Genomic DNA, 54628 nt, shown 5'->3' with positions numbered 1-54628 from the left:
GTGATTACGATCGCGCATCGACTTTCTACGATCGTTCGAGCGGATCAAGTAGTCGTGATGGAACAGGGGCAGATTGTCGAACAGGGGAGTTATCAGAGTTTGTTAGAGCAGCAGGGAAGGCTTTGGCATTATCATCGAATTCAACATGAGATGCGATCGGGTTAGAGGTGTTTGAAAAGTATGAAAAGCGGCTTTGCTTCGTTGCGAGTCCACCCGGAAATGAATCTCCGGGCTAATGGAAGAAACCCCGCTGAAGCGGGCTGGGAGCGTAATTCGGAGTTCTTAGCCCAGTTTAGTGGGCTTCCCCTGATTAGCCCGGAGATTCATTTCCGGGCGGATGAATGCGATCAACGATCACTTCTCAAACACCCTCTAAGGGCGCGAGAAAAACTCAGATGACAATAGCAGGACATGAATCTCATTATTCTTGAAAATCACGTCACCAGTCAGCGCGGAGGGCAAGAATTGAACTTGCTGGCAATCTGTCGGGGACTGCGATCGAGAGGACATCACATCACCTTGCTCTATCTCAAACCTGGAGATTTGTTGGAGGAATATCGATCGATTTGCGATCGCATCATTCAAGTCAGTGCTTATGGTTTTGATAGGCGAAGTTTCAAGAGTACGATGCGATTTCTGCCGAGTTTGCTCCAGGTTTGGCAAATCCCGATCGAGCCGAATTCGATTATTTTCTGCAATGACTATCACTTCTCGTTATTTGCCTCGATCTTGTCGTTTTTTCGTCAATTGCCGTATGTCTGTTATTTACAACTCCCACCGCTGCAATTGAATCGACAACGGAAATTTGGATTGCGAAACGTCGATCGATTTATTTCAGTTTCTAATCAGACAAAACGGGATTGGATCGAGTTTGGAATGGATAGCGATCGGATTCGAGTCGTTTATAACGGTGTGGATTTAGAAAAGTTCAAACCTGCTGAAGATTTGGTTTCGATACGACAGCAATGGAATGTCACCGATGACACTCGAATTGTTTCTTATATCGGTAGAATTGACCGAGAAAAAGGACTCGAAACGCTGATAAAAGCAACTGCAATCTTAAGTAAGAACGGAAGAAGAATTAAAACACTGATTGCGGGAAAACCCGTCACGCATTACAGTTTTTCCAAGGGGAGTGAATGTGAGAACGAAGGCATGAAATATATACGATCGCTGATTCAATTAGCAGAATCATCCGGTGTTTCTGATCAAGTTAAATTCCTTGGACATTTGGCAAACCCAATCTCGCTTTATCAAGCCAGCGATGTGAATGTTTTGCCAAGTATTTGGAATGAGCCTTGCAGTTTAGGGTTGTTTGAATCGCTCTCTTGTGGTGTGCCAAAAGTGGCGAGTCGGATTGGTGGAAATCCTGAAATTTTGAAGGAAGAATTCGCGAATTACTTATTTGAACCAGGCAACGAGCAAGATTTGGCAACCTGTCTCGATCGAGTCATCGATTGGCGAGAAAAAGATCCAACTTTAGGAACAAGATGCCGACAGTATGTTTCCGATTATTTTAGCTACGAGAAATTGATCGATGGTGTCGAAAAGAACTTACTTGAATTCGTAATTTCCTGATTCAATGAAAACTCTATTTACATGCCATTATCCTGCTGATCCAAACGCTGGCGCTTCTGGTGTTACCTGGCGCTTGATTCAGGAATATGAAAAACTTGGACATCAAACCGAATTCTACTCAGTCGATCATTTACCAAAACAATTATCACCCCTGTTAAGGTTCATTCTTTTCCCTGAATTCACAGCCGCGAAAATTGCAAGATCATCGATCGATGTGATCGACGCTTCGACTGCCGATGCCTGGATCTGGGGTTCAATCCTGCAAAAAATCCGCAAATCTCGCCCGTTACTCGTCGCTCGCTGTCACGGTTTAGAACATATTGAACATTTGGAATACCTCGAAGAAGCCAAGCGCGGAAAGCTCAAACTCGAATGGAAATATCCGCTCTATCGTGGCAGTATTCGCCTGTGGGAAGCGGCAACTTCGATGCGCTATTCGGATCTTGTTTTGCTGTTGAATAATCGCGATCGACATTATGCGATCGAACACCTGGGAGTACATCCCGATCGCGCTCACGTTGTCCCAAATGGCATTCCCGAAACGATGTTAAATCTGCCCTTTGAGCCAACTCCGCTGGAAAATGAACCAATTAGAATCGCTCAAGTTAGCAGCTACATCGTTCGCAAAGGAATTCAATACGGTTCGCCTGCTTTAAATGTCTTGCTCAAGCGCTATCCCAAATTAGAAGTGAGCTTGTTGGGCACTGAAGTTTCAGCCGATCAGGTCTATGCCGATTTTGATCCCGAAGTGCGCGATCGCGTCACAGTCATTCCGTACTATGAAAATCACCGACTTCCAGAACTCCTAAAAGGACATCACATCAAAGTTTTGCCCACGATTTCGGAAGGGTTCGGAGTTGCACTCGTAGAAGCAATGGCATGTGGACTGGCTCCCGTCACCACCACTGCACCGGGACCGATGGAAATTGTGCAGGATGGCAAAACCGGGTTGATTGTCCCTTGTCGCGATCGAGAATCTTTTGAGCAAGCGATCGAAACCTTGATTTTGGATCGAACGTTACTGGAGCGATTGCGAGAGAATGCTTATCGATCGGCTCAGCGCTACAGTTGGAAACAGATTGCCCAAGACACACTCAAGCTTTATGACCTCGCTTGGGAACTGCGATCAAATTCTTCTCCTGCAAACACGATCCCTTCATATAGACGTAATTAATCGCGTCTCTACCCCACCTAAATCTATGTACATCAACCAACCCCAACCCAAATCACCGCAACTCTCTGAACCGTGGCTTCTCGTCGGATGCCTGATCGGATTCACAGCGCTTTGTCTCGTCGCAAACGTCGCCTCCATTCTCCGACTCGCCTTTCCCGCTGGAAGTTTAATTGTTGGTGCACTGCTCTTTTTCCGATATCCAATTTTTTATATTGGATTCACCTGGTGGCTCTGGTTCCTTACGCCATTTGTCCGTCGCTTAATCGATTGGGAGATCGGCTGGATTGATCCAAACCCAGTTCTCCTGGCTCCCTTCCTTGTGGCATTTCTACCCATTCTCACGTTTCTGATTCAACTCCCGCAAGCGATCAAGGGAAATGGATTACCCTTTGTCTTATGTATTGCTTCTATCTTCTACGCAACATTCATCGGAGTGATCAGCTATCCATTTCAAGCTGTAATCGTACCACTATTGACCTGGCTTACTCCCGTTTTATTTGGTTATTATATTTTTTCTAATTGGCGAAGATTTCCCGAACTCAAGCGCGTGACCGAGAAAACATTTCTGTGGGGAGTTTTGGTCATGGGAATCTACGGTGTGATTCAATTTCTGGTTGCACCGATTTGGGATCAGTATTGGCTCCAGAGTATTATTACCAATCTACAAATCTATTCATTCGGAACTCCAAATCCGTTGGGGATTCGAGTCTTTAGTACCATGCACTCTCCGCAACCTTTTGCGACCACGATGGTGGCAGGATTACTATTACTGTTTGCAATCAAAAGTCCATTAAAGATTGCATCCTCCGCCTTTGGGTATCTTGCGTTTCTCTTAACGCTGGCAAGAACATCCTGGCTGAGTTGGTTTATCGGTTTAATCGTCTTTATCCCTTCATTGAAACCCAAATTTCAGATGCGATTGATCGTGACTTTAATGCTGATGTCGCTGATCGTATTGCCGTTGACGATGATCGAGCCATTTTCGTCCGTGATTAGTTCACGATTCCAAACTTTCTTTTCCGCCCAACAGGATGGCAGTTTTATCGATCGTAGTATTGGTTATTCCAATCTTTTAGCCGAGGCATTGAGCGAAGTTGAAGGACGCGGCTTGGGATTCGTGATTCGTGATGCGAACATTGGCGGAAACGATAGCGGTATCCTTGCGCTGCTGTTGAATCTCGGTTGGTTTGGCACAATTCCTTATGTTGCAGGAATGGGATTACTCGTTGTGAATGCGCTCCAGACTCGGCAAGCCTCGACTGATCCCTTTGTCGGAGCCTGTCGTGCGATCGTCCTTGCGACCGTTTCTCAAATTAGTCTAAATGTCGTGATGCTGACTCCATTCGGTATCATTCTCTGGGGATTTATGGGATTAGCTGCTGCGGCTCGATTGTACGAATCTCAACAAGCAGCCAATCCTCCCTCGATCGATGCAATTCTCGATCAGCGTTAGTTCGATAACACCTTTGCAGCGGCGGCAATTCCTGATCCAGGAGCGAATCCGTCGTAACCGAGTTCTTGCAAGGTGGCTTCGAGAGCCGCGATCGCAGTTAGGATATCTCGATCGCTAACAAATCCCAAATGCCCGATTCGGAAGATCTTACCGCTGAGGTGATCTTGTCCCCCTGCCAGCGCAATATCAAACCGATTCCGCATCACTTTCCGAATTTTCTCAGCATCAACCCCATTCGGCATTACGGCTGTAATTGCCGGACTGCTGCACTCATCTGCTGCAAACAAAGGCATTCCCAACCCTTTAATTGCCGCTCGTGTCGCTTGCCGTTGCCGTTCATGCCGCGCAAAAATGTTCTCTAATCCTTCAGCCTGCATCATTCTGAGTGCGGCTTGCATCGCATAGAACAAGTTAATCGCAGGCGTAAACGGAGTGGTATCTTTCGCGCTCGATTTCCGATACTTGCCCAAATCCAAATAGTACCGAGGCAATTTCGCAGTCTTATAAGCTTCCCAAGCCTTCGGACTCACCGCTACAAAACCCAATCCTGGCGGAATCATGTAACCTTTCTGCGATCCCGATGCGACGACATCTAAGCCCCATTCATCGACTGGAACACTGGTTGCACCCAAACTGGTGACAGTATCCACAATAATCAACGCTTCTCCATGTGCTTTCACATGGCGGTTAATCGTTTCCAAATCGTTGATCACGCCTGTCGAAGTTTCACTATGCGTCACGATCACCGCTTTGATTTGTTTTTCTCGATCGCTTTCCAATTTTTCACGAATCGCTTCGGGATCAAGCGGCTTACCCCACTCTGCCGTGACTCGCTCAGTTTGCAATCCATACGCATCGGTCACTTCTGCCCAACGTTCTCCGAACTTCCCGTTGGTTGCCACTAAAACGCGATCGCCTGGACTGAGAAAGTTAATAATCCCCGCTTCCATCGCGCCTGTACCACTTGCCGCGAGAATGAGCAAATCATTTTGAGTTTGATGCAGCCATTTTAAATTTTGCGTAACTTCTGACACGATTTTGCCAAAATCGCCGCTGCGGTGTCCGATCGGATGTTTTGCCATTGCCGATAAGACCTGCTCCGGAACCGGGGTCGGTCCTGGAATCATGAGCATCAGCTTGTCGTCCATGAGGGGTTCCTTAGAAAGCTAGAACAATTTGTGCATGATCCAGGATTACACAGATGGTTCAGAATGCGGATTGAATTTGATGAAGCGATTCTTCAGATTCGGGCTGGAACTATACTAGGAAAGTCTCGATTCGGAATGGTGCAAGATGGAAACCATTACAATTCAAGTCGATGTAGAGGTCGCCAGAACCTATCAAGCTGCAAATCCAGAACAACAGCAGAGAATTCAAGCGCTCATGAGTTCTTGGCTGAAACGCGCAATGCAGGTGACTCAGTTGCAAACAACACTGGATCAGTTGAGCGATGAAGCAGAGGCAAATGGATTAACACCAGAGATGTTGCAGTCGATCTTAGATGAGTCACGATCGATTTGTTCTTGACACGAATCTACTGATTAGTGCTGCACTGTTTAAGAGGGTGTTTGAGAAGTAATCGTTTATCGCATTCACCCGCCCAGAAATGAATCTCCGGGCTAATCGGGGGAAGCCCACTAAACTGGGCTAAGAACTCCGCATTACTCTCCTAGCCCACTTCAGCGGGGTTTCCTCCATTAGCCCGGAGATTCATTTCCGGGCGGACTCGCAACGCAGCAAAGCCGCTTTTTATACTTCTCAAATGCCCTCTTAGATGAGTCACGATCGATTTGTTCTTGACACCAAGTTGCTCATCACCCGAATAGGTCAGGGCAGTACGATCGTAAATGTACATCTCGATCGTTCCATTCATCGCGCAGTTGATTTACCCAAATCTGAGCGTCCATCCCTTCCATCAAATTCTGTGCAGTTCCGCGAAACTCGCTGACTCTGTGCTTTTGCGATGAAACAGGGGCAGTCTGAAGCCTCATCTGATCCGCCAATCGACTGATAAGCTCTAACCGGGCTTCATGCGGCAACTGCTCTGCCTACTTTAATAAGGTTTCTACTAGCGGATTCGTCATGTGATCTCGCCTAGATTGGGTCGATGGTTCTAGTCTATCTTCTTCCGATGGCAAAAACGCCTGATCGCGCTTCCCTCGCAAAATAATGGGAAGTCAGCAGAGCCAAAGAATTAGAACTGCAACGGAGCGATCGCCATTCCCTTCTCAAAATGCAAAATTCCCTCTTTCTAGGGCAAGATTTCCTTTTTTCTGAGCAACATTGCCTCCTGTGGGAAGGAGATTCCCTCTTTTGTGAACGCGATCGACTCTTTTTTGAAGAACATTTCCTCTTTTCTGATAGCACTTGCCTGATTTTGGAACAAACTTTCTTCTTTTTTGAAGAAGATTTCCATTTCGAGAAGCAACGATCGCATCCAAAAAAGAAACGTTCCCATCGGTGTGATAGGAACGCGGTTGAATTGAGGAAATTTGCTCGATCGTTAAGCCACGGATGCAGCCTCGATCGGAGACTCCACCGACTCTTTCTTATTACGGCGGACAAATTGCCGTTTGAGTTCGTCCACCGTCACCTTCATTCCCGGCAAATCATCATGAGATTTGACCGCATCGTAAACCTTCAGCGCTGCGACATAAGCTTCGCTCTGCGCTGCAAAGTAGGTGTCATTGACCAAACTATTCAACTCCCGCAACGCGATCAAGACTGGATACAGATCCTCAATCAATCGGAGATCTTTCTGCATCTCTGCGGTGTCAAAGGTTCTTGGCAAACAATCCGTGTATTTTTGTGCGGCATCGTAACAGTTGAGCATGAAACCGCGACCGCGATCGCCTGCTTTCGGCATCGACTTACGTTCCTCCAGGGTCAAACTCACCAGAAAAGGCATCGCTTGTTTGATCGCCTCGATCGCATTGAGAACCGTTTCGCGATCGCTCGTACTTAAAGTCGCACTGACTCGATTTGAAGTCATACTTTATACTATTTGAAACAATAGTACTTAGATAACATTGCCTCTATAGCGATCGCCGAGGGGGTCTCACACCTCACAGGGTCAAGAGATGCGCCAATCTTACAGATCTTCGATGACAATAGATGGAGAAGACCTCTTTAGCGAGCGCTCCTATGGTTCTATCAACACCGCAAACTCAGACTCTCACATTTCATCTGCTACTCAAGCAAAATGAAGCAGGGCAAACAGTGGCATCGGTTGTTGAGATGCCAGATTGTCGCGTGACTGCCACAACTCAGGAAGAAGCGATCGCACAATTGCAGCAAGCAATTACAGACCATTTCACTCATGCACAGGTTATTCCAGTGCAGATGGAAATTACAACGACTCAACCAAGTCAATCAGAAAATCCTTGGGTCAAGTACGCAGGCGTTTTTAAAGACGATCCATATTTTGCAAAAGTGATAGAGCAAATGAACGCTGAACGGCATAAAGATTAGACAGGTTAAGGGATCGCAAAAAATCCCTTGTCATAGTGGCAAGGGACTCAAGTATCAAACGTTATAAGGCATGGGTGGACCTCCGATCGGAGGTTTAATCTGATAACTTGGAATCACCGTTGCCGCATAAGATCCGGTTGGTGGCTGAATCGGGGTACTTGGAATCAGCGTTGAAGGCTCTGATCCAATGGGCGGCTCGAAAGTACAGCACTCTCTCGGCGTTGCTCCAATTGGAGGTTGAACCGTCGCACTCGGAACCATCATTGCAGGTTCGGAACCGATCGGCGGCGCGTAGGATAGCGGAACTGATACACCACCGATCGGCGGCTTAATCTCGTAGCTCAAATAGCTTGGAGGAGACGAATTCACGATCGGGGGTGGAACCATCAGATTGTTTGGAGGCGTGACCCCACCGATCGGTGGACGGATCGCTTGCTGATTCGGATCAGTGGGGGGTGTATAGCCAACAGGCGGACGAAGATATTTGTTCTCACGACGATGCCGCATCACGATCGCCTCCAAAGAAATATTGAGTAGCATTACTATACAGCGGAAGTTAGAGGATATTTGAAAAGTCATCGTTCATCGCCTGAATCGCCCCTCGAATGGAATTCGGGGCTATCGGAACAAAGTCTGTTGAAACAGACTGAAGAGTATATGACGACTGGCTTTTAGTCCCCTTTAGTGGACTTCCTCCGATAGACCGTGATTTCCAATCACGGGCGGAACGCAATCGCCGTGAAGCATCTTTCTATACTTTTCAAACATCCTCTTAAGCCATTTTCGATTCTTTTGTATATGGGAATAATCAATGGCTTACTGAGTAAAAACGGATGCAACTTAATCTCGGTTCTCTCAGTCACCTGTGTCAGGATAAGAAAGATTAACCTGCTCAAAGTCAGTCGTATGAATCAGTCCCCCTCTCGACGATCGCAGTTCTTCCAAGTTGCAGAATATACCTCGGCTGCCGCGTCAGTCGTCGGTGTTGTGGTTTCTGCCGTTTCGCAACAAGTCGTTTATGCAGCGGCTCCATTGTCTCTGTCCGTCTGTCTTAATCTGGTCAATCGAAGACGATTTGAGCAACAGACCGCACAACAGTTAACAAGCGCGATCGCACAACTTGATCAACGCATCCAAGTGCCTCTACCTGCGAATGATGCGGCAGCGATCGAACAGATTTCCCAACTCAGGCAACAGTTCACCGCGATCGAGGGAATAACAGATCAGACTGAACTGCGATCGCGACTGGCGCAACTCGCAGAACAATTCACAACCCTACAACAACGCCAGAATACCAATCAAGCTGAAGAGCAGTCGCGACTTTCTCAAGTGCGAGGAGAGATTGAGGCAATTCGTCAGCGATTCCAGGCACTAGACGAAATCGAAACCTTACAGCGAACGATCGCTCGTCTTGAGGAACGAGCGGATCAGACAGAAGTGCGATCGCGGCTTGTCCACCTTGCTGAACAGTTCGCGACTTTGCAACAGCAGCAGAGTAACTTTCAGACCCAAATCACCCAAATCCTCGATCGCTTTTCTCAAACTGTTCAGCAGGAAATGACGAGCAGGTTAGAAGAAAAAGTCGATCGATCAGAACTGCGAACACGAAGTGCAGAAGAGCTAGCGCGGTTTGCTCAATTCAGCGAAGAACTAACCGCATTTCAACAGCGTCAAGCCGAACTTCAAGCGCAACTATCCGAAGTGCAAGCGCAATTCTCTCAAGCCATTCAGCAACAGATTCAGACTACGCCAACTGAACAGATTGCTGAACTTCCAACGATCGAGCTTCCGCCAATTTTGGAAGAACCGATTGAAGTCGAACCACCTGACACACCGATCGACGAGCCAACCGATGAGCTAGAAATCTTAGCGCTGAATCTGGGAATTGATTTTGGTACAAGTTTCACTAAGGTTTGTTTTCGCGATTTGGTGAATGATCGATCGGAGATTGTGACCTTTACCAATGAAGTGACGAAGCTTGATGAAGCATTGCTGCCGACGAAAATTGCAATTTTGCCGGATGGTCGATTGCTGACTGGGTTAACCGCTTCAGAGTGGCAAGACCATGAGCAACCAGAACACAGCATGGTGGAGTTTATCAAGATGCGGTTGGCTCATTTCGATCTGCCCGAAAGTGCCGGAAACTGGAAATTCGAGCAGATTCCCGGAGCGACTGAAGCAGAAGCGATCGAGAATCTTTGCGCTTACTATCTCAGTCGGGTGATCAGTCGCGCCCAAGCTTGGATTCGACGGAATAAACCGGAGTTAATTCTGAATCAGAACATTGAGTGGTCGGCAAATGTTGGGGTTCCCGTGGAATACTGCGACTCTAAAGCGATCGAGCGATTCAGAACAGTGCTGTCTCTCGCTTGGCTCTTGAGCAATGAGCCACAAACTGAAGCGATGACGCTGCAAAATTTACACACACAATTGCAGCCACTCAGAGCGAAATTGGAAACGACTACAGTGGATTGCCATGCTGTGCCCGAAATTGCGGCAGAAGTTTGGTCGCTGATTAATTCACGTGAAGCAGACACCGGATTCTATCTACTGTTTGATGTTGGCGATGGAACCTTAGACGGCTGCTCGTTTCACTATTGGAATGATCAAGGTGAAAAGAAGGTTGATTTCTACTTTGGTAAGGTTAATCCATTGGGAGTGACGGCTTTTTCTCAAAGCTTGGCAGACGAATTAGGCGTGACTGAGATTGATGTGAAACAGACGCTTTTTGGAGACTCTAAACGATTTGTCGATCGCATTCAAACCAGTAAGAGCCGCAAAGCAATTCAGCAATCAGTCGCCAAAGTCGTGCTAGAAGGAACCGATCGATACAAGAAACACGGCTTTCAGCTAACCCCACATGGCGTGAAGAAACCCTTAGATATTCGTATCGGGGGCGGAGGCGGACAAACTGACTTTTATCGAAAAGCGATCGTGAATACACATCAGGATTTTCAGCATAAGAACCGGGGCATTCCAGACTACAAACTCGAATCGCTACCGACTCCCAAAGATTTAGAGACGAATGGCATTGATTCAGCCGAGTTCTATCGGTTTGCGGTGGCGTATGGATTGTCGATTCCAGAAGGGGAACAGCCCGAAATTCGACTTCCCAGCCAGATGGAGCAGAACCAACCCAACTTCTCTCGCTCTGAAGATCCGTTAGGGAAGCCACCGAGCTACGAAGACATGAGGGGGGCGTAAATGGATTGGAATCCAGCCATTCCAGGTCAAGAAGTGCGAGTGAGAGCCAATCCTGGACACCGAGGCATCACCACCGGGAGGACTCGAACTGCTGGAACTCGATTGTTAGTTCAGGTGCAGTTTTCACCAAACGAGAAATCCTACAAGCCTTATAACCTTCTGGAACTCTGTGGAGAACCCGAAGGACTGATCCATTTACTAGAGCAAGGTAAGTTTAGTGGAGCCGATGATCTACGAAGAATTCTCACTTTTGAAAAAGTCAAAGGTGAACTGACAAATATCTTTTACAGCATGGAGTCGAGCAAAACCGATTTCTATCCGCATCAATTCAAACCTGTTCTTAAATTCCTCGAATCTCCGGTGGGGCGGTTACTGGTTGCCGATGAAGTTGGACTAGGAAAAACGATCGAGGCAATGTACGTCTGGAAGGAGTTACAAGCGAGGATTGATGCACGTCGATTGTTGATTCTTTGTCCTGCGGTGCTGCGCGAGAAATGGCAGACCGATTTACAACAGCGATTTAATATCATCGCTAAACTCACCAATGCTCAAGAGCTAGTCGAGGAAGTGAACTATGTTTTACAAAGTCAGTACCAGCATTCATTCGTCTGTATTGCTAGTCTAGAAGGCATTCGTCCCGGATTGAATTGGGAAGATGAAACCAACACAAGTGCGAGAGCAGAACTGGCTAGATTGTGCGATCGACATCCGACGATCGATGATCTTGGTTTATTCGACTTAGTGATCATTGATGAAGCGCACTATCTCCGCAATCAATCCACTGCGACTCATCGTTTAGGACAATTAGTACGAGATGCGTCTCGTCATTTGTTGCTGCTGACTGCGACTCCGATTCAAACTCACAGTGCTAATCTGTTTCAACTGCTGAAAATCATTAGTCCAGAAGACTTTTTTGATGAAACAATTTTTGATCAAATGCAGGCGGCGAATGCTCCATTAGTTCAGGCTGTCCGATCGCTGTCTGTGCATCCGCCCAATTTAGCAATGGTGAGACAGCATCTCGATCGCGTACTGCAATCCGACTATTTCCGAGACAATCCAGTGCTTCAGCAAATTCGCCAACAGGTGAGCGAAAGTACGATCGACAGTGATACTCAAGTTCGCATCGGATACAAGCTCGAAAGCGCTTCACTGATCAGTCAATACCTTACCCGAAGCCGCAAACGCGATGTCCTTCCCGATCGAGTCAAGCGCTGTCCTCAAACCTTAAAAGTTCCCTTTCACCCGATCGAGAAGCAAATCTATGATTCTGTAACTCAAGCCCTGCGCCAACAGAGTAAAGGGAAACAAGGCGTTCCACTGTTTCGATTGATTGCTCGTCAGCGTCAAATGGCAAGCTGTTTAGTCGCTGCATTACAATCCTGGTCGAATCAAGGCATTCTACAAACCGATGAATTGTTCTGGGAAGACTTGGGCATTGCCACTGAGATCGAAGCAGTTGACGATCGCATTTCTCAACTTGACACGATCGACTATCAACAACTTGAAGCCCAAGACACGAAATACCAAGCGTTACTCAGCTTTCTCGATCGCGAACTGAAGAATCATCCAAACGAGCAGTTTGTATTATTCGCTTACTTTCGCGGGACGCTTCACTATCTACAACGCCGTTTAGAAGCCGATCGCATTTCAACCTGTCTGATTGTGGGCGGAATGGGCGAACAGAAATGGGACATTCTCAAACAGTTTGAACAAGGCAAAGCCTCAGTTCTTCTATCTTCAGAAGTGGGCAGCGAAGGCATCGACTTACAATTTTGTCGGTTCTTGATCAACTATGATTTGCCGTGGAATCCGATGCGAGTTGAACAACGAATTGGACGACTCGATCGCTTAGGACAAAAAGCCGATCGCATTTCTATTATTAACTTCAGCTTAGTAGACACCATTGAGGAACGAATTCTCGATCGCTTATACGATCGCATTCGGGTGTTTCAAGAAAGCATTGGCGACCTAGAGAACATTCTGGGAGAAGCAACCGAAAAACTGATGTTGAGCTTATTCAAGCCAGAATTAACCGATGCAGAACGACTAAAACGAGCGGAAGAAACTGCGATCGCAATTCTCAAACAATCCGTCGAACAGGAACGCCTAGAACAAGAAGCAGTGAACTTGATGGCATTTTCAGATCAAATTCTCAACACCGTTCAAAAAAGCCGCGACCAAGGACGATGGCTGACCGCAGCAGAATTACACGCTTTTGTAGAAGACTATTTTGCTCGATACTATGCGGGAACTACAATTAAACCTATTCCGCTAGAAGAAGCTGTGTTCGAGATTCGTCTGATCGAAGATGCCAAACTAGATCTCGAACAGTTTCTCAAGCAACATCGTTCTCCCGTTCAAACACGCTTACATCGATCGCCCTGTCGCTGTTTATTCGATCCGCGCCTTGAAGCCACTCGCAAAGCCGAGAAAGGAACCTCGATCGAACTGATTGATCCAACGCATCCATTGATTCAATGGATCAGACACCGTTATGAAGCCGATGCCCAAATTCACCCAATTTCAGCGATTCAATGCCATCAAACTGATGTTGGTGTTCCGCCGGGTCAGTATGTCTATGTGATTCAACGCTGGCAATTTGAGGGATTGCGATCGCAAAGTCGTCTCGCCTACAAAGTCGCTGATTGTTTGACCGAGCAACGATTGTCCGATGAACAATCCGAGCAGTTTGTTTATCAAGCGTCACGTTCCGGTCAAGCAAAGCCGAACGCCGCTAACTTGATCAATAATCTAGATCAAGTCCTCTCGCTCTACAGTGATTGCGATGCTGCTTTAGAAGAAGCCTTTGAGCAAGCCTTGAAAGAATTTACGGCAGAAAACGAGAACCGCTGTCGAATTCAAGAACGCAGCGCGGAAAACTATGCCGATCGTCGTCGCCAACAACTCGAAGAACGAATCGCCCAGTTTCAACAATCCGGCAAATTCCGAATGCTGCCTGCAACCGAAGGCTTGCTCAAAAAAGTTAATCGAGAACTAGAGCTAAAAAAAAGGGCGATCGACGACCGCCTCAATACAGATTTCAATTTGACTCAACTCGCTGCTGGAATTATCTTTGTCGAATCATGACTCTTGGGACGGTTCTTCGATCGCTTTTTCCGCAACCAACTGTTTCGACTTGCGCGATTCCAACCAGAACGGCACAACGATCCACGCCGCCACCAGCAAAAACGCCACAATTCCAAACTGAGAAGCCAGCGTAAACAGCTTTTCCAACGGCACAATTTGACCTGCAAAATAGGCGAGTGACACCATCACCGTCGCCCAAGTTAAAGCCCCGATCGTGTTATACAGCGTGAATTTCCAGTACGGCATCTCAGCAATTCCCGCCAACGGACTCGCAAAAATCCGCAGCAGTGCCACAAACCGACCAAGAAAAACCGCTTTACCTGCATTCTCCCCAAATTGCCGCTTCAGTTCTTCAATTTGTGCCTCTTTAATTCGGAACAGCTTACCCAAATTGAGTAATAGCGCCCAGCCACCGTATCGACCGATCCAATAGCCGATATTCCCGCCGATCGTCGCTCCGAGTGCCGCATCGCCCACGACCCACCAATAATTCAACTGGTCGCTGCCTGCTAAAAATCCGCCTGCAAGCGTCACCGTTTCACCAGGAATAGGCAAGCCCAAATTCTCTAATAAAATCCCAAAGAAAATTGCCCAATATCCGTACTGTTGAGCAATTTGCTCGATCGCTTCCGGCGAAATAAAGTCTAATGACATTACGATAACCTTTACAAAGCTTCATCTTGTTTGATCTTGACGCGCTCTTGTCCGAAGTGTCAACGAGAATCGGAAGGATTTTGCCAGAAGAATTGATTCTCGTCGGGGATTTTCTCCGTAATATTCTATAGAAGCTAAAAAACTTTATTAAAACTGCGCGTCGATCGCTGTATACGTAAAGATTCGATGAAAGTCGAGCAATCAAAGCTTTCATCCGGAAAGAGAGTCTTTATAGTTGGAGTACCCAGAATGAGTAGAACTACGGAGCGGCGGAACGATCGTGCTTGCATTCGTCGTCGAATAACCAGTACTCTGATTTCGCTTTAAAATGTCAGGGTTTTGAGACAAGCGTTCGGAATGAGATTTTGAATGAATTGGTGTGGGGGAAAAGAATGGCATTAGTTCAGCAGTACGAAGAGGTCTTGCTACAGCCACAAGGACGGCTGGATATGGTGGGCGGTGAAGCACTACAGCAACAATGGGCAACACTGGCTCCAAGACGATATAAGGTCTGGATTATTGATATGTCGAGAATTGAGTTTATCGATAGTTCAGGATTGGTCGCCCTGGTGACGGGATTAAGAGCGGCGGCGGAGATGGGCACGAAGCTGGTGCTGTGCGGTTTGCGTCCTTCGGCTCGACTGATTTTTGAGATTACGCAACTCGATCGAGCTTTTACGATCTTTGAGAATTATGAGGCGATCGCTCGATCGTTCGGACGGAATCAAGAGGTTTTACAGGCAGTTTAGAGCAGTGGGCGATCTTTCATACCCCACAAAAAGCCCCCGCAAGTTCATCACTGCGGGGGCTTCATTGATCAATTGCGTTAGAAATTTCTGCTCTAAGCGTTCCCAAAGCTGGGTAAAGAAATTTCACCTTCACCCCGTGGAAAAGTGGGTAAATCGAGATGACCGTTGCGACGATTTTTCACAGCAAGACGGTAATTCACGCTTTGTAATTCCGCATGGAGTTGACGATTTTCTCGCTGAATCATTGCCACTTTTTCTCGGACAGGCTGCATCCGTTCTGCAAATTTCTGACGGTACACTTTCGGTAACTCTTGCACCACCTGTTCGAGCATCTTCGATCGCTCAGTCAGTTCTTGAGTCGTTTGGCGCAGTTCGTAGATTTCCTGATCTCGCTGCGTAATCTGCTCTTGGTAGAACGTGACTTGCTGTTCAACCGTTTGAAGCTGTTCGCGCAGCGAGTGGACTTCTGCCAAGTGCCGCTCAGAGGGTTCATCAGACGAAGGAACGGGTGTATTTGCGTTGCCTTTTACCAAACGGAAAAGCTCTTGAGACAACTGCTGCACGAGTTGATCGCGCATTTGCAGTTCTTCTTGGAGCCGGAGATTTTCAGCATGGATTTGTTGGGCTTGAGAAGCATCGAGTTGAATCACGAGACAGGTACTCCCTTTGGGGTCATCAAGTTGAGGTTTTCCTCCCATAATCGCGGAGGAGACGATCGACGAATTTCTCGCCAAATTGCGGTTGCCGCCAATGTACCATCTGCGACCGCAATTGATACTTGATTTAACCCCTCTTTTAAGTCTCCGATCGCATAAATTCTCGGATGCGATGTCTTGCACATATTATCTGTGACTAAATTGCCACCCTTCCATTCAAGATCTAGCCCCTTTAAGTAACCGTTGTAATAATGCGAACCCATTGCTACGAGTCCGGTTTCAAGTTCGATCGTGCGTCCGTCGGCAAGTTCAACTCCAGTCATACGATGACCATGCCCGACAAATCGCTTCAGAGGAGTTTCGACCAGCGGATAGCCATGCTCTTTTAACTTTTGGCGCATGGCATCGCTCACCTCGAATAACCCTTGAGTGAATACCGTGATGTAAGGCGTGAACCAGTTAAGGACAAATGCTGTATTAATCGCGCCTTCGGTTCCAGCAAATAAGCCACATTTTGTATCCGCCATTTCCCAACCGTCACAGATCATGCAGACGTGCAGATTGTGACCTGCGTAATCGAAGACATTCTGCATATCGTCGAGTTTGGGCAAATGGTCGATAATACCACTTGCAGCGACCACATATTTAGCGCGGAATACCGGATAGCTACTTTCGACTTTGCCAACTTTGGTTTTGACCGCAAAGGTATCGCCCTCGTCTTTCACGTCTTCGACAAAGCCCATAAGGTAATCGCCACCGAGTGAAAGGAAGTGATTTTGACCTTGTTGAAGCATCGTGCGTCCGGGGGTTCCGGGCGGTAAGCCGAGATAATTTTGAAGCTCCTGCATCCAGAACGATCGACCGCGACCTTTTTCGATCACAAGACACGACAGCCGATAGCGTTGGAGATAAATTGCGGCAGAGAGTCCACCTGCTCCACCGCCAACAATGATGACATCGTAAACGTGGTCGAGCTTCTCTTGAAGGTTCTTTCTGGTGAGCTTCATATCTGATCCTTGTGTGAATGCGGCAGTCTGTGGGCAGGATTTCACCCTGGATTCTTAACTGTAGCAATTCCAGGGAAAGACGAGGATCGGGTAGCTGTACCGCAATGGGTGGGATCTTTAGAATGTCTGCACGATCGAGCCTTACGATTTGCCTACCATTTTGATCAATTCCACACCGTTCTGCAAAAGTACGATCGACGGATTGCCGCCATTCACGTTAATTCTTTTCACGGTCACTTCGCCATTTGCGAGTTTTTCACCGACTTGCACATAGCGCGAACTTCCGTCTGTATCTTCGATAATGGCGCTCAGTTGAGTTCCGGTTTGAATTACGCCTGTGAGTGCGATCGAGTCTGCCAAATTGGTACGCGAAACAGGCGGCATCGGAGGGGGCGCAACGGGAATCGCGGGCAGTGGACGGACTGAAACCGTTTGCGGGATTGGAGTGTACTGGACAGGCTGAGGTAGGGGAACGACAGGCTTAGAACCGATGGAAGCTTTCGCGGCAATGGGTTTTGGTGGAACGACGGTTGCTTGAAGAGTCGTAGGAATGGTTGGAGCCGCAAAGGGATCACGAGTGCTGGAAACCGCAACGGGCATTAAAGGGGTTTTGTTATCGGTGGTCGGAATCATGCCGGGAACTTTGATCGTTGCCAAAGTCTGAGGTTTTGCAGGCACGATCGGTTGAGCGAACGCCTGCGGAGACGGTTGAACTTTTGCTTGCGGGGGACGGTTCGATTGGCAACTCACAAGGAAAAGCGCAGTTCCAGCAATCATCCAGTGACGGTTATTCATACAAACATTCCGGGTGGCTACGTCCTTCAGAATAGACAGGGTTTCGCTGAATGCACGGCGATGTTGAAGGTTTTGGCTATCGGTTTTAACGGAAATTTGAAGCACGATCGTATTTCTACGTGGGCGTTCTTGCGGTTGACTGACTCCAGCAAGAAACGATTCACTGGTGGCGCTTACAAGATAGTTCTGCTTAAATTTATGAAGCGATGTGCCTCCTATAAATTCGTCCGACCCTCATGAAGCGTCCCATTGTCTTTCTGATCTCACTGTATGCAGCCTCGCTGATTCCGATCGTGAGTGTCCCGATTCTAATGAGCTTAAAGAGTCCTGCCACGGTGTCTGTAATCGAGACGTTCCAATTTGTGGCGGGCTACTGTCATGTTGGACTGACCCCGTTCTTTTACACAGAGTCGAATTTGAAGGACTTTTTCCAGAAGAACGCGACGATTTATTTTTGGCTGCCATTAGCGATTCTAGCTGGAACAGGATTACTATTTGCCTTTTTGCCAGGGTCGATCGTTCAGAATCTCTTGATTCCTTACTTTATTTGGCAAACTTGGCACTATCAGCGACAGAATTTTGGAGTGTTGAGCTTTGTTGCCAGTTTGACAAAATCGGGCAAAGTCACTTCTGAAGAAAGACAGTTGTTGAATTGGGGTGTGATCGCTGGAATTCTAGGGTTTTTCAAGCTGCAATTCGTTGGGCAACAAACCCTTCTTCAGAATCAGTTTGATCTGCTGTATCAAGCTGGCGGTTTGATGATGATTGGAATCGTGGCGTTCTTTATTTATACGCTGTTCAAGCATCGCAATATTATCGCGAGTCCAGTCCGTCTCAGTTTCTTGTTCATTACGACATTCTTCTACCTGCCGACTTTCTTGTTTCCAGATGCGAATTCTGGAGTGGCGAGCTATGTGTTTGCTCATGGAATGCAGTATTTCGTGTTCATGTCGTTTGTGGCACAAGGAGAGGTGCTGATTAAACCCTTGATCAAGCTGTTTTCGATCGCGGCAATTGTTACGCTGCTCTATCTTTGTGCAGGAACTAAGGTGCTGTTTGGATTAGTTCCGGGAGCAGCGATGGCGCATTTTGTTGTAGATGGACATCTTTGGAAGATGAGTCAACCGTTCCAAAGAGCTTATCTCAAACGCTCGTTCGATTTTATTTTCCAATGAAGCAGTTGGTCTTAGTCGGCGGAGGGCACAGTCACGCGGTAGCTCTGCTGCACTTTGTGTTCGCGCTTCGACAGTTGGGCTTGTCTCCTCTCTCTGATGTGCAGATCACGCTAATTTCTGAAGCTGAGGATACTGCCTATTCGGGAATGCTGCCGGGTTATGTGGCGGGGTTCTACTCTTACGAAGAGTGTCATATCAATCTACGATCGCTCTGTGAGTTTGCCAAAGCCCGATTGATCGTCGATCGAGCCATTGGATTAGAGCAGAATCGCGTGATTTGTGAGCAGAATACGATCGAGTTTGATGTAGTGTCGATCGACATTGGCAGTACTCCAACGATTCCAGCAGGTGCGAAAGGGATTGGAGCAAAACCGATTTCAAGGTTTCTCAACTGGTGGAATGACTTTGCTCAGAGCAATCCGAAACAGTTAGCCATTGTTGGAGGTGGAACTGGAGGAGTCGAACTTGCTTTGAATATGCAGCACCGATTACCAGAGACAGAGATTCATTTGTTTCAGCGCGATCGAGAATTAATGCCGAAACATAATGTTTGGGTGCGTCGTCAGTTTAAACAATTACTAATTCAACGAGGCATTCAATTGCATTTCGGTGAAGCGATGACAACAGACTTTAAACCAAGTCAGATTGTTTGGGTGACTCACGCTTCTGCGCCCAATTGGATTCGGGAATCTGGACTTAAGACAGATGATCCGGGATTTATTCTCGTGAATGATGCTTTGCAGTCGGTGTCTCATTCTCAGGTGTTTGCAGCAGGTGATATTGCCACAATGGTGAACTACGATCGACCAAAAGCAGGAGTGTTTGCAGTCAGACAAGGAAAGCCTTTGTTTGAGAATCTTCGTGCTGCTTTGAACGGTCAAGCTTTGAAAGCTTATTATCCTCAAAGCACTTATCTAAGCTTGATTGGAACCGGAGATCGTTCAGCAGTGGCATCTTATGGAAAGTTTGGATTACCTCGATCGCGCTTGCTTTGGTGGATGAAAGACTTTATCGATCGAGCATTCATGAATCAGTTTCGTAACTTAGGGTAGGACTATGCAACTCTCTATTTCTGATGATCAGCTAAAGATTGACTTAGATTGGTTGGAGCGCTTTTGGGCGTTTTACTACAATGCTGATCTGCACATTCCAATGAGTCACATTAAACAAGTTTCGACTGAGGAACCACCGAGCAGTTGGACAGATGCGAGATTGCCTGGAACCTTTTTACCGGGAGTGATCAAAGCAGGAACTTACTACACCGATCGCGGAAAAGAATTCTGGTATGCGACTCGATCGGGTCGGTATTTAGTTCTAGAACTTGAGAACGAGTTTTATAAGAGGATTGTGTTAACCACTGATCAAAATCAAGTTTGGGCAACACGCATTCGAGAGCATAATGGGCAGGCTATCTAACCATTGATAGACCAGGAATGGTTGTTTATCTAAGCAGGAACAATCAGAGTTCCAATCTTTTTTAGAACACTCAGCACATCATAAAGCTGATTACGGCGGGAGATCAGAGAATAGACATCTGAGAAATCATAAGCTTGCTCAAAGACCTTTGCAAATGCAAAACTACTCCCGTTCGTGACCAGTCCAAACACGGGTTGCTGAGAATTTGGATTTGCCATCATGTAAGTGAGTAGCTGCGGAATTCCAACCTCGATCGAAGCTTTCGTCTGCTTCGCTTCAACTACCAAAACCCAAAACCGCTGCTGAATCACTAAAGCATCAATCCGTCCCTGAATCTCTTCTTCATCTTCAAACTCAAAACTGACAGCCGTTTCTGCTCTAAATCGAAACGGAGGCTCATAAAATCCTGCCAAATCTAGCAGCGGAGAAACGATGAGCATTTTCACTGTTTCTTCCAGCATGGGGCTATCTGCTTGTTGATAGTCATACCGCTGTTTGATCAGATCCAGTCGGGCTTTTTCTTCAGCATTCAATCGCACTAAGTCTTCTCGCCATTCGGTGAAAAAGCGATCGGTGTTCGATCGCCTCAGTCCGAACCTCTCATGAACTTGACCCAAACTTACAATGTGCTTAGAGATTGCTTGAACCATTTGCCGTACCAATGCTTCCTTTAATGATAATCACTGTAATGCCTGAGACAGAGAAAGCTGTAGAAGAATTTGTTAACATAACTTCATTGTTCTCTTATCTGCGATCGTATGTTGCTTAATCCGAATCAGCGAGAAAAGTTAGACCCGTCCAATGATGCGTTGTTCTATGAGCAACCGCGCTTTGTCACGCATGTCGATGAAGGATTCATTCAACAGTTGACCGACTTGTATCGCGATCGCTTAAAGCCAAACTCTCGTATCTTTGACATGATGAGCAGTTGGGTGTCGCACTTGCCCGATGATGTCAAATTTGAACACGTAGAAGGACACGGCTTGAATGCAGAGGAACTGGCACGAAATTCTCGATTAGATCATTACTTTGTGCAAAATCTGAACTTAGATCCGAAGCTGCCACTGCCCGATCGATCCTTTGATGCAGTGTTGAATACCGTTTCAGTTCAGTACGTTCAATACCCTGAAGCGATTTTTAATGAGATTCATCGCATTCTGAAACCGGGTGGAATTGCCATTATTAGCTTCTCGAATCGGATGTTTTATCAAAAAGCGATCGCAGCTTGGCGAGACGGAACAGAACGCGATCGAGTGGAACTGGTAAAAAACTACTTCAAAGCGGTTCCAGGATTTTCACAGCCCGAAGTCGTTGCCAAACAATCTCAAACGCCAGCCGTATTTCAACTGTTTGGAATGTCTGGGGGAGATCCGTTTTATGCGGTGATTGCCACTCGGAGTGATTCATAATAGGCTTACTGTCATTGCACGTAGCGATCGCACTTCGATACAAATCAGTGCGACTTTGCAAACATATTTCTCTGATGACATAGATAGATTGAAAATCGCAAAGAGAGATAACGACTTAGCTCCCGCACACAGGCGAGATCGCTAGAATTTCATCAACTTGCACCCGGAATTGTTCATCGGGAACTAAGGAGATTTATCGAAAACAAATTACCCGCTGTCTTCGGCTTCGCTCAGTCAGCTAGAGATCGCGCCCTGAGCGAAGCCGAAGGGCAGTCTTTCAAGCGGTAAGCTCTTTCGTAGAAATCTCCTAAGTCAGTTTTTTCTCCAGCAAGTTTGATGTTGAGACAGAAACTCAGCATCAGGCGATTGATTTAATATCCAATCATCAGGAAACTATGGAAACTTCTGCAACTATCAGTGTTCAATCCACTCTCGATCGAGTTGTTCGATCGCTCAAAAAATTCTGCTTAAATCTTCGGAGTTCTGCTTGGATTCACATTGCCGGATTGATGTTAGGAGCCTCGATTCTGGTGGCAATTGTGCCAGCCGCTCAAGCCTTTAGCGTTCGAGTGAACTCCAATGTTTCTGCGGTGAATGTTCGGAATGGTCCTGGAACTCAGTTTGGTTTAAATGGTAGACCGCTCTTTCCAGGCGAAGTTGTTCGAGTTGTGAATCAGTCTGGAAACTGGTATCAATTGCCCGATGGCGGTTGGTTCTCATCCTCTTTCGTCACTTCAGGAGTCGGAACGGGAAGTGGTGGAGTTGGCGGCGGGGGAACTCCGATCAATCGAACCGTGAGAGCTACTACAACGGTGAACGTGCGAAATGGTCCTGGAACGGGATTTAGCTTGAATGGCAGACCGCTTTTCCCTGGTGAAACAGTGCGAGTGATTCGCCAATCGGGAGGCTGGTATCAGTTATCAGATGGCGGTTGGTTCTCTGGTCAGTTCGCGCAAGTGGTTTCAGGGGGTGGAGTTGGTGGTGGTGGCACACCGATCAATCGAACGGTCAGAGTTTCAACAACGGTGAATGTTCGGAATGGTCCTGGAACGGGATTTAGCTTGAATGGCAGACCGCTTTTCCCTGGTGAAACGGTGCGAGTGATTCGTGAATCGGGAGGCTGGTATCAATTGCCTGATGGCGGTTGGTTTTCTTCTGGGTTTGCGAGTGTAGTTTCGGGTGGCGGTACTGGAGGGGGTGGTAGCTTTGCATCGGCTACCGTTTCTACAAACGGCAGTAATTTAGTCGTGCGATCGAGTCCTTCGGGCGGCGCGATCGGCAGTCTTGCCAATGGAACCGTTGTTCGATTAACAGGGGTGCGAAGCGGAGGTTTTTCTCAGCTTTCGAGTGGCGGTTGGGTGTCTAGCACCTGGTTACGATAGAACGATTTGTGGATCAATTTAGAGGGTGTTTGAAAAGTAATCGTTTATCGCATTCACCCGCCCGGAAATGAATCTCCGGGCTAATCGGGGGAAGCCCACTAAACTGGGCTAAAAACTCTGTATTACGCTCTTAGCCCGCTTCAGCGGGGTTTCTTCCATTAGCCCGGAGATTCATTTCCGGGCGAACTCGCAACGCAGCAAAGCCGCTTTTTATACTTTTCAAACACCCTCATTAGCGCGGTAGGGAGCATTTCTCTACCGCTTTGATGTAAAGATTGCAATCGATCGATGCTGTGTTCGCAATCTGTGAGTACGCGATCGCTCAGTTCTATGTCACATTAATCTTGAGAACTGAACAACGAGTGAACACTGTGCAACAACTGAGTAGTCACGAGATTCTAGAACAGGCGAAATTCGCAGCAACTCACCAAGATTGGGGGCAACTGAGTCAGAATTTGCAGCAGATTCTCTCAACTGAAACTCAGTCTGAATTGTTCTGTGATCCAAACACGACTGTGATTCTGCTTGATCTAGCGATGCAAGTTCTGGAATCGGGTGGCTTTCAGGATCGATGGGATGTTGCAAAGCTATTTCCAAACTTTGGAAGTGATGCGATCGCGCCTTTGATCGAACTGCTCAATGATGAAGATGCGGAACCTGAATCGCAATGGTTTGCGGTGCGGATTCTTGGTAGCTTTAATCATCCACAAGTCATTGAAGCCTTGATCGAATTGTTGAAACATTCAGAGAGCGAAGATCTCAATTCGATGGCAGTATCAGTTCTTGCCAGCATGGGAAAAGATGCGATCTCAATGATCGAAACATTGTTGGCTGAAGATTCAACGCGATTGTTTGCAGTTCAGGCACTTGGGCAAATTCGTCGATCGGAAACGATCCCGCTCTTAATGCAAGTGGTTCGTGATCCAGAAGTTCAGATTCGTGCGATCGCAGTTGAAACCCTTAGCAGTTTCCATTCTGATGACATCACGACTGTTTTGATCGGAGCGCTCCAAGATGTTGCTGTTCAAGTCAGACTCGCGGCAGTGACCGGATTAGGCTTTCGTTCAGACTCTCCAGATTTAGTCGGTCAGCTTCGTCCGTTGTTGTTTGATCTGAACTTAGACGTGTGTCGCCAAACCGCGATCGCACTGGGAAGACTTGGAACTTCGCAAGCGGCGACTGCACTTTACGAAGTTCTGCAATCTGCCCATACACCGGAGAATTTATCGATCGAACTGGTTCGCGCTCTCGGCTGGATTGCTTTACCCGAAGCTTTGAACTATTTGAAATCTGCATTGCTAGAACTATCCGAAACAGTACAACTCGAAGTCATTCAAACATTGGGGCGAACCGATGCAGTCGAGTTGAAATCTCAAGCAGCAGAGATTTTATTAGATGCCCTACCAAAGCTGGAATCGATTGAACTTCGACAAGCGATCGCGCTTTCTTTAGGGCAATTAGGTAATCTAGAATCGATCAATGTTCTCGTTGCACTGTTAGCAGATAGGGATGATGGTGTGCGATTTCATGCCATCTCAGCTTTGAAAACATTAGATGCTGAACTATCCCATCAACAACTAGAGAAATTAGCGAAGATTGAACCAGAGGACTCGGAGCTAGGGCGAGGAATTGCGATCGCGCTTCGAGAGTGGAATTTTTAGATCGCTCGTTCTCTTTCCTAAGACAGGTTCCAAAACTATTGCTTTTGACTCGTTGTGACCGTTCCAAAAGGCTGATGTAGCAAACAATTAACGTCTTTATCTTGAGATTATTCGTAGTAAACATGAAATAACTGCTATGGCTCTTCATAAGATTAAGGACTTTGATCCTGAGTACCGTACTCACTTCGATAACAACGATGTCATCGGATTTGACCTCTACTCTGGCAATGACAAAGTTGGCTCAGTCGATGATGTTCTCGTCGATGATGACGGTACATTTCGCTATTTGGTCATCAATACAGGTCTGTGGATTCTGGGCAAAAAAGTATTGATGCCGATCGCACAAGGTCGCATCGATTACGCCGATCGTCGCGTTCATGCGAACAGTCTCACGAAGTCTCAAGTAGAAAGCCTACCGGAATACAATCCGGATCACTTGGTGGACTACGACTATGAAGAGAGCGTTCGCGGTGTGTATCGTCCTGCTGCAATCGCGGCTCCTGAAATGGCGTATGACCGGACAAGCTACGGTTACGATCGCGATCCGGATCTCTATGCGTTCGACAATGACCAAAGCTTGCGTCTCTATCAAGAACGTTTGATCGGCAGCAAAACTCGCATGAAAGCGGGCGAAGTGACGGTTGGTAAGCACATTGAAACCGAAACGGCTCGTGTGTCTGTACCGATCGAGAAAGAGCGCATCGTGATTGAACGGACTCCGGTGACGGGTGGAATGCCTGTAACTCCGGGCGAAGTCGATTTCCATGAAGGCGAAGTCGCGCGAGTGGAAGTGTACGAAGAAGTGCCGGACATTCACAAAGAAGCGTTTGTGCGTGAAGAAGTGCGCGTGAAGAAAGTGGTCGATCAGGATGTTGTCACCGCAGAAGAGCAAGTCCGTCGCGAAGAGTTAGATCTCAATGTTGATGGTAATCCTGTCGTAGAAAGAAAGATCTAATTCTCAGTTCAACAAGAAGGGTGAAAGATTCATTTCATCCTTCTTCTCACCCTTCAACTGCTGCCATGACCCCAAGAATTGATGAAACCCTAACCTCTGAACTGCTGACTCCTGAAGAAGCAATTCAGCTTTTAGAAGAACGTCTAGTTGTGCGATCGCACAAACGCAAAGTTGGCGAAATTGTCGTTCGCAAAGAGATCGAGACTCACATGGTCGAAGTTCCAGTGCGGCGAGAAAAGCTAATCGTGGAACAAGTTGAACCCGGATACGAACGCATTGCCGAACTGACTATCGGCGAGAGCTATCCGAATGGCACGACCACGAATGGACATAAAGCGAACATTGTTTCGGGTGAGTTTCATTCGCCCAGAGTTGCGCGAGATTTGCTGGATGCGATCGCGAGAACTCCCGACCATGACTGTGCTGAAATTCGTATCGAGATCACTCTCAAAGACTCGAAACATCAAGAGACTTATCAATCCTGGTTCGATCGCTGTCGTAAATCTTAGAGGACTTAAATCATGACGACTCAACTTGAAATGCAATCTAGCTCTGCTATTGAGACTACTGAGCAATCCATCACCGAACAACAACTGATCGAAGCCCGACGAATTGCGGCTTGGGAACGCGATCATGCTCAGATCCAGGATTTCTTTAACGATCCGATGAAGTACGTTTCGACGTTCTGGCAAGAATATAAGCCGATCGTGTACATTCTCGGTGCTTTTCTCACAGCCTTGTTCGCGCTGAATATTGTGCTTGGCATTATTGGTTTTGTTACCCACTTACCAATTCTCAGCGGATTGTTGGAACTGATCGGACTGGGTTACACCGTTTGGTTTGTCAATCGCTATCTGATGAAGGCTGAAACGCGCCAAGAGCTTTCTCAGAAGCTAGAAACGATGAAGCAAGATGTGATCGGTGCAACAAAGCCTGCTACGGATGAATTCGTCAACACGGTTCAGCCCGCGATCGAAGAGTTTAAAAATACGATCGAAGCTGAACAATCTCCGTCCTAAGAGGAATTTCGATTCGTCGATCGTTTTTCTATTCTGATTTCGTTGTCTCAAAAAGGTTGTTGTATGTTTCTGCAAGAAAAAGAAACGGGTAACTTACTCGAAGTGATTGATGTGACGTTGTTAGTTGATCCAACCGAAGATAAAGTTCCTGCTCGTGACCAAGCTGGGCAAGAGGAGCAAGACCCAGAGAAATATTCTAAAACTTCTTTGGTCTTTCCTTCGGGAGAGTCGCTTCCCCGCTGTTGGGTAGATGCCGACTATCGAAATAACTAGGTTTAATAGGATCTCCAACGATTACCGTTGGGGATCATTTTTATCAAATTTAAGAAAATGTTGCGAGATTGTTTTTTACTGCTGATGGAAATGCGGCGATCCGAAACGCCACGATCGCTAGAGCACTGTCTTGAACTGTGTCATCGTCAAGGAGATTCGGATGACGAGGCTGAATCTTGTACTGATTTAGAAGCTTGTATGGCTCGATATCGACGCAATCAACGCAAAGGGCGATCGCATTAAATCAAAACTTTGAACCCGTCCCCAAACAATTCGGGGACGGGTTCAGTATTGATCTGACTCAGGAAATTTTGGCTGTTAGGAGATTTATCGAAAACAAATTACCCGCTGTCTTCGGCTTCGCTCAGTCAGCTAGAGATCGCGCCCTGAGCGAAGCCGAAGGGCAGTTTTTCAAGCGGTAAGCTCTTTCGTAGAAATCTCCTTAACCCGCGAAGGCGGGTTTTGTTTGTATAGCCGCGAATTCTATTCGCCAGGGAATCAATTATCAAATCGATTCCGTTACAACGTTTACGCGATCAATTATCAGATCGATTCGGTCACACCATTCACACGATCAATTGCTAATCGATCTCGTCGTGATCTTCAAACGATCGATCAATTACTTGATCAATTTCGGCACAACACTTACGCAATTAATTGATCGCTTGATCGATTTCGTCGTAATCTTCACACGATCGATCAATTACTAATCAATTTCGTCGTGATCTTCATACGATCGATCAATTACTTGATCAATTTCGGCACAGCACTTACGCAATCAATCGATCGCTTGATCAATTTCGCCGTAATCTTCACGCGATCGATCAATTACTAATCAATTTCGTCGTGATCTTTATATGATCGATCAATTACTCGATCGCTTTTGTCACATCCTCAACCTTATCTCCTACTGCCTTCATCGCTTCATCCATTTTCTCGCTGGCAGCCTTCATTGCAGCCTCGGCTTTTGCCTTTCCGCTAGTCATGAAGAACTCTTTCTTTTGCATAAATAGCTCACGCTTCTGCTCTGGAGTCAACGACGTAAAGTAATCCTTGGGCACTGACTTCATCATCATTCCAATCTTGCCTTTTTGCTCTGGAGTCAGCGCGATCGACTTAAAGGCTTTCTTGACGCTCGTACCATTCGCGATCGCGTCTTCAAATTGCGATCGCTGTTCTGGAGTCAAGATGCTTTCTAATTCCGGTACAATCTTCGATTTCAGTTCTGCAAACGGATCAGTCATTGCGGTAGGAGCTTCCACCGCAGCAACTAAAGGAGACGCTTGAACGATCGGGGCGATCGTCAAACCCATCAACATCATCAAGCCCGCGAAGACTGCAACTAAAATTCGTTTCATTGTTGATAACCTCTTAAACATTTTGAGTTTTTTCACTGGACTGAATGTAGGCAGCAACCGCTAACATCGTGACGATTAATAGCGGAATCGATAGCGACCAAAATTCAGCCGAAGGGACAAAGTAGGCTGCACCTGTTCCACCCAGAAAGAATCCGATTAACAGCGGTGAAGTTAGCTTAATCTGCGTCAGAGCATAAGTCGCTTCTACCTTTGTTTCCTCAGTGGGTTGCGAGAGTTTAGCACTGACGTAGTGAACTAAATTGATCGTAAAGTTCGTAAAGTTCCCGGTCATTACAGTAGTAGGAAAAAATCCTGTGAATGAAGTTGCCGCTTCTTTCATCAGTGCATTCTGAATTCCCATCGCAATTACGCCCGTAACGGCGATCGGGAACATTAGATAATCCTGAGCATCAATCACCAAAGTGGCTGAATACTGCAATCCCACGACCATAAAGATTCCAAGTGCGATCGCTTCTGCAATCAGCAACACAGGCAGCACTGCCCAACCTCGTTTCCTGGCAAATCGAGCCGTCAGCGAAGTGGCAACAACCGCCAGCATAAAAACGGGCAGCATCGAAAGCCGTAACACCGTTGTGAGAGGGTCAGAACTCGCGAAGGCTGAACCTGCTAAGGCGATATTTCCGGTCACGTGGGCTGTAAAAATTCCAAACAGAGTGATAAATGCAGCCGTATCGACGAACCCGGCGACCCAACTGAGTAAAAAGCGAGCAGGTCCATCGCTGGTCAAGAAGGCACTGAGACTAAACGCCTCTTTTTCAGGCAAACTAACAGTCATAGGATAGTTTCTGGGAGGTAAAGGAAATCTGGGAAGATTCCGATCGATTGTACAGAGTCTCGATCGTGAAAATAGTTAAGCCGTTACGATTCTTCGGTCTCTTTTTTTGGTTTCTTCTCTTCTGCGGGCAAGATGCTCACAACGTTGTATAAGTGCTGTTCGACATCGACTAAGCTTGCCACTTCTGCATCAAGCGCATCAAATCCTGCGGGTGTTTCTCCTTCGGCAAAGTCAGCCGTACAGTTCCAATTTGCCATCAGCGCCACATCAGTGTTATCGGTGCTGCTCATCAAAACTACAGATTGCGGTGTAGGCTGTTTCAACAATGCGGCTGGAATTAATTTTTCTGCATTGGCGACGACTTTTTCTTGATCGTCTGGAGTTTTCAGCTTGAATTCACTAAATTCCACAACGGCTTCTTTCCCTTTAACCGCTGGAATCATGCCTTCGCGGGCAGTCTGCGTTTTTCCAAGCTCAAAAACAACGGTTCGAGTGGGAGACAGCGCAGTAGTTTTGGTTTCTTTTGAACTTTCTGTTGGAGTTGCGATCGCGGTTTGATAACTTTCTAGATCTTTCCATTGTGATAGGAAGATCAGCCGTGTCCCATCATCGCTTTGCAACACCGCAGCCCCTTCAAATCCTGCTGCTTTTTTCAACGATTTATTTGCACCTTTAAGGGATTTCATTGTCGTTTTTTGCGTGGTCGGTGCTGTTTCGTAAATGGTTGCGACATTCACCGCAGTCACACCGGGATCAAATGCGATCGATTTAAGCGGTTTGACGGCTTCTGCATGATCGGGAAATCCGACCAGAACACTTAAGCTCAGTAAGATGGCGACTGCGATCGTACTAAATTTACGGCTGAGAAATCTGCACATAACGGTTATTTTTCTCCATCTTCTAAAGTGATGTAAAACACAAGAAGCAACACTATCTAGAATTGCAAATTTTCAGAATATCAAATGTCTTACAATGATTAAAACAATGCAAACAGTATCAGCAGCTACATCACTTTTTTCTCAAGATGAAAATACAAAATTACTCAATCGATTGAAGCGATCGCAATGCTAATTTTCGACTAAATTTCCTCACGTATACAGCATACAGGTAGATTCTCGTCTATCTCAAGGGGGATTTCTCAATTAGCTTCTGTAAATTGCGAAACATCGGTGATCGATAGCGAGTAGACCAATCAGCTTGTAAAGCGCCAACCATAAGCAAATAACCAAGAACCGATCGCGCCGCCCGTGAAGAAAATCACCATATAAATCGTGGTTAAGCGGTTGTGAATCTCGATCGGTAAACTATAAATTTTTGCTTTATTCGAGATTTGTCCTGCCTGCGTTCCCAAATCCAATAAAATCGCGCCTAGAATTAATCCCCAAAGCGTGGTGTAAAACTGACAAAGGATCAAGAGCGCGATCGCAAAAAGCCCGATCGCAATTTTCAGCATCAAACGCGGGCTGGTCTGATCGGTCATTCGTCCCAACCAGGGAGAAGCCGTTGCCCCAATCATTCCAACTAAGCCGAACAGTCCTGCCACTTCGCTGTGAAATTCAAACGGCGGACGTTCTAATACAAAAGGCAATACCGCCCAAAATCCACTGTAAGACGCAAATAAAACTGCTCCTGCAATCGATCGCTGTCTCAATGCAGAATGTTCTGCTAATAGCATCGGTAACGATCGCAGTAATCCAAAATATGAAATTTCAATCGCTGAAGGTGACGTAAAAGGTAATTGTTTCAGCAACACGAATCCTAATGCAATCATCAACGCTGCGGCAATCCAGAAGATCGATCGCCATCCAAACGATCCCCCTGCCAACCCACCTGCAACTCGACCCAGAATAATCCCGACCAATAAGCCGCTCATCACGGTTCCAACAATTCGCCCCCGTTGTTCTGCATCCGCCAACTGTGCCGCAAATGGAATAAGCAACTGAGGAACTACAGCGGTAAGTCCGATCGCACAACTCGCTGCCAACAGTCCATTCAATCCTGAAGAAACCGCCGCCAAAATTAGCGCGATCGCATTCAATCCACTTAATCCGACGATTAACTTCCTTCGATCGACCCGATCGCCCAATGGCACAAATAATAAAAGCCCGATCGCATAAGCAATCTGAGTCAGTGTTGGAATGGCACTCACATCAGAAACAGAAATATTCAAATCCGTACTAATCAGTGCTAGAAGTGGCTGATTGTAATAAAGACTACCGATTGAAATCGTACAAGCGATTGTAATTAGCCAAAGGGTGTTGTGTCGAAGGGTTATAGCTGGATTCATAAATTCTATTCGGGGTAAGGGAATGCTCTTTTACCGCCAAAGTATCCTGTATACAGCGAAATGAAGCGGTATACTTTAACACCGATTCCAAACGGAGAGCATACTGTATACAAATAGAACTTCTGCCCAAAGAACTCACCCCTCTAGAGAGAGGGGTTTAAAGAAGTCTTTATCTGGTGATTGAAAAGCGAAATTCAAATGCAATGTTGTTTAATCTGAAGAACAGGGATGCACAGTCCGCGAATGAATCAATCCTGTGCATAGAGGTTTTACGATAATGTCCAAGACTGTGATTCTCCATACTTATCGAGGTGGATCTGGTACATCCACGCTCACTGCAAATCTGGCGGTCTTACTTGCGATGCGTGGAGCACGAGTCGGCGTGATTGATGCGGACTTATATACCCCTGGATTGCATCTGTTGTTTGGCATTACAGGTGATGCCCTCACTCGATCGTTTAACGTTGCCTATTTACAACAAGAGCAACCGATCGCAGAACTCGCTTATGATGCCACTCATTTATTAAGCGATCGAGGTCGATTATTCGTCGTTCCTTCTAGCGCTACTCTTCCCGCGCTCACCCGAACACTAAAAGAAAGCTACGACCCGATCCAACTAAAACAAGGCAGCCAGCAATTTATTCGAGCGTTTGATCTGGACTATCTACTGATTGATACTTATCCTGGAGTTGATACGTCTTGGATCACGTTTGCGAATCAGGTATTGCTGGTGATGCGTCCAGATCAGCAAGACTTTAAAGGAACCGCAATGCTCACGACCGCATTGAAAGGATTCGAGGCTTCAGTGCGCGTGATTTTGAATCAAGTCGTAGATCGATCGCAAATCCAAAGCCTGAGAGATCAAATCGAACGCGCTTATCGAATTCCTGTTGCAGGTGCATTCGAGTGGATGCCAGAAATGGCGCAAATTGGCAGCAGTCGATTATTCTGCTTACAGTATCCAGAGCATCCGTTCACCATTTCGATGCGATCGCTGAGTACTCAAATCGTGAGTAGTTGATACAAGATATAGAGATTCTTGAAGGTTTCGGGCGGGATAACCCATTAGAATATCAATGGATGCTTCGCGTCTGAGACAGCATCTGTAATTCTCGTTTTTAGGAAGGTTCGGGCGACATGGCACTTTTGACCACTGGTGGACAATTGATCAAAGACCTGGAAACTCACGGCGCGATCGCTGCTTATGTGCCGCTCGAAGGTGGCTTTGAAGGTCGATATCGTCGTCGAATTCGCACCGCAGGCTACAAATCTCTCAGCATTACGGCACGAGGATTAGGTGATGTCGCGGCATATTTGACCGCAGTGCATGGCGTTCGTCCCGCTCACCTCGGCAAGAAAAGTACGGGATCAGGAGCGGCAGTTGGGTATACCTATTTCATTCCGCCGATCGTGACCACACAGATCGAGCAGTTGCCTCCGAAGTCGAAAGGACTATTGCTCTGGATTATCGAAGGGCACATTCTATCGAGCCAAGAGCTTGAATATTTGGCGAATTTGCCGAAGATTGAACCGCGTGTGAAAGTTGTCATCGAAGTGGGCGGAGAGCGATATTTCCGTTGGCAACCTTTAGAACAGGTGATTGCAGCATAATTTTTGTCTAATCTTTCGCCAAGCATGTCCCACAGGCATTAGAAGTACAATCTAGTGTTTGTGGGACATTGTGTATCTTTCTGACCAAATTTGGAATCGCTACGTTCTCACTCTGCAAAGAAACTTGAAGCAATTCGCACTTAAACAGAGCGTGAAACCTGCCCCTATTAACAACTGTTACGGTTTCGTTAAAGCTGTAAACACCCGGTGATAGGATGCCTAAAAACGTTTAGAGCGAGACCTATGTCAGAGACTCTTACTGGACAAGCACCTTTGTTCGGAGGCAGTACAGGCGGACTGCTAACCAAAGCCCTAATTGAAGAGAAATATGCCATCACATGGAGCAGCCCCAAAGAGCAAGTCTTTGAGATGCCGATGGGTGGTGCAGCCAAGATGCGCCAAGGCGACAACTTGCTGTATTTAGCTAGAAAGGAACATTGCCTTGCCTTGGGTGGACAACTTCGCACGAAGTTTAAGATCACCAACTACAAGATCTATCGCATTTTCCCCGATGGCGAAATTCAGTACCTGCACCCCAATGATGGTGTCTTCCCTGAGAAGGTTAATCCGGGTCGTGTTGCGGTGAACAGTGTTCCTCGCAACATTGGTTCAAATCCTGAACCCGCCAAATTGAAGTTCAGCGGTCGTAAACCCTACGATCCTTAGTTTCGATTGTCTCGATCGTGCTTTTAGGAGCCAGAGTTTAGCCTTCTCGGTTAAAGTTTGGCTCCTTTTGCTTACAGGTACTCGGAATGATAAACGAATTGAATGTATCAATTTGAGTTGCTCATTCAAGAAATAAAGGTGTTTAGAGTATCCGGTAAACGATTCTGCTTCAAACCGCTATTTTGCAGCCTTGAGATCGCCCTACTCATTCTCGCTGCTGGCTGTACAATTCCCGTGTCTGAGTCCAAACCGTCCCAGTCTGAAACTTCACCCCTATCTACTAGCCCCATTCCAACTCCAGCGATTTCTGCTCAACTCCCAGAGCCTGAAAGTTTTGCCCAATGGTGTCGCCGAAAAAATTCTGTCCCTGTAGAAACTCAGCACACAATCAATGTGTTGCTAAAAATCGCTGGAACGAATAACTGCGAATCCGCAGATGCCAAACTAAGAGCGCCTTATCGTCGTTCTCTCACGCTCACAAACAAGGGAATTAGCGATCTCAGACCGATCGCGAGTTTTAAGCAGTTAGATAACCTCTTGCTTGGCAATAACCGGATTAGCGATCTAACACCACTCGCTCATTTAAGTAATCTAGAGTATCTCCAGCTCCGTAATAATCGGATCAGCGACCTCAGACCGATCGCAGGCTTACCAAAATTGTCTTACATTGGTCTCAGTGATAATCAGATTAGCGATTTACGACCATTGACCAATTTGAGTACGTTGTCCACGCTCGATTTGAGTCGTAATCAGATTAGCGACTTACCGCCGATGGCTAGGATGAAGGGATTGGCAACCCTCGATCTTAGAGGCAATCAGATTAGTGATGTTAAACCCTTGGCAGAGTTGTCTGAACTGAGATTACTTGTTCTCAACGACAATCAGATTACTGATTTACGATCGCTGTCCACATTACAGAGGCTACAACAGCTTCACGCCCATCAAAATCCGCTTTCTACAAAAGAATGCCCCGTCAAAGGAAAACTTGCTGAGCCTTTTGCTTCTGATCCTTTGCTTGCTGCTCTTGCTGCTGATGTTTGTAGGTTTGATTAGGTCGAAATAGTACGCCATTGCTGCGTAAACGGATGCGATCGATAAATCATCGTGGCATAGAGACGCTAAAAAGCTTGTATTCTAACTGTACGGTTATCCTAAGCTTCTATGATTTTTCCCGATTTTTCTCAGTTCCAAGAACTGGCACAGCAAGGAAATTTTGTTCCGGTTTATCAAGAATGGGTGGCTGATCTAGATACACCCGTTTCAGCGTGGTATCGCGTCTGTGATGGACAGCCTTATAGTTTTCTGCTGGAATCGGTCGAAGGCGGGGAAACGATCGGGCGATATAGCTTTTTAGGGTGTGATCCATTGTGGACTTTGGAAGCAAGAGGCGATCGTACAACTCAAACGCACCGCGATGGAACTCAGAAGGTTTTTGAGGGCGATCCGTTTGCGGCTTTGTCTGAATGTTTAGCGCCCTATCATCCCGTAAAACTCCCAGAATTGCCGCCAGGGATCGGTGGCTTGTTTGGGTTCTGGGGATATGAGCTAATTAAATGGATCGAGCCGCGTGTGCCGATTTATGAGGCAACAGAGGACGATTTGCCCGATGGATTGTGGATGCAGATCGATCAGGTGTTGATTTTTGATCAAGTGAGGCGAAAAATTTGGGCGATCGCTTATGCCGATTTGCGCGATCCGAATACCAATTTGGAAGCAGCTTACCAACAAGCTTGCGATCGCGTCACTCAATTGGTGAATAAACTAAAATCTCCACTGCCTGAAAAAACGCGATTGTTATCTTGGCAGCCCAATAACAGTTCGTCGATCGCTTGGACAAGTAATACAACGAAAGAAGACTACTGCAAGAACGTTGAAACTGCGAAAGCTCACATTAAAGCGGGCGATATTTTCCAAGTGGTCATCTCTCAGCAGTTAAACTCGGAATTTGTGGGGGAACCGTTTGCATTGTATCGATCGCTGAGATTGATCAATCCTTCGCCGTATATGGCATATTTCAACTTCAACAATTGGCAAATCATTGGATCGAGTCCAGAAGTTTTAGTCAAAGCAGAACGATTGAATCCAGCAGAACCAAAAATTGCTACGGTTCGCCCGATCGCTGGAACTCGCAAACGTGGTAAAACTCACGCGGAAGATCTCGCTTTAGAACAAGACTTGCTCAATGATCCGAAAGAAGTTGCAGAACACGTCATGTTGGTTGACTTAGGGCGCAACGATTTAGGGCGCGTCTGCATCAATGGAACGGTGAAAGTCGATGAACTCATGGTGATCGAGCGTTACTCTCATGTGATGCATATTGTGAGTAATGTTGTCGGACAGCTATCACCGGATAAGACCGCCTGGGATTTACTCAAAGCAGGATTTCCAGCAGGAACGGTCAGCGGTGCGCCAAAGATTCGAGCGATGGAGATTATTCATGATCTCGAACCTTGTCGGCGTGGAGTCTATTCTGGTGCTTACGGGTACTACGACTTTGAAGGGCAATTGAATAGCGCGATCGCAATTCGTACAATGGTTGTCCGCGATCAAGGGAATGGAAAACATCGCGTTCAAGTGCAAGCGGGTGCAGGACTGGTCGCGGATTCTGTACCAGAGAGTGAATATCAGGAAACGCTGAATAAAGCGCGAGGACTATTGGAAGCGATTCGATGTTTGCAGGGCTAGTATTTTCACGCGATGTGCAACATTCAGAACAATCAACCCGTCAGTACAATTGACCCTCCACTCATTCGCACAATGTCTATTTCTAAGATGGTTGCCAACTTAATTGCGGTTGGAACGATCGCATCACTTTCTGTACAAAATCCAGTTCAGGCACAGACGACTTTCCCAGATGTAAAGCCGGATTATTGGGCAGCACCGTTTATTCAGCCTTTAGTCGATCGAGGAATTATTCGCGGTTTTCAAGATGGAAATTTTCGCCCCAATGATCCAGTGACTCGCGCTCAGTTTGCCGTCATGGTCGGAAAAGCATTCGATCGACCAACGGTACGGAACGCAATTCGCTTTACCGATGTGCCAACTAATTATTGGGCGGCGAGTGATATCCAAACCGCCTACAGAGAAGGCTTTTTCAGTGGCTATCCCGGCAATATATTTAAACCTGCTCAATCTATTCCCCGTGGTCAGATGTTTCAAGCGCTGTCAAGCGGATTGAAGTTGGACTATACGGGCAGCTTTTTATCGATCGTAGGTGCATTCAAGGACTACGAATCGATTGAAGATTCTGTCACCGATGGCGTAACGGCGGCAGTGTGGCGCAGGATTGCAGTCAATTACCCAGATCCAATGGCTCTTAATCCAAATCGATCGGCGACTCGTGCTGAAGTTGCTGCTTCGATTTATCAAGCACTGGTCTACACGGGCAAAGCTCCGAAAGTTGAATCTCCGTATCTTCGTTACTAGACTTCTTGCGTGAATCCTTGTGCCTTAGCTAATTGAATTCGCGGCTAAACAAGGCGGACTCACCTCTAAAACTGGTTGTTATACCAAATCGATTTTTGAGTGCGATAGATGTTGGAAGTCCGCTAAACCCCTCACTCGTGGGAGACTTTGAAGAGTGAATGATGCTTAGAGGGTGTTTGAGAAGTCATCGTTCATCGCATTCACCCGCCCGGAAATAAATCTCCGGGCTAATTGTGGGAGCCCACTAAACTGGGCTAAGAACTCCGTATTACGCTCTTAGCCCGCTTCAGCGGGGTTTCCTCCATTAGCCCGGAGATTCATTTCCGGGCGAGCTTGCAACGCAGCAAAGCCGCTTTTTATTCTTCTCAAACCCCCTCTTAGACCTTGAGGAACTTGTCTTGGTCTTAGGTTTCATTCTGGGGGATTTAGGGGACACAACCAAAACGAAGCCAATCTACAAATTCCGCTGAAACTCTTCCAACGTATCAATCAAACTCACCTGACACTGCATCGGCAACAAATCGAGCAGGGGAACTTCGCGCTTCCCGCCGCCCAACTTCACCGCAATGCCCTGCACAATTTTCAGAACTTCGTCTTCCTGAATCGTTTTGCCACTCGAAACTAATGGAAACAGACGTTCAGCTAACACCGTATGCAGGTGAGCATCATTCAAATAGAGATGCCATTTTGCAACATCGATATAGACCGATTCACCGATCTCCGCCGCCAAAGCCTCGATCGCTTCTGAAGTACTAGAGGTAGCCATAACTGTATTTAAGGGTTCAATGATTAAACCGTACTCATTCTAGGATGACGAAAACTCCTACCTCTTGGTTGATTTTGACGGTTTTTCTTTCGGTTTGAATCCGGTGGCTTTTGGCGTGGTCGCTGCAACAGGTTCAGAATAATCCGCGATCGCAAAGATATAAATCGCATGAGCAACCAAGACCGCAAGCCACGCACCCGTTACCCAAATCGACCAATCCCAATCTGCTTTCTGAAGCGTGCGGAAAAACCAGATTCCTGAATTACTCGCAGCAAATAGAGCAACATGAGTCGCAAATGTCATTCGATCGTCAAGTTTGCGAAAGTCTGCATCTTTACGATCGGGAATACGAGACCAACGAGGAGGCATAAGTACTAAGAGAAATAGACGGACTCTTTTATTGTGACATCCTCAGCGACTCGCCGCATTCTACGGCAGGAGTTTATCGGTATCATTTATTCTTCTCTAAGTTTGCTAGGATAGGCATCGCTGCTTTATTTATCTATCTATTCAGAACTCATTAACAGGGGAAGAACAACTATGGTGTCTCAGCCAAGTTCACTTGATTCGCCTGCGATTCATGTGCTTTTAGTCGAAGACAACCCGGATGATGCGGTGTTAATTCGCAGAACTTTTTTACGGGCAGGACGAAACCATTGGAAACTTGCACAGGTTGAACGATTAGAGGAAGCTATCTCAATCTGCAAAGAATACAAAGCGCAAGCAGGTCAAAACTTTGATGTGATTCTGCTGGATCTGCGTTTACCCGATTCGTCCGGATTGGGGACGGTGCTGAAATTTCGTCAGGCAATTCCGGATATTCCAGTCGTCGTCATTACTGCGATCGATGATGAAGATCTCGCACTTGCATCAATTCGAGCAGGAGTGCAGGATTATTTAAGCAAGGAAGATATTACGATTCAACAATTAATTAGAGCCGTGAGATTCGCGATCGAGCGGAGTGCGGCGCTCACTCAAACTTAAAGGGCTGAGAAGATTCTTCGCTTCGATTGCATTCCGACCGTGATTGGAAATCACGGTCTATCGAAACAAAGTCCACTAAAGGGGACTGAAAACCTCTTGTAGCAAGCTCCTCAGTCTGTTTCAACAGACTTTGTTCCGATAGCCCCGAATTCATTCGAGGGGCGATTCATGCAATAGACAACTAACTTTAAAGCATCCTTTTGGAACGAATCCGAAATTTCGCTTTCTTCCTCCAAAGTTTTTCACAATTGGCATTTATTATCGGGAGTGAATTGCTCTATTGCGATGGTGATTCTCAACAATGAATGCTCAACGCCTGACTTTTGACGATATCTATCGGTTTTTCCAAACCCCACAACCGATTTTCCTCAATCAAGAACTGACTGTATGTTATCTGATGTCGATTCTCGTCGAGTCAGAATCTTACGGAACAGAACTCGTACAAAATCTAAAACAGAACTATCCAAACTATCGGCTGTCAGATACGATTTTGCAAAGTTCGCTTCGGTTTCTGGAGAAGCAGGAGATTATTACAAGCTACTGGAAAAAACCAGAAAAGCGAGGTCGTCCCCGCCGAATGTATCAGCTTCGCCCAGAAGCACGATCGAAAGCCGAAGAGTTTGCCCAATTTTGGCGCGATTACGTCGAAAGTAATCCGATTCATCGCTTGACCACTGAACCAAGTCCGGTGGCATAACATACTAAAAGCCCCTCCGATGCTGTTGACGATCGAAGGGGCTTTTTAGTTATCTAGAACTGGTTCACTGCCAACGAAGAGTTAAGCCGCAAGTTCAGATCCGATTGATTCACGGAAATCACCTGGTTGCGGTTGCGTCCAAGCAGCAAGCCACCTAAAGCGCCCACGCCTGTTCCGATCAAGACACGACCCAAGGTAATCCGACGATTTCCGGTCACACCTGAGATAATCGCGGCTGCACCTGACCCGATCGCGGCTCCTTTAAGGATGGCATCGGTACTGACACCCCGACGAATTTCCTCAGTGCGGCTGACGACATCGGTTTGAGCATCGATCGCGAGTTGCTGTCCGTTATTCAAAATCAGCGATTCTGCGATAAAGCGAGTTCCACCATTCGCAGGCTCGAAAGCGCCCTTCACTTGGCTACCTGCGGGAATTAAGAGCCGTCCGTTCGAGGTGCGGATATTGTTGGGAACAGTGAGCGTGATCGGAAGCCGTTCGTTTGGAGCGACGACAATTTTCTCAGCATCCCGATAGGTCAATCGAAGCGTAGTTCCAGCGGGAATCCGGACGGCTCCAGTTGTTTGAGAGGGTTGAGTCGGTTGAGAGGGGAAAAGCTGCGCGAGTTGCATTGGAGCGGGAGCCGCCAGTGCATCTTTCGCGAATACGATCGGTGCGGCTCCTGTAGCGGTGACACCCAGAGTTAAGGCAAGCGCAGTCCCAGACTGTAGCTTTTTCAGGTTGAACATAATGGTTTCCTTCCAAGTCGGAAATTTAGCGGCGACAGCTTTTATGACTTGCCAATTGGAAGGAAGGTTCCTCAAATTTAGCCAGTAACGATTTTTGGCACTTTGAAGAATTCGCCATCTCGATCGGGTGCGCCTTCTAAGATCGATTCCCGATTTGAGTAGGGTTGATGTTGATCGGGACGTACCACATTACTCACATCGATCGCACGAGTCGTCGGCTGAACTTCACTCACATCTAACTCACTCAACTGATCAAAGTAGTCGAGAATATTGTTTAGCTGTGTAGTAAATTTCTCCTCTTCTTCGGGAGTGAGTTGCAGGCGGGCAAGATGCGCCACTTTTTGCACTTGTTCGCGATCGATCATGAGACTGTTCCAATAAACCGCTTAGAAGTATACATCGATGTTCGATCGACCCGTCGTTTTTAGCCAGTTCTGAGCTTCGATGTAGTTGTTCGGAGCTTGCAGAATCGCACGTTTCCAATATTCTGCGGCTTCATCAAAGAATTTTTCACTCTCGTCTTCTTTGCCTTCTTCTTTCGCTTTTTCGCCCAGGTAGTGATAGATCACCGCAATATTATTCAAGGCTTGCGGCAAGCGAGGATTTTCTTCTAAAGCTTCCTCATACAGACCGAGCGCTTTCTGGTGATCGCCGTTGCTGGCATAAATCAAGCCCATGTTGTAGAGAATGTAACTACGATCGTTGCCGTCTTCTTCGAGTTTGAGGGCTTCCTCGTAGTTTTCTAGCGCTTCTGCGTATTCGCCATCTGCCTGAGCGGACATTCCATCTCGATAATAGGCAAAGGCTTCTTTTTCCTTACGGCTGGCGGGAAAAACCTTCAGAATGATATCCGCCATGACGGTAAAGCTTTTATCGATGAAGTTGTCGTTGCGTTGGGATCTAGGCATAAGACTTGGAAAGAGGTTTGTTATTAGCGCGAGACATTTTTTAGTTTAGCGCTCAATCGATCGCAGCTTCTAACTCAGTCCATAAGACGATACATTTTTCCAAAGCTTTGCACTGTAGCAATCCTAAATCGGTTGTAAATTGCCAGAGTGATCGTGCCCCCTAGCCCCCAAGCTTGGGGGAACAAGAGTCTTAGCCCCCAGAATTGGGGGTTTGGGGGCGTTCCCGGATCTTACAACTCAAACCGGATTGCTATAGATCTTTATGCTCACCACAGTTCCATATCGTTGCGAACAACGTCCATCGTACCGCTTTTAATTTCGTAGGGACTTTTCCCTGTGCGAACGGTAACAACTGTAATAGATGGACTGTTCCATGCTCGCTGTTGCGCCTCTTGTTTTGCTCGATAAATCGCACCGTCTGGATTGCGTTCGTGGGCAATGATGTCCTTCCCACACAGGATCGCGTAGGGCATTCTAAACATGATGAAAATCAGGAATAAGGTTTGATTCCAGGATTATACTGGTCAAATAAAAATAATATCTAACTTAAGGGGGATGCTATTCGGAAACGTTGCCTGTAGCCAACCAAAGCAAAATCGAGCGCAACCTTGAACGTTCTGGTTTCGGTTCCACCTCACTTTTGGGAAAGCGCTACATTGGGGAAAAGATAGTTCTGCTTAGGAACACCCGTTTATGAGCGCACCCCTCAATCCCGCGATCGAAAAAGCGATCGAATCCCTCAACTACCGCGCCACGGTGGGAGATGTCGCTGCCCAAGCTGGCTTGAATGTGAATTTGGCTGAGAAAGGACTGCTTGCCTTAGCTTCTCAAGCGGATGGACAGCTACAAGTGGCTGAAACGGGCGATGTTGTGTATGAATTTCCCCAGAATTTTCGGTCTGTGCTGCGGGAAAAAGATGCTCGAATTCGCCGCAAAGAGACGCTAGACAAAATTTGGCGAATCTTGTTCTACCTGATTCGGATGTCGTTTGGGGTCGTGCTGATTTTGCTGATTGTGGCATCATTGCTGGCAATTATTGCGCTGACGGTAGCAGCAAATTCCAGTCGCGATGATGACAGTGGCGGAAATTTTTCAATGCCGACGGTTTGGTTTAGCCCGGATATTTTCTGGATTTTTACGCCTGATTACGATCGTCGTCGCACAACTCAACAAAAGAGCGAGTTGAACTTCCTCGAATCGATTTACTCGTTCCTCTTTGGGGATGGCAATCCGAATGTGGATTTAGAAGAACGACGCTGGCAATCGATCGGGGCTGTGATTCGTCACAATCGCGGAGCGGTGATTGCAGAACAAATTGCGCCCTTTCTTGATTCGATCGATACATCCGATCGAGAGTCAGAACAGTTTATGCTTCCGGTTCTGTCGCGATTTGATGGACGACCTGAAGTGACTCCTGAAGGACAATTCGTTTATCACTTCCCCTCTCTGCAAACGACTGTTTCACAACAAGATCGAAAATGGTTGCCTGCGTTCTTGCGTGAATCGGTGTATCAATTCAGCAAAGCGAGTTCTGGACAACGAACTCTGGCGGCAACTCTGGGCGCAGTATTGTTAGTTCTGGCACTGGTTCTTACTGCATTGACGCTTGGAGCAGGAGCGGGAATTTTAAAGGCGATCGCGTTCGTCTCTCTCGGTTACAGTGCTGCTTATTTGATCATTCCAATCATTCGCAACTTCACAATCAAAAGACGCAACGCCAAGATTCTAGAGCGCAACCGCGATCGAGAACTCAGAGCAAAACAATTGGCAAATCCAACTGTGCAGCACAAACTCGCGTATGCAGAACAATTTGCGGCTGAAACGGTGATTCAACAATCGGATCTGATTTACTCCACCGATCGAGATTTGATCGAACAAGACCTTGAACGATCGACGCAAATTGATGCGGAATGGGAACGGCGGTTAGAGGGCAATCAGGATTCAACCCAACAAAATTCAACTCGCGAGAACTTGACGGATGCAGAATGGCAGCGTCGATTAGAGGGACGGGAATAACCCAAAAAAGATCGTCTGAATTACAGCAAATCCAATTAGGATAAGAGTAAGGAGCTTTACAATATTTAGTGAAGTTCCGAACTTACCCGCGATCGCCCCCGCTAAAAATCATGGCTTTCTTCCGTCAATACATTGCCCCGCTGATCGTTGTTTTAGTGTTCGTGTTTTCGCTCGTGGTTGTGAGTGCGCGAATTTTTCTGCCGAGTGATATGGCTGCCCCTGCCCCGATCGAAGAACCCAGTCCTACAAGCGATAAGGCTCAAGCCCCTGATGCGGATGCGGTTGCAGGATTACCAGCGAATCTTGCGCCTTTTATTCAAGGCTTGCCCAACGATCCGACCCAGCTTTAGATGACGGAATGGATTGAAGGATATCGACTCGATCGCGGTTCTGGAGGAACGAGAGAACGCGATCGCTTACTTTCTTTCATGCAGCAAACTTACGCCGAACTATTTCCGGGTGGTGAATTCTCCTACTTGAAGAGCACGATCGAGCAATTTTTTTCGCCAGAAACGCCGCTGTGGTGGGTGCAAAAAACGAACGAAACGCACTGGAATCCGGTGGCAGGGTTATGGCTTGGAAGCGCGATCGATCAAGGTACAGGAGCAAGACAGGCACACATTCTACTTTTATATGTAAAGCCAGATCATCGACGGAGAGGTATTGGAGCGGCGCTAGTACGCTACGCTGAAACATGGGCAAAATCGCGCGGCGATCGACAAATCGGACTGCAAGTTTTTGAAACGAATTTGCCCGCACTGGAACTTTATCGCGCTCTGGGCTACGAAACTCAGTCGCGGTGGATGACCAAATCGATCGACCCTGCCGAATAAAATAAATCCTATGTATAGCGACGACGAGTTAAAACTTTTAGATATTGAAGCTGATTTAGCCGATCCGTTAGATGACATTCCTGCGATCGAAGATGAGGTCGCGCCCAAACCTGATCCGGATGCGATGCTTCCATTGTTAGCATCTTCGGATATTCAACAGCGAATGTTGGCGGCACGAGTATTCTGCGATGTGCAGGATCACCGAGCGATTCCGCAGTTGATCAATCTTTTGAGCGATCCTTGTCCGTTGGTGCGGGTGAGCGCGGCGTATGCGTTGGGACGAAATCCGAGTCCGGATGCGGTGGAATCGTTAATCGATCGATATAACCAAGATTGGAATGGCTATGTGCGGAAGGGGATTGTCTGGGCGTTGGGAAATTGTCGCGATCGTCGATCGTTGTTTACTCTCACTGATGCTGTGATTAATGATATTTCTGCGGTAAGGCTCTGGGCGGCGAGTTCTTTGGCGCAGATGGCAACTTTGGGATATGAAACGATCGTGGCTGCGGTTCCACCTTTGATCGAAGGATTGCGACGTGATCCGGTGGCTGCGATTCGGAGTAATTGCGCTTGGTCGTTGGGCGAATTGTGTCGAGAAATGCCCTCGAATGTGATTTACGCAACTGCGATCGATGCTCTAATCGAAGCGTTTGCGGAAGATGAAGATACCGGAGTGCGCGAAGATGCCAAAGCTTCAATGCTGAAAGTGGGCGATGCACGTGGATTGCAGGTGATTGAAACTTTGGAGCAGGAAGACTGGTTTTAGAGAAACTTGGAAAGTGTGTTGCCTTCGGCTAACCGAAGCTTTCCGCGCTTCACGGATCAAGCGGACTTCTCACCCCTCTCCCGCCGCGATTCAGGACATGCGTGTAAATCATCGTTGTCTGCATGGGGATACTTCCGCTCTAGGGCGAATGGCAGATGTACTGAACCATAACCACGATCGAGGTCGAGTTGATGAGCGCGACGCACTCGCTCCAAATACAGCTTTAACGGCTCCACCAAACTCGTCGGCAACATCGTCACGCGGCTAGCCTTTCGGGTTCCGCACGATGATTTGGTGTTGAGCGAAGTCTAAATCTTTCACCCGCAGATTCAAGCCTTCATTCAACCGTATCCCACTGCCATATAGCACTTGTATTACTAGTCGCGGCACTCCTCCTAAGTGTTGAAGCACCGATCCTACTTCGTCTTTGGTCAACACTGTTGGCAATTGCTGCGGTTGTCTGGCTCGAATCGCATTGATCGACTCGTCTAATTCTTGTCGCAACACCTCGCGATAGAGAAATAGTAAGGCACTGAACGCCTGGTTCTGGGTTGAAGCTGCCACCCGCTCTTGCACAGCGAGATGCGTTAAAAAGGCTTCGACCTCGATCGCGCCCATATCTTTCGGATGCTGCTTGTTGTGAAATAGGATAAAACGGCGAATCCATTGAACGTAAGCTTCTTCAGTGCGGTAGGAATAGTGCCGAACCCGAATGGCATCGCGCACTTGGTCTAACAGCTTTTTGGGCGGTGGTGTCATCTCTCAATCCTTCTCATCCATCAAATCGGATTGAACAGGATCTTAGGCGGAATAGTACAAGCTTTCTTTGAGAAGAAATACGGAGGTTTTCCGCCTAACTCCCCTGTCGAGGGGTAATATGCAGAACGTAAGTCGATCTAATGTGTCAAATCTCAGCATTAGGCAGAACGAGTCGATCTAATCTCCCAGTCTGAGATGTTATGCCGACTCTTAGCAGCCTAACTCACCCGACGAGGACATTCGATCGACAAAATTCAGTCTAATGTCCTGATTTGGGATGATTAGGAGGAAAGAGTCAGTCTAAATAATAGTTAGCCTGCAATCCTAATTTCTGCGTTAGCGTGAGAATGCAACTCACAGTGAGGGAGAGATATGAGTTTTGATTTCTCCACTGCCTCAGATTCAGCAACAAATCCGTTGAGTTATTTCTCTGAGCGGGGCGAAGATTACGAAAAATATCGCCCGATTCACTCCGCCTCAGCGATCGATATAATCTTGTCAGGCTTAAACCCAATGCAGTTAGCTGCCGCTGATATTGGAGCAGGCACAGGAATTGGGGCGCGGTTGTTGGCAGATCGAGGGATTCAGGTTGTAGCGATCGAACCTAATGCAGATATGAGAATATCTGCAACCCCGCACGAACGAGTAGAGTTTTTAGCTGGAACGGCTGAACAAATTCCGTTGGAGGCGGCATCCGTCAATCTAGTCACTTCGTTTCAAGCCTTTCATTGGTTTGATTTTACAAAGAGTCTTCAAGAGTTTCACCGTATTTTGAAACCAAATGGGCGATTAGCGTTGGTATGGAGTCTTTGGGATCAAACCGATGCTGTTTCAAAGGAATATACCCGTTTAATCTTTGAAGCATCCAAAGATCTAGAACGTCAAGCGCAATCCTCAATGCAAGCGAAAACATGGTTAAAGAAATTACGCTATCAACTGTTTTGGCAAGGACTATGGCTTCCTGGCTTTGTAAATTTCCAACGACACGAGGTTAGATTTAATCAGCAGTTAGATTTGATTGGGTTGATTGGTCTAGCTCGTAGTCAGGGATTTACCCCAGCAGGAGGAACCGCTCTAGACAAGCTGGTTTCGGAATTAACAGAATTTCACCAGCGCTTTTGCAATATTCAAGGTCAAGTACAGTTAACTTACTGCACTCGTCTATATGTTGCAACTCCAACAATTTTTCGCGTCTAGATTCAAGACAAGGTGTGGTTGAGTAGTCGCGACAAACAGGCTAACAATTCGGTTGCAGCGGCAAGCAGAGTCTCCTCATCTAACGTTCAAGGGTGTTGGTCGCCGCTGAACCGAGCCGTTATGCCGCTTGATTTACACATAAAGCGCAATTTTAAGTTATCGGTTAGAGTGGTTTCGATTAAGCTGTCTTCAGACGGATTATTTTAGGTATGGTGTCGATGTTTGAACGTGATGCACTGGTGGCACAATTAGGTGATCCGTATACTAATCAGGTAGTTGCGCGCTTTAATCGTTTTGCATTCATTCGTGATGAGTTGCTTGAAAATATAGCAGCCAGCGCACTTAACGAGACTTGGGGTAACGGCAATTTTGTTTTGAAATATTACCTTGCTGTTCATATTGCATGGAGCATCGAACAGTGTAATTTTACTCACAGTACTAATCAACTATATATAACTGCTGGTCATTTACAAACAAGGTACGGAACTCCAATTTATTTAGTTTTTGAACGTAATAGAGTAAACTAGCCACCTTGGTATTTAGTGACTGCTGGTTCTCAAATTTCTGCGCCTGAATTACCAGTTCCACCTGACATTCCAGAACCTTTAACGATCAAGCCAGGTGCGAAAATTGTGATGATGCATGATCATATCCTCACCGATCATCCAGAACGCATACCGTTTCTTGCTAATACACCCAGAGTTGCCCAAATGCGCGCTATTGCAGGCTCGATACAGTGGTCTATCAATCGTAATTTGCAATTTTCATACTGGTACTACGGCAAAATGCATTATCTAGCACCCCTCTATCTACAAACCCGTGAAGACATAACTCATGCTCCTGATGCGATTGCGCCAATACAAATCAATGCCAACAGTCTATTAGTCCGCACTGTGCTAGAGCCACACATGGCGTATGCAAAAGCTCGTGTCGCTGTTAAACGCCATGATCAGCTTCCTCCTTGGTTGCTATCAGCATGGCAGCAATATGCAGAGCAAACGTCTGAGGCTACGCTTGAAGATCCCGAAAATGCGGATGGACTATCTGTCGAGAATGTGAACGCGGCATAGCAATTTCTTTAAACAGGCTTTGACTTGTGAGATTCTAAAAGATTGCCAACCCTTCCCCTGACTCGTTATCCTTCAAATAGAAACGATTAGTCATAGGAAACTCAAATGGCAAATAGCATTTCTCTGGAGGAAAGACTTGCATTAGTGGAGGCAGCGATCGCTGAGTTGCAAAAACAAGTTTCGACTTCTTCATCTCCCAATTGGCTGCAACAAATAACAGGCTCTTTCAAGGATGAGCCTGCTTTTGAGGAAGTGCTTGCCTATGGTCGAGCGATTCGCCAAGGCGATGAATCACTCCTTGAAGCGCAAGATGAGCCATGAAATATCTGCTAGATACAGATCATCTGAGCATTCTTCAGAGACAGACAGGGCAGAACTACACCAACCTTTCGGCTCGTATGGCTCACTACCCACTCTCAGATTTTGCGATTTCAACCGTAACCTTTCACGAACAAATGCTGGGTAGCCACACCTACATCAATCGCGCCCGTAATTTGGACGACATGGTGAGAGGGTATGCCATGATGACAAGACTCATTCTCGACTTCAAGGTATTACCTCTCGTCACGTTTGACGCAGATTCAGCCAAGGTGCTAGCTCAACTACAATCGCAGCGGATTCAACCCGGAAAAATGGATGCCAGGATTGCAGCGATTGCTCTGTCTCATGGATTGATTTTATTAACTCGCAATCGCCGAGATTTCGGCAAAGTTACAGGGTTGGTAATTGAAGATTGGACAGTTTGAAACGTTGGTTGAAATAGTCGTGTTGGTCACGCCATAACGATTCTGTTGGAGCGGCGAATCAAGTCGTCTCGCTTCGTTTCAGCGCTACTCGTCGCCGCACAACAGAACCGTTACACAGCACAGATCCCCCCCAGAGTCAGAAGTGCTGCTTGCAATCCTAAGAATTTAATACTCAACGCTAGAGGCTCAGAACGCTTGACAAGACCTGTATCGAGTTCTATCATTCAACCATATGGTTGAGTCAAATGTTGCCCTTGATAGAATTTTTGGTGCTCTCGCCGATGTGACACGACGAGACATCCTTAAACGGGTATTGAAAGCAGAACATACTATCAGCGAATTAGCGGAACCCTATGCGATGTCTTTAGCAGCGATCGCAAAGCACATCAGTGTGTTGGAGAAAGCAGGACTCATTACCAAGCGTCGAAACGGCAAGGAGAAAGTGATTCAGATTCAACCGAAAACTATTAAAGTAGCCGCAGCGTATCTCAGCGAGTATGAAAAAATCTGGAGTGCCCGCTTTGATGCTTTGGAAAAACTACTAGAAGATCAGTAACCAAGTAGGAGGATAACGATATGGCACATCTAAAAGTAATAGTCCCAGAAAATTCACAAAATATCCTGGGCACTGTCACAATCAACGCTCCGCTAGAAAAGGTGTTTGAAGCTTATATCAAAGAAGAACTCTTTACGAGTTGGTGGTGTCGCGGTAATCCGATGAAAGTATATCACTTCGATTGTAAAGACGGCGGGAGTTGGCACATTGCTGAGCAATCAGAAGATGGTAATGAGTATGAGTTTACTGGCTGTTTTCATGACGTCGCTAAGGATAAACGGATCGTGCAGACGTTTGAATTCTTGGGAATGCCGGAACGTGGGCACGTCATGCTGGAAAAAGCTGAGTTTGTAGCCATTGACGAACATACGACTGAGATTCGCACGCACAGCACAGCAATGAACCAGGAAGACCGTGACGGCATGGTTGCAAGTGGGATGGAAAGCGGCTGGCGGCAGTCTGTTGAAGCTCTCGGCAAGCTTTTAGAGTCAGAAAAATAACTACAACTTGCTCTGCCAAAGAATTGATCATGGTTGATGCATCATACGTCAACCTTTACGTCCTGGAGTTTAAAGAAGAATATGATCACTACACCCACAGTCGCCGTGTGTCTCTGGTACGACGAGAAGGCTGAAGAAGCTGCACGGTTCTACACGTCGCTTATCCCAAACTCAAAGATTATAAGTGTCTCGCCTGTAATGGTGACGTTCACGCTTGACGGAGTGCCATTTCAAGCGTTGAATGGTGGATCACAGTACAAACACACCGAAGCTGCCTCGATCTCAGTGACCGCCAAAGACCAAGAAGAGACAGATCGGCTGTGGAACGCACTTACAGCCGACGGCGGCGCAGAAGGTCGATGCGCTTGGCTAAAAGACCGTTTCGGCGTATCGTGGCAAATTATCCCTCACATCCTGCCGAAGCTCTTGGGTTCTTCGGATCGACAAGCGGCAGACCGAGCAATGCAGGCAATGTTGCAGATGACGAAAATCGATATTGAAGCGCTCAAATCTGCATTCAATGCCGCATGAGTGCTTGACAATCAGCCGTATAACAACGCCCATGCACACCGACCGCCGAGAGTTCATTGGTTTTGATGCATAGGTGATCTGCGGCGGGTGATGGGCAACGTTAGCTGTCAAGGAAATTGAACGATACCACACCGAAGCAATCTGTTGAAGATAGAGTGAAAAGCAGGAGAACATTCATGAAAACAATACTTCGTTTTTTGTGGCTAGTCCTCCTCTTTTCGCTCCCATTATGGCTAGCAGCCAGTTTCTTAGATGCAACCAAAATCATTCCCGTCAAGCTGCCCCTGAGTGCGCTGCAATTTCTCTCGGTGCTCGGAGCGGCGATCGTCGTTACCCACCAGGGCGGCGGCTCGGTGCGGGAATTGTTACGACGCGGCATCGACATGAAGCGGATCAAAAACCCGATGTGGTGCGTTGGTATTTTTGTACTGATGCCACTCACGGTTGGGCTATCTTATCTGATGATAGTGTGGCGCGGTGCCCCTGTGTCCGACAAAATGACACCGCTGCTCAGCATTCCGATCTTTTTGCTCGTCTATGGCATCAGCGGTTACTGTGAGCAGATGGGCTGGACAGCGATGATGACTGACCCTCTGCTCAAACATCGCACTGTGATCATGACGGGCTTCATCGTGGGCACAACGTGGGCAGCGTGGCACATCATCCCGTTTATTCAGATGCACAACACGGCTTTGTGGATTATCTGGCAGTGCTTATACACTATTATCTACCGCGTGCTACTTACCAAAGTGTATGTGCTGACGAATTGCAGTGTTTTCAGTACGATCGCGATGCACGCAACTTACAATACTGCCTTTTCGCTGATGCCGTACTACGGCTCGTCATACAACCCGATGTACATGGCAATCTCAACCGTCTGTACAACCATTGTCGTTTTTATTCTCCTCAACTCGCCTCGCAGCGATGAACTCATCACTCATTGACTCAAGAACATGGACAATCAACAAGCCAATAAAACAGCCCATCGAGAGTATTGCCAGAGAACCCAATATCGTTTAGTTCCACTAATTTGGTAGAGAGATTGAAGCAATAAAGGCTTGCCAGCTAACAACACAATGGAGCGGCAAGCGGAATTTTTCGCTTCGTTTTAGTCATCTCATCGCCGCTCATCTTTGCCGTTCTGAAGACTATTTTGAGATTTGCTAGCCTTAGACTTGACCGACAAGATGAAAATGCCATAGGTTTTGCACTATGATTATTACTCTCTGGTCAGTTTTAATTATTTTTATTACGATTGCTCTCACGTCATTGTTTCTATAGGGTCGCCGTAGAAATGACTCATAATTGTTTTTGCAATAATAGGTCTATTGGTTGGAATATTGGTTGAGCTTTTGCTTGAACAGCTGTTTAAAGTCAATAAGCATACTCTAAGTGATGGGATATTTAGCATTTGTAGCGCGATCATGGTAAGCGTCACAATCTTTGCTAGTCAGTGGTATTAGACAAGACTAAAGAGCCAATAACCATTGGTTCACTTAGCAGTTATCGATAATACTAAGACGAGTGGCGATCGCACCTTTTCTCACATCAATTGTGTAAGAACCCGTTTATTGAGAGACGTGACACTGAACAAGTCTGTAGAACTGTGGAGGAGGAAGTTAGCACGACAGCCTCACTTATTAATGAATCTGGAGGAAAACGGATGCGTCGCCAACAAGGTTTGTCGCCAGGCAGTCGCTTAAGAATGGGGGTAGCTACACTGATTGGGCTTGCGCTTGTCTACAGTCCCATGTACCTTCCGAGGTTGCTGCGCTTGGCAAATGTGCAGGGATTACCACGCGGTCCACAGTCCGTCATCCTATGGAATTGGCTAGCGGTTGGGGTGTTGTTCGCCTTTGTTTTCGTTGTTGAAAAACGTGATTTGCGATCGCTCCAGTTCAAGCGCCCTAACACAAAGGATATTGAGTTGTCTGTGACGTTCTGGGGCATTGCAACTGCTGCCTCCTGGATTTCCACTGTAGTCTTACCACCTCAGCAAAATACGGGGATTAGCACTTTGCAGGCGATTCCAATTCCCATACTGATTGCACTGGTTCTGACGACAGCAACGACTGAAGAAATTTTGTACCGTGCCTATCCAATCGAGCGGTTGCAAGATTTAACCATCGGGTGGTTTGCCATAGTGTCTAGTGCCTTCATCTTTATCCTGCCTCATATTGCCTTCTTTGGCTGGCAGTGGCTCATAACTCAGGGGGTGGGCGTGGTGTTACAGTACGTCCTCTATGTGTGGCGACGCAACATCTGGGCGTGTATGCTGATGCATTTTCTTGGTAATGCCCTTATCCTTCTACCTGCTACTGGAATTGTGGGGTGAGCGTAAACCACCGCGATTGAGCAGTTTCGCTCCGAAGCGATAGGATTATAGGCATGGTATATCCAGGCTAATCGGGTAGCCAGGGGATTTTCTCCCCCAGCTCCCACAACACCCCACATGCGGCTCCGCATGGGGCGTTTCCCCAGAACGGTTTAGAGTTGCACCGCGATCGCTACAAGAGCAACCTTGATGCTCTCCAGGGCTGGTTACGCAATTAAGCGCCGACAAATTAGCTCCCCCATCCGGGTTCATCGCCACGTCGAGCTTTACGGCTCCTCCCTGCATTCCGAAGTTCGGTCCTTCACCCTGTCCCACCCATTACGGTGAGCGTTTGGCTACTACGACCTCTGCTGACTTCTGCTCGATCACCCAGAGCGTTCCCGCATCTGTGCGCTGTCCGAGTTCCGTAGGGTTCTGTGGGTTGTCGGTTCGTTTCCAAACCGCCCTCAGTCAGACTCCCGTAGATGATTCGACCGCCATTCGAGCAGATCTCCCCGGATAAGAACGTGAACTGTCTCTGCACAACCGCATCATTTACTGCGTCTCTTGAACCAGAGGGCTTTGTTGTGTTGTGCCAACTTGCCCTAAAGAACGAGCGCCTTCTATGATGTTTCTGTTCGTCGGCTCACAGATTTGCCTCCAGCTTCCTCCGGACATTCCCTCACGAGTTTGCCCTTGCTCTTGGCTAGTGGTTGTCGTCACTCGGCTCCTAAAACTTTCGAGCATTTGGACGCTGGTTCCACCACAGAGGACTTTCACCTCATAAGTTCACGCCCATGCCGGGCGTACACAATTCGGTTGCAGCGGACGTGCAGAGTTTCTTCGTCTACCGTTCTGGTTTTTTCGTCGCCGCTCATCTTTGCCGTTAGAACGCCAATCATCAGTGGCAGTATCATCGGAAGTCTCTTTCCAAGCGGGAATATTTAAGTATTTTTGTACTACAGTCAAATCGTTGTTTAGCTCTAAACACCACGGTGGCTCATGAATACAGGTGTAGCATTCGAGGAATATGTGAGAGACATCTATTTAATGCTATTGAACCTTAAGGATGAGGGGATTGTTGTTTCAAGAGATGCGACCATACGTGGAAAGTCAGATGAGGATTACCAGATTGACGTTTACTACGAGTTTCTACGTGCTAATGTTCGACATAGGGTAATCATTGAGTGCAAAGATTGGAAGCATCCTGTCAAAAGAGAAACAATAAATGCGCTTGAGTCGAAGATACGCGATATTCCAGGGGTAATTGGGGTCATTATCTCTCGGAATGGTTATCAGTCTGGAGCAAAACAGTTCGCAGAGTATCAAGGTATCCTGGCTCTAATTCCTGATGAGTTACCATCGTTGAGTTCTCTTATTGCAGAACGGCTGGCAACTGTTTTACTTCCAGATGAAAGTTGTATTGGTGAACCGTTTTGGACAGTCATGGAAATGAGAGACGGTCAAAATACTGGTTCTTACCTTCCTATCCATCCGCATGATCTGGGTAGAAAACCTTTCATCTCTCTTTTCTTCTCAAAGTATCACGCTCAACTCTTCCTCCACCAAGCCAAACAGCTTAATGGCACAGATATTTCAAACTTGGCTGTGAGGGGGCTACCTCGACATATTCTTAGAGCATTTATCATTCAACTTGAGGTCTTCGAGATTCGTCACGAATTGTTTGAAATGCCTAGTTCAGGCGCATTATTGATGTTTCTTCCTCCAGATTCTCGACAAACAGATCGTTTTGCAATGATTCCCATAAACAGAGAGCAACTAATGAATGAATACTTTGGAGAACAGATTCCAAGCATTCGTGAAACAAAGCTGTGATATTGGGAGTGCGTATTTTCACAACTTCGGCACCCAATTCTCACCGAACTTCGGCAGGTGATTCTCACACAACTTCGGCAGGTCTAGAGATAGCGTAACTGAACCAGGCAAAGATAGCAAATGTTTTTACTGGGT

65 protein-coding genes (1 of these 65 cut by a window edge) are annotated in these 54628 nt (G+C 46.9%); 43 read left to right on the top strand and 22 right to left on the bottom strand.

Annotated elements, in window-relative coordinates:
* From hepA to ACQ4M5_RS28575, 4 genes are all read left to right on the top strand, one after another.
* Positions 1-165: the 3' end of a heterocyst formation ABC transporter subunit HepA gene (gene hepA, locus ACQ4M5_RS28590; protein ID WP_430679172.1), read on the top strand. 1671 nt of this gene lie to the left of the window's left edge; only the last 165 of its 1836 coding nucleotides appear in the window; the start codon falls outside the window, past its left edge; the stop codon is at positions 163-165.
* A 246-nt stretch (positions 166-411) separates the two neighbouring features.
* Positions 412-1578, top strand: a complete 1167-nt coding sequence (locus ACQ4M5_RS28585) for a glycosyltransferase family 4 protein (RefSeq protein WP_430679171.1) — start codon at positions 412-414, stop codon at positions 1576-1578.
* A 4-nt stretch (positions 1579-1582) separates the two neighbouring features.
* The gene (locus ACQ4M5_RS28580; protein WP_430679170.1) at positions 1583-2752 is read left to right on the top strand and encodes a glycosyltransferase family 4 protein; all 1170 of its coding nucleotides are present in this window, start codon (positions 1583-1585) and stop codon (positions 2750-2752) included.
* Between the two features lie 25 nt (positions 2753-2777).
* The gene (locus tag ACQ4M5_RS28575; protein WP_430679168.1) at positions 2778-4205 is read left to right on the top strand and encodes an O-antigen ligase domain-containing protein; all 1428 of its coding nucleotides are present in this window, start codon (positions 2778-2780) and stop codon (positions 4203-4205) included.
* Here the strand turns inward: ACQ4M5_RS28575 and ACQ4M5_RS28570 are convergent.
* Positions 4202-5353: a pyridoxal-phosphate-dependent aminotransferase family protein gene (locus ACQ4M5_RS28570; RefSeq protein WP_430679167.1), complete on the bottom strand. Its 1152-nt coding sequence runs from the start codon at positions 5351-5353 to the stop codon at positions 4202-4204. The genes ACQ4M5_RS28575 and ACQ4M5_RS28570 overlap by 4 nt on opposite strands.
* 145 nt (positions 5354-5498) lie before the next feature.
* Here ACQ4M5_RS28570 and ACQ4M5_RS28565 point away from each other — a divergent pair, with 145 nt between their 5' ends.
* Positions 5499-5732, top strand: coding sequence for a hypothetical protein (locus ACQ4M5_RS28565; protein WP_430679165.1), 234 nt, complete (start codon positions 5499-5501; stop codon positions 5730-5732).
* A gap of 287 nt (positions 5733-6019) precedes the next feature.
* On the opposite strand, the gene ACQ4M5_RS28560 is transcribed toward ACQ4M5_RS28565, so the two are convergent.
* Both ACQ4M5_RS28560 and ACQ4M5_RS28555 read right to left on the bottom strand, forming a co-directional pair.
* Positions 6020-6244 (bottom strand): hypothetical protein, encoded by a 225-nt coding sequence (locus ACQ4M5_RS28560; protein ID WP_430679164.1) that lies wholly within the window; start codon positions 6242-6244, stop codon positions 6020-6022.
* A 464-nt stretch (positions 6245-6708) separates the two neighbouring features.
* Positions 6709-7197 (bottom strand): hypothetical protein, encoded by a 489-nt coding sequence (locus tag ACQ4M5_RS28555; RefSeq protein WP_430679163.1) that lies wholly within the window; start codon positions 7195-7197, stop codon positions 6709-6711.
* Positions 7198-7349: 152 nt separating this feature from the next.
* Between ACQ4M5_RS28555 and ACQ4M5_RS28550 the strand changes: the two genes are divergently transcribed.
* Complete coding sequence (locus ACQ4M5_RS28550; RefSeq protein ID WP_430679162.1) at positions 7350-7676, top strand: type II toxin-antitoxin system HicB family antitoxin; 327 nt, start codon at positions 7350-7352, stop codon at positions 7674-7676.
* Positions 7677-7730: 54 nt separating this feature from the next.
* Here ACQ4M5_RS28550 and ACQ4M5_RS28545 read toward each other — a convergent pair whose 3' ends face one another.
* Positions 7731-8255 (bottom strand): hypothetical protein, encoded by a 525-nt coding sequence (locus tag ACQ4M5_RS28545; RefSeq protein WP_430679161.1) that lies wholly within the window; start codon positions 8253-8255, stop codon positions 7731-7733.
* Between the two features lie 327 nt (positions 8256-8582).
* Here ACQ4M5_RS28545 and ACQ4M5_RS28540 point away from each other — a divergent pair, with 327 nt between their 5' ends.
* Positions 8583-10880 (top strand): hypothetical protein, encoded by a 2298-nt coding sequence (locus ACQ4M5_RS28540; protein WP_430679160.1) that lies wholly within the window; start codon positions 8583-8585, stop codon positions 10878-10880.
* Positions 10881-13970 carry an SNF2-related protein gene (locus tag ACQ4M5_RS28535; protein ID WP_430679159.1) on the top strand — a complete coding sequence of 1030 codons (3090 nt, stop codon included), beginning with the start codon at positions 10881-10883 and terminating at the stop codon, positions 13968-13970.
* On the opposite strand, the gene ACQ4M5_RS28530 is transcribed toward ACQ4M5_RS28535, so the two are convergent.
* On the bottom strand, positions 13965-14624 hold the full coding sequence (locus tag ACQ4M5_RS28530; RefSeq protein ID WP_430679158.1) for a DedA family protein: 660 nt from the start codon (positions 14622-14624) through the stop codon (positions 13965-13967). The genes ACQ4M5_RS28535 and ACQ4M5_RS28530 overlap by 6 nt on opposite strands.
* Positions 14625-15016: 392 nt before the next feature.
* Here ACQ4M5_RS28530 and ACQ4M5_RS28525 point away from each other — a divergent pair, with 392 nt between their 5' ends.
* A complete protein-coding gene (locus tag ACQ4M5_RS28525; protein ID WP_430679157.1) occupies positions 15017-15373 on the top strand; it encodes an STAS domain-containing protein in 357 nt (118 codons plus the stop codon).
* 92 nt (positions 15374-15465) lie between these two features.
* On the opposite strand, the gene ACQ4M5_RS28520 is transcribed toward ACQ4M5_RS28525, so the two are convergent.
* The 3 genes from ACQ4M5_RS28520 to ACQ4M5_RS28510 all read right to left on the bottom strand — a co-directional run bounded on the left by ACQ4M5_RS28520 (position 15466) and on the right by ACQ4M5_RS28510 (position 17831).
* On the bottom strand, positions 15466-16071 hold the full coding sequence (locus ACQ4M5_RS28520; RefSeq protein ID WP_430679156.1) for an Npun_F5560 family protein: 606 nt from the start codon (positions 16069-16071) through the stop codon (positions 15466-15468).
* Positions 16020-17036: an NAD(P)/FAD-dependent oxidoreductase gene (locus ACQ4M5_RS28515; protein ID WP_430679155.1), complete on the bottom strand. Its 1017-nt coding sequence runs from the start codon at positions 17034-17036 to the stop codon at positions 16020-16022. The genes ACQ4M5_RS28520 and ACQ4M5_RS28515 overlap by 52 nt, the downstream gene beginning before the upstream one ends.
* Before the next feature lie 141 nt (positions 17037-17177).
* On the bottom strand, positions 17178-17831 hold the full coding sequence (locus ACQ4M5_RS28510) for a hypothetical protein (protein ID WP_430679154.1): 654 nt from the start codon (positions 17829-17831) through the stop codon (positions 17178-17180).
* A 236-nt stretch (positions 17832-18067) separates the two neighbouring features.
* Here ACQ4M5_RS28510 and ACQ4M5_RS28505 point away from each other — a divergent pair, with 236 nt between their 5' ends.
* Genes ACQ4M5_RS28505 through ACQ4M5_RS28495 form a run of 3 tightly spaced genes read left to right on the top strand, consistent with a single transcriptional unit; the run spans position 18068 to position 20422 of the window.
* Positions 18068-19006 (top strand): hypothetical protein, encoded by a 939-nt coding sequence (locus ACQ4M5_RS28505; RefSeq protein WP_430679153.1) that lies wholly within the window; start codon positions 18068-18070, stop codon positions 19004-19006.
* Entirely contained in the window at positions 19003-20058 is a 1056-nt protein-coding gene (locus tag ACQ4M5_RS28500; protein ID WP_430679152.1) for an FAD-dependent oxidoreductase, read from the top strand. Before ACQ4M5_RS28505 ends, ACQ4M5_RS28500 begins: the two co-directional genes overlap by 4 nt.
* A gap of 4 nt (positions 20059-20062) precedes the next feature.
* A complete protein-coding gene (locus ACQ4M5_RS28495) occupies positions 20063-20422 on the top strand; it encodes a hypothetical protein (protein WP_430679151.1) in 360 nt (119 codons plus the stop codon).
* Positions 20423-20451: 29 nt separating this feature from the next.
* On the opposite strand, the gene ACQ4M5_RS28490 is transcribed toward ACQ4M5_RS28495, so the two are convergent.
* Complete coding sequence (locus ACQ4M5_RS28490; protein WP_430679150.1) at positions 20452-21072, bottom strand: type I restriction endonuclease; 621 nt, start codon at positions 21070-21072, stop codon at positions 20452-20454.
* Between the two features lie 108 nt (positions 21073-21180).
* On the opposite strand from ACQ4M5_RS28490, the gene ACQ4M5_RS28485 reads away from it, so the two are divergent.
* From ACQ4M5_RS28485 to ACQ4M5_RS28450, 8 genes are all read left to right on the top strand, one after another.
* Positions 21181-21831, top strand: a complete 651-nt coding sequence (locus ACQ4M5_RS28485; RefSeq protein ID WP_430679149.1) for a class I SAM-dependent methyltransferase — start codon at positions 21181-21183, stop codon at positions 21829-21831.
* 395 nt (positions 21832-22226) lie between these two features.
* A complete protein-coding gene (locus tag ACQ4M5_RS28480) occupies positions 22227-23213 on the top strand; it encodes an SH3 domain-containing protein (RefSeq protein WP_430679148.1) in 987 nt (328 codons plus the stop codon).
* Between the two features lie 275 nt (positions 23214-23488).
* A complete protein-coding gene (locus ACQ4M5_RS28475; protein WP_430679147.1) occupies positions 23489-24874 on the top strand; it encodes a HEAT repeat domain-containing protein in 1386 nt (461 codons plus the stop codon).
* A 136-nt stretch (positions 24875-25010) separates the two neighbouring features.
* Positions 25011-25829, top strand: a complete 819-nt coding sequence (locus ACQ4M5_RS28470; RefSeq protein ID WP_430679146.1) for a YsnF/AvaK domain-containing protein — start codon at positions 25011-25013, stop codon at positions 25827-25829.
* 65 nt (positions 25830-25894) lie between these two features.
* The gene (locus ACQ4M5_RS28465; protein WP_430679145.1) at positions 25895-26338 is read left to right on the top strand and encodes a DUF2382 domain-containing protein; all 444 of its coding nucleotides are present in this window, start codon (positions 25895-25897) and stop codon (positions 26336-26338) included.
* Between the two features lie 12 nt (positions 26339-26350).
* Positions 26351-26848, top strand: coding sequence for a CAAD domain-containing protein (locus ACQ4M5_RS28460; protein WP_430679143.1), 498 nt, complete (start codon positions 26351-26353; stop codon positions 26846-26848).
* Between the two features lie 63 nt (positions 26849-26911).
* Entirely contained in the window at positions 26912-27121 is a 210-nt protein-coding gene (locus tag ACQ4M5_RS28455; RefSeq protein ID WP_430679142.1) for an acetyltransferase, read from the top strand.
* Positions 27122-27178: 57 nt separating this feature from the next.
* A complete protein-coding gene (locus ACQ4M5_RS28450) occupies positions 27179-27364 on the top strand; it encodes a hypothetical protein (protein WP_430679141.1) in 186 nt (61 codons plus the stop codon).
* 626 nt (positions 27365-27990) lie between these two features.
* Here the strand turns inward: ACQ4M5_RS28450 and ACQ4M5_RS28445 are convergent.
* The 4 genes from ACQ4M5_RS28445 to ACQ4M5_RS28430 all read right to left on the bottom strand — a co-directional run bounded on the left by ACQ4M5_RS28445 (position 27991) and on the right by ACQ4M5_RS28430 (position 31562).
* Positions 27991-28479: a hypothetical protein gene (locus ACQ4M5_RS28445; RefSeq protein ID WP_430679140.1), complete on the bottom strand. Its 489-nt coding sequence runs from the start codon at positions 28477-28479 to the stop codon at positions 27991-27993.
* A gap of 13 nt (positions 28480-28492) precedes the next feature.
* Positions 28493-29275 (bottom strand): YoaK family protein, encoded by a 783-nt coding sequence (locus ACQ4M5_RS28440; protein ID WP_430679139.1) that lies wholly within the window; start codon positions 29273-29275, stop codon positions 28493-28495.
* 83 nt (positions 29276-29358) lie between these two features.
* A complete protein-coding gene (locus tag ACQ4M5_RS28435) occupies positions 29359-30153 on the bottom strand; it encodes an antibiotic biosynthesis monooxygenase (protein ID WP_430679138.1) in 795 nt (264 codons plus the stop codon).
* 314 nt (positions 30154-30467) lie between these two features.
* Entirely contained in the window at positions 30468-31562 is a 1095-nt protein-coding gene (locus ACQ4M5_RS28430; protein ID WP_430679137.1) for an MFS transporter, read from the bottom strand.
* Between the two features lie 277 nt (positions 31563-31839).
* On the opposite strand from ACQ4M5_RS28430, the gene ACQ4M5_RS28425 reads away from it, so the two are divergent.
* The 6 genes from ACQ4M5_RS28425 (at position 31840) to ACQ4M5_RS28400 (ending at position 37265) form a co-directional block, all read left to right on the top strand.
* Positions 31840-32583, top strand: a complete 744-nt coding sequence (locus ACQ4M5_RS28425) for a MinD/ParA family ATP-binding protein (RefSeq protein WP_430679136.1) — start codon at positions 31840-31842, stop codon at positions 32581-32583.
* Positions 32584-32699: 116 nt separating this feature from the next.
* Positions 32700-33173, top strand: a complete 474-nt coding sequence (locus ACQ4M5_RS28420) for an NAD(P)H-quinone oxidoreductase subunit N (RefSeq protein ID WP_430679135.1) — start codon at positions 32700-32702, stop codon at positions 33171-33173.
* A 243-nt stretch (positions 33174-33416) separates the two neighbouring features.
* Complete coding sequence (locus ACQ4M5_RS28415) at positions 33417-33839, top strand: photosystem I reaction center subunit II PsaD (protein ID WP_430679134.1); 423 nt, start codon at positions 33417-33419, stop codon at positions 33837-33839.
* A 234-nt stretch (positions 33840-34073) separates the two neighbouring features.
* Positions 34074-34892 (top strand): leucine-rich repeat domain-containing protein, encoded by an 819-nt coding sequence (locus tag ACQ4M5_RS28410; protein ID WP_430679133.1) that lies wholly within the window; start codon positions 34074-34076, stop codon positions 34890-34892.
* Between the two features lie 108 nt (positions 34893-35000).
* Positions 35001-36524, top strand: coding sequence for an anthranilate synthase component I (gene trpE / locus ACQ4M5_RS28405; RefSeq protein ID WP_430679132.1), 1524 nt, complete (start codon positions 35001-35003; stop codon positions 36522-36524).
* Positions 36525-36596: 72 nt separating this feature from the next.
* A complete protein-coding gene (locus tag ACQ4M5_RS28400) occupies positions 36597-37265 on the top strand; it encodes an S-layer homology domain-containing protein (RefSeq protein WP_430679131.1) in 669 nt (222 codons plus the stop codon).
* A 454-nt stretch (positions 37266-37719) separates the two neighbouring features.
* On the opposite strand, the gene ACQ4M5_RS28395 is transcribed toward ACQ4M5_RS28400, so the two are convergent.
* Positions 37720-38031 carry a DUF3181 family protein gene (locus ACQ4M5_RS28395; RefSeq protein ID WP_430679130.1) on the bottom strand — a complete coding sequence of 104 codons (312 nt, stop codon included), beginning with the start codon at positions 38029-38031 and terminating at the stop codon, positions 37720-37722.
* Positions 38032-38088: 57 nt separating this feature from the next.
* On the bottom strand, positions 38089-38400 hold the full coding sequence (locus ACQ4M5_RS28390) for a 2TM domain-containing protein (RefSeq protein WP_430679129.1): 312 nt from the start codon (positions 38398-38400) through the stop codon (positions 38089-38091).
* A 171-nt stretch (positions 38401-38571) separates the two neighbouring features.
* Between ACQ4M5_RS28390 and ACQ4M5_RS28385 the strand changes: the two genes are divergently transcribed.
* Positions 38572-39015, top strand: coding sequence for a response regulator (locus ACQ4M5_RS28385; RefSeq protein WP_430679128.1), 444 nt, complete (start codon positions 38572-38574; stop codon positions 39013-39015).
* A 301-nt stretch (positions 39016-39316) separates the two neighbouring features.
* Positions 39317-39712: a PadR family transcriptional regulator gene (locus ACQ4M5_RS28380; protein ID WP_430679127.1), complete on the top strand. Its 396-nt coding sequence runs from the start codon at positions 39317-39319 to the stop codon at positions 39710-39712.
* Between the two features lie 53 nt (positions 39713-39765).
* Here the strand turns inward: ACQ4M5_RS28380 and ACQ4M5_RS28375 are convergent, their stop codons facing one another.
* The 4 genes from ACQ4M5_RS28375 to ACQ4M5_RS28360 all read right to left on the bottom strand — a co-directional run bounded on the left by ACQ4M5_RS28375 (position 39766) and on the right by ACQ4M5_RS28360 (position 41851).
* Complete coding sequence (locus tag ACQ4M5_RS28375) at positions 39766-40461, bottom strand: hypothetical protein (RefSeq protein ID WP_430679126.1); 696 nt, start codon at positions 40459-40461, stop codon at positions 39766-39768.
* 77 nt (positions 40462-40538) lie between these two features.
* Entirely contained in the window at positions 40539-40826 is a 288-nt protein-coding gene (gene gatC / locus ACQ4M5_RS28370) for an Asp-tRNA(Asn)/Glu-tRNA(Gln) amidotransferase subunit GatC (protein ID WP_430679125.1), read from the bottom strand.
* A gap of 21 nt (positions 40827-40847) precedes the next feature.
* Positions 40848-41369: a photosystem I assembly protein Ycf3 gene (locus ACQ4M5_RS28365; protein ID WP_430679124.1), complete on the bottom strand. Its 522-nt coding sequence runs from the start codon at positions 41367-41369 to the stop codon at positions 40848-40850.
* 266 nt (positions 41370-41635) lie between these two features.
* Positions 41636-41851, bottom strand: coding sequence for a hypothetical protein (locus ACQ4M5_RS28360; protein ID WP_430679122.1), 216 nt, complete (start codon positions 41849-41851; stop codon positions 41636-41638).
* 211 nt (positions 41852-42062) lie between these two features.
* Here ACQ4M5_RS28360 and ACQ4M5_RS28355 point away from each other — a divergent pair, with 211 nt between their 5' ends.
* The 4 genes from ACQ4M5_RS28355 (at position 42063) to ACQ4M5_RS28340 (ending at position 44984) form a co-directional block, all read left to right on the top strand.
* A complete protein-coding gene (locus ACQ4M5_RS28355; protein WP_430679121.1) occupies positions 42063-43385 on the top strand; it encodes a hypothetical protein in 1323 nt (440 codons plus the stop codon).
* Between the two features lie 110 nt (positions 43386-43495).
* Entirely contained in the window at positions 43496-43735 is a 240-nt protein-coding gene (locus ACQ4M5_RS28350; protein ID WP_430679120.1) for a hypothetical protein, read from the top strand.
* Positions 43736-44218, top strand: coding sequence for a GNAT family N-acetyltransferase (locus ACQ4M5_RS28345; RefSeq protein WP_430679119.1), 483 nt, complete (start codon positions 43736-43738; stop codon positions 44216-44218). It begins immediately after the preceding gene.
* A 10-nt stretch (positions 44219-44228) separates the two neighbouring features.
* Positions 44229-44984, top strand: coding sequence for a HEAT repeat domain-containing protein (locus tag ACQ4M5_RS28340; RefSeq protein ID WP_430679118.1), 756 nt, complete (start codon positions 44229-44231; stop codon positions 44982-44984).
* Between the two features lie 56 nt (positions 44985-45040).
* Here the strand turns inward: ACQ4M5_RS28340 and ACQ4M5_RS28335 are convergent, their stop codons facing one another.
* Both ACQ4M5_RS28335 and ACQ4M5_RS28330 read right to left on the bottom strand, forming a co-directional pair.
* Positions 45041-45244 carry a hypothetical protein gene (locus tag ACQ4M5_RS28335; protein WP_430679117.1) on the bottom strand — a complete coding sequence of 68 codons (204 nt, stop codon included), beginning with the start codon at positions 45242-45244 and terminating at the stop codon, positions 45041-45043.
* Between the two features lie 4 nt (positions 45245-45248).
* Positions 45249-45743: a phage integrase N-terminal SAM-like domain-containing protein gene (locus tag ACQ4M5_RS28330; RefSeq protein WP_430679116.1), complete on the bottom strand. Its 495-nt coding sequence runs from the start codon at positions 45741-45743 to the stop codon at positions 45249-45251.
* A gap of 372 nt (positions 45744-46115) precedes the next feature.
* Here ACQ4M5_RS28330 and ACQ4M5_RS28325 point away from each other — a divergent pair, with 372 nt between their 5' ends.
* From ACQ4M5_RS28325 to ACQ4M5_RS28280, 10 genes are all read left to right on the top strand, one after another.
* On the top strand, positions 46116-46940 hold the full coding sequence (locus tag ACQ4M5_RS28325; RefSeq protein WP_430679115.1) for a class I SAM-dependent methyltransferase: 825 nt from the start codon (positions 46116-46118) through the stop codon (positions 46938-46940).
* A 218-nt stretch (positions 46941-47158) separates the two neighbouring features.
* On the top strand, positions 47159-47467 hold the full coding sequence (locus ACQ4M5_RS28320) for a hypothetical protein (RefSeq protein WP_430679114.1): 309 nt from the start codon (positions 47159-47161) through the stop codon (positions 47465-47467).
* 15 nt (positions 47468-47482) lie between these two features.
* Positions 47483-48010, top strand: a complete 528-nt coding sequence (locus ACQ4M5_RS28315; RefSeq protein ID WP_430679113.1) for a hypothetical protein — start codon at positions 47483-47485, stop codon at positions 48008-48010.
* A gap of 105 nt (positions 48011-48115) precedes the next feature.
* Positions 48116-48331, top strand: coding sequence for a hypothetical protein (locus tag ACQ4M5_RS28310; protein WP_430679112.1), 216 nt, complete (start codon positions 48116-48118; stop codon positions 48329-48331).
* Positions 48328-48756 carry a type II toxin-antitoxin system VapC family toxin gene (locus ACQ4M5_RS28305; RefSeq protein WP_430679111.1) on the top strand — a complete coding sequence of 143 codons (429 nt, stop codon included), beginning with the start codon at positions 48328-48330 and terminating at the stop codon, positions 48754-48756. The genes ACQ4M5_RS28310 and ACQ4M5_RS28305 overlap by 4 nt, the downstream gene beginning before the upstream one ends.
* Positions 48757-48988: 232 nt before the next feature.
* On the top strand, positions 48989-49312 hold the full coding sequence (locus ACQ4M5_RS28300; protein WP_430679110.1) for an ArsR/SmtB family transcription factor: 324 nt from the start codon (positions 48989-48991) through the stop codon (positions 49310-49312).
* 20 nt (positions 49313-49332) lie between these two features.
* Entirely contained in the window at positions 49333-49812 is a 480-nt protein-coding gene (locus ACQ4M5_RS28295) for an SRPBCC domain-containing protein (RefSeq protein ID WP_430679109.1), read from the top strand.
* An 81-nt stretch (positions 49813-49893) separates the two neighbouring features.
* A complete protein-coding gene (locus ACQ4M5_RS28290; RefSeq protein ID WP_430679108.1) occupies positions 49894-50343 on the top strand; it encodes a VOC family protein in 450 nt (149 codons plus the stop codon).
* 197 nt (positions 50344-50540) lie between these two features.
* Positions 50541-51287, top strand: a complete 747-nt coding sequence (locus ACQ4M5_RS28285) for a CPBP family glutamic-type intramembrane protease (protein ID WP_430679107.1) — start codon at positions 50541-50543, stop codon at positions 51285-51287.
* An 806-nt stretch (positions 51288-52093) separates the two neighbouring features.
* On the top strand, positions 52094-52678 hold the full coding sequence (locus ACQ4M5_RS28280) for a CPBP family intramembrane glutamic endopeptidase (protein ID WP_430679106.1): 585 nt from the start codon (positions 52094-52096) through the stop codon (positions 52676-52678).
* 534 nt (positions 52679-53212) lie between these two features.
* On the opposite strand, the gene ACQ4M5_RS28275 is transcribed toward ACQ4M5_RS28280, so the two are convergent.
* Positions 53213-53437 (bottom strand): hypothetical protein, encoded by a 225-nt coding sequence (locus ACQ4M5_RS28275; protein ID WP_430679105.1) that lies wholly within the window; start codon positions 53435-53437, stop codon positions 53213-53215.
* 222 nt (positions 53438-53659) lie between these two features.
* Here ACQ4M5_RS28275 and ACQ4M5_RS28270 point away from each other — a divergent pair, with 222 nt between their 5' ends.
* Positions 53660-54493 (top strand): restriction endonuclease, encoded by an 834-nt coding sequence (locus ACQ4M5_RS28270; RefSeq protein ID WP_430679104.1) that lies wholly within the window; start codon positions 53660-53662, stop codon positions 54491-54493.
* Positions 54494-54628: the final 135 nt, after the last annotated feature.

This window comes from Leptolyngbya sp. AN10 (assembly GCF_050565645.1).
In the GTDB taxonomy this organism is placed as follows: Bacteria; Cyanobacteriota; Cyanobacteriia; order Leptolyngbyales; family Leptolyngbyaceae; genus Leptolyngbya.
The sequence above is the reverse complement of the archived record's forward strand: the minus strand, read 5'-3'. Positions and strand labels throughout refer to the sequence as shown.

Bases quoted from the DNA above. Each gene is read 5' to 3' on its own strand.
- ACQ4M5_RS28585 (WP_430679171.1), top strand. From the start codon at position 412: ATGAATCTCATTATTCTTGAAAATCACGTCACCAGTCAGCGCGGAGGG.
- ACQ4M5_RS28580 (WP_430679170.1), top strand. From the start codon at position 1,583: ATGAAAACTCTATTTACATGCCATTATCCTGCTGATCCAAACGCTGGC.
- ACQ4M5_RS28575 (WP_430679168.1), top strand. From the start codon at position 2,778: ATGTACATCAACCAACCCCAACCCAAATCACCGCAACTCTCTGAACCG.
- ACQ4M5_RS28570 (WP_430679167.1), bottom strand. From the start codon at position 5,353: ATGGACGACAAGCTGATGCTCATGATTCCAGGACCGACCCCGGTTCCG.
- ACQ4M5_RS28565 (WP_430679165.1), top strand. From the start codon at position 5,499: ATGGAAACCATTACAATTCAAGTCGATGTAGAGGTCGCCAGAACCTAT.
- ACQ4M5_RS28555 (WP_430679163.1), bottom strand. From the start codon at position 7,197: ATGACTTCAAATCGAGTCAGTGCGACTTTAAGTACGAGCGATCGCGAA.
- ACQ4M5_RS28550 (WP_430679162.1), top strand. From the start codon at position 7,350: ATGGTTCTATCAACACCGCAAACTCAGACTCTCACATTTCATCTGCTA.
- ACQ4M5_RS28545 (WP_430679161.1), bottom strand. From the start codon at position 8,255: ATGACTTTTCAAATATCCTCTAACTTCCGCTGTATAGTAATGCTACTC.
- ACQ4M5_RS28540 (WP_430679160.1), top strand. From the start codon at position 8,583: ATGAATCAGTCCCCCTCTCGACGATCGCAGTTCTTCCAAGTTGCAGAA.
- ACQ4M5_RS28535 (WP_430679159.1), top strand. From the start codon at position 10,881: ATGGATTGGAATCCAGCCATTCCAGGTCAAGAAGTGCGAGTGAGAGCC.
- ACQ4M5_RS28530 (WP_430679158.1), bottom strand. From the start codon at position 14,624: ATGTCATTAGACTTTATTTCGCCGGAAGCGATCGAGCAAATTGCTCAA.
- ACQ4M5_RS28525 (WP_430679157.1), top strand. From the start codon at position 15,017: ATGGCATTAGTTCAGCAGTACGAAGAGGTCTTGCTACAGCCACAAGGA.
- ACQ4M5_RS28520 (WP_430679156.1), bottom strand. From the start codon at position 16,071: ATGGGAGGAAAACCTCAACTTGATGACCCCAAAGGGAGTACCTGTCTC.
- ACQ4M5_RS28515 (WP_430679155.1), bottom strand. From the start codon at position 17,036: ATGAAGCTCACCAGAAAGAACCTTCAAGAGAAGCTCGACCACGTTTAC.
- ACQ4M5_RS28510 (WP_430679154.1), bottom strand. From the start codon at position 17,831: ATGAATAACCGTCACTGGATGATTGCTGGAACTGCGCTTTTCCTTGTG.
- ACQ4M5_RS28505 (WP_430679153.1), top strand. From the start codon at position 18,068: ATGAAGCGTCCCATTGTCTTTCTGATCTCACTGTATGCAGCCTCGCTG.
- ACQ4M5_RS28500 (WP_430679152.1), top strand. From the start codon at position 19,003: ATGAAGCAGTTGGTCTTAGTCGGCGGAGGGCACAGTCACGCGGTAGCT.
- ACQ4M5_RS28495 (WP_430679151.1), top strand. From the start codon at position 20,063: ATGCAACTCTCTATTTCTGATGATCAGCTAAAGATTGACTTAGATTGG.
- ACQ4M5_RS28490 (WP_430679150.1), bottom strand. From the start codon at position 21,072: ATGGTTCAAGCAATCTCTAAGCACATTGTAAGTTTGGGTCAAGTTCAT.
- ACQ4M5_RS28485 (WP_430679149.1), top strand. From the start codon at position 21,181: ATGTTGCTTAATCCGAATCAGCGAGAAAAGTTAGACCCGTCCAATGAT.
- ACQ4M5_RS28480 (WP_430679148.1), top strand. From the start codon at position 22,227: ATGGAAACTTCTGCAACTATCAGTGTTCAATCCACTCTCGATCGAGTT.
- ACQ4M5_RS28470 (WP_430679146.1), top strand. From the start codon at position 25,011: ATGGCTCTTCATAAGATTAAGGACTTTGATCCTGAGTACCGTACTCAC.
- ACQ4M5_RS28465 (WP_430679145.1), top strand. From the start codon at position 25,895: ATGACCCCAAGAATTGATGAAACCCTAACCTCTGAACTGCTGACTCCT.
- ACQ4M5_RS28460 (WP_430679143.1), top strand. From the start codon at position 26,351: ATGACGACTCAACTTGAAATGCAATCTAGCTCTGCTATTGAGACTACT.
- ACQ4M5_RS28455 (WP_430679142.1), top strand. From the start codon at position 26,912: ATGTTTCTGCAAGAAAAAGAAACGGGTAACTTACTCGAAGTGATTGAT.
- ACQ4M5_RS28450 (WP_430679141.1), top strand. From the start codon at position 27,179: ATGTTGCGAGATTGTTTTTTACTGCTGATGGAAATGCGGCGATCCGAA.
- ACQ4M5_RS28445 (WP_430679140.1), bottom strand. From the start codon at position 28,479: ATGAAACGAATTTTAGTTGCAGTCTTCGCGGGCTTGATGATGTTGATG.
- ACQ4M5_RS28440 (WP_430679139.1), bottom strand. From the start codon at position 29,275: ATGACTGTTAGTTTGCCTGAAAAAGAGGCGTTTAGTCTCAGTGCCTTC.
- ACQ4M5_RS28435 (WP_430679138.1), bottom strand. From the start codon at position 30,153: ATGTGCAGATTTCTCAGCCGTAAATTTAGTACGATCGCAGTCGCCATC.
- ACQ4M5_RS28430 (WP_430679137.1), bottom strand. From the start codon at position 31,562: ATGAATCCAGCTATAACCCTTCGACACAACACCCTTTGGCTAATTACA.
- ACQ4M5_RS28425 (WP_430679136.1), top strand. From the start codon at position 31,840: ATGTCCAAGACTGTGATTCTCCATACTTATCGAGGTGGATCTGGTACA.
- ACQ4M5_RS28420 (WP_430679135.1), top strand. From the start codon at position 32,700: ATGGCACTTTTGACCACTGGTGGACAATTGATCAAAGACCTGGAAACT.
- ACQ4M5_RS28415 (WP_430679134.1), top strand. From the start codon at position 33,417: ATGTCAGAGACTCTTACTGGACAAGCACCTTTGTTCGGAGGCAGTACA.
- trpE (WP_430679132.1), top strand. From the start codon at position 35,001: ATGATTTTTCCCGATTTTTCTCAGTTCCAAGAACTGGCACAGCAAGGA.
- ACQ4M5_RS28400 (WP_430679131.1), top strand. From the start codon at position 36,597: ATGTCTATTTCTAAGATGGTTGCCAACTTAATTGCGGTTGGAACGATC.
- ACQ4M5_RS28395 (WP_430679130.1), bottom strand. From the start codon at position 38,031: ATGGCTACCTCTAGTACTTCAGAAGCGATCGAGGCTTTGGCGGCGGAG.
- ACQ4M5_RS28390 (WP_430679129.1), bottom strand. From the start codon at position 38,400: ATGCCTCCTCGTTGGTCTCGTATTCCCGATCGTAAAGATGCAGACTTT.
- ACQ4M5_RS28385 (WP_430679128.1), top strand. From the start codon at position 38,572: ATGGTGTCTCAGCCAAGTTCACTTGATTCGCCTGCGATTCATGTGCTT.
- ACQ4M5_RS28380 (WP_430679127.1), top strand. From the start codon at position 39,317: ATGAATGCTCAACGCCTGACTTTTGACGATATCTATCGGTTTTTCCAA.
- ACQ4M5_RS28375 (WP_430679126.1), bottom strand. From the start codon at position 40,461: ATGTTCAACCTGAAAAAGCTACAGTCTGGGACTGCGCTTGCCTTAACT.
- gatC (WP_430679125.1), bottom strand. From the start codon at position 40,826: ATGATCGATCGCGAACAAGTGCAAAAAGTGGCGCATCTTGCCCGCCTG.
- ACQ4M5_RS28365 (WP_430679124.1), bottom strand. From the start codon at position 41,369: ATGCCTAGATCCCAACGCAACGACAACTTCATCGATAAAAGCTTTACC.
- ACQ4M5_RS28360 (WP_430679122.1), bottom strand. From the start codon at position 41,851: ATGTTTAGAATGCCCTACGCGATCCTGTGTGGGAAGGACATCATTGCC.
- ACQ4M5_RS28355 (WP_430679121.1), top strand. From the start codon at position 42,063: ATGAGCGCACCCCTCAATCCCGCGATCGAAAAAGCGATCGAATCCCTC.
- ACQ4M5_RS28350 (WP_430679120.1), top strand. From the start codon at position 43,496: ATGGCTTTCTTCCGTCAATACATTGCCCCGCTGATCGTTGTTTTAGTG.
- ACQ4M5_RS28345 (WP_430679119.1), top strand. From the start codon at position 43,736: ATGACGGAATGGATTGAAGGATATCGACTCGATCGCGGTTCTGGAGGA.
- ACQ4M5_RS28340 (WP_430679118.1), top strand. From the start codon at position 44,229: ATGTATAGCGACGACGAGTTAAAACTTTTAGATATTGAAGCTGATTTA.
- ACQ4M5_RS28330 (WP_430679116.1), bottom strand. From the start codon at position 45,743: ATGACACCACCGCCCAAAAAGCTGTTAGACCAAGTGCGCGATGCCATT.
- ACQ4M5_RS28325 (WP_430679115.1), top strand. From the start codon at position 46,116: ATGAGTTTTGATTTCTCCACTGCCTCAGATTCAGCAACAAATCCGTTG.
- ACQ4M5_RS28320 (WP_430679114.1), top strand. From the start codon at position 47,159: ATGTTTGAACGTGATGCACTGGTGGCACAATTAGGTGATCCGTATACT.
- ACQ4M5_RS28310 (WP_430679112.1), top strand. From the start codon at position 48,116: ATGGCAAATAGCATTTCTCTGGAGGAAAGACTTGCATTAGTGGAGGCA.
- ACQ4M5_RS28305 (WP_430679111.1), top strand. From the start codon at position 48,328: ATGAAATATCTGCTAGATACAGATCATCTGAGCATTCTTCAGAGACAG.
- ACQ4M5_RS28300 (WP_430679110.1), top strand. From the start codon at position 48,989: ATGGTTGAGTCAAATGTTGCCCTTGATAGAATTTTTGGTGCTCTCGCC.
- ACQ4M5_RS28295 (WP_430679109.1), top strand. From the start codon at position 49,333: ATGGCACATCTAAAAGTAATAGTCCCAGAAAATTCACAAAATATCCTG.
- ACQ4M5_RS28290 (WP_430679108.1), top strand. From the start codon at position 49,894: ATGATCACTACACCCACAGTCGCCGTGTGTCTCTGGTACGACGAGAAG.
- ACQ4M5_RS28280 (WP_430679106.1), top strand. From the start codon at position 52,094: ATGTACCTTCCGAGGTTGCTGCGCTTGGCAAATGTGCAGGGATTACCA.
- ACQ4M5_RS28270 (WP_430679104.1), top strand. From the start codon at position 53,660: ATGAATACAGGTGTAGCATTCGAGGAATATGTGAGAGACATCTATTTA.